Origin of the sequence: Roseibium sp. (assembly GCF_965276855.1) — a bacterium.
In the GTDB taxonomy this organism is placed as follows: Bacteria; Pseudomonadota; Alphaproteobacteria; order Rhizobiales; family Stappiaceae; genus Roseibium.
In genome coordinates this window covers 3,547,733-3,605,403 of record NZ_OZ255700.1, presented here as the reverse complement: position 1 = coordinate 3,605,403, position 57,671 = coordinate 3,547,733, and the positions used below count along the sequence as shown (strand labels likewise).

Here is a 57,671-nt window from a genome sequence, read left to right as displayed (position 1 = left end):
GTCACATCAAAGACCAGAATGCCGAGCTCTTCCTTCTCCGCACCTGTAAGCAGGACATTGCCATGCTCTTTCATGCGGCGAAGCGCACCGCCCCACCCACAGACCATGTCGAGGCTACCCTGGGCAAAAGCCGCAGCGCCATCAGGCGGTGCCATGTCGACAATATCCATTGTGCCGATATCGACGCCGAAATGCTCCATCTGCTTCAAGAAGCCATAGTGAGCTGCCGTACCGATCGGAACACCGACCTTTTTGCCCGCGAGCTCGCTGGCGCTGTCCTTATCGATTTCAAGCTTTTCAGCAACGACGCAGTTGTCGTTCTCTGAATAGCTCACAGCCACATCGACGATTTGCAGGTCCTGACCAGCGGACGTCGCGACGACGAAAGGCGGCACACCCTGGCTGACTGCGATCTGAACATCTCCGGAAGCCATCGCTGCCGACATCGCGGTGCCTGTGTCGAAGGAAACCCAGTTCACCTTCATGCCCAGCGCTTCGTCATAGAGCCCCTTTGCCTTGGCGTACTGGAATGGCATCGGCCATTCTAGAAAATATGCAACTGTCAGTTCCTCTGCTGCTGCAGGCTGGAACGCCCCCATCAGGGCCAGAAGCCCAACTGCACCACCAAGTTTCGATTTCAACGCCATGGTTCCACTCCGTTATGTTTGTGGGTCTGCCAAGCGCTAACAACAGGTATTGCTCACAAGCGCGCTGGCATTTGGTGACCGTCTCATTCCACTGGGTTTCAGACAGTTCTGCCGCTGCCTTTTGTTTCCGGAAAAAGCGTATGAGCTGCGATTTCAGCTGACAAGCAACGGAATCCGTCTGGACCTATAGCTGGCAAATCACTGGCCCTATTGCGTGATTGGTGGCTGTGCACAGTGGCGCATGATTGTGCATTGCGATGGGTTGCCCTCACTGTTTCGGCGGCGAACCACAAGCGCACGTTTTCAGCCGGATACCGGCAGGTTTTCCAATCAACTCTGGGGATGTGGCCATGGATGCTGTTCTTGCAAAAAACGACAATTCCGACGTCATTGCCGCCGACAAGGCGCATGTTTGGCATCATCTCATTCAGCACAAGACGTTCGAGACCGTAGACCCGCGCATCATCGTTGAAGGCAAGGGACTGCGCGTTTGGGATGCCGCTGGCAAAGAGCACCTAGACGGGGTCTCCGGCGGTGTCTGGACCGTAAACGTCGGTTACGGTCGGGAGACGATTGCTGACGCCGTCCGCGACCAGCTTGTGAAGATGAACTTCTTCGCAAATACGCTTGGATCTGTTCCAGGGGCCCTTTTTGCTGAAAGGCTAATCTCCAAGATGCCGGGCATGAGCCGAGTGTTTTATTCGAACTCGGGCTCGGAGGCGAACGAGAAAGTCTTCAAGATGGTCCGCCAGATTTCCAAGCAGCACCATGGCGGCAAAAAATCGAAAATCCTCTATCGTGACCGCGACTACCACGGCACCACAATTACGGCCCTGTCCGCTGGTGGTCAGGGCGAGCGTTCGGCTCACTACGGGCCGTTCACGCCTGGATTTGTCGCAGTTCCACACTGCCTAGAATACCGGAACCAATATGACAGCGCGGAAGCTTATGGTGAGCGCGCTGCTGACGCCATCGAAGAAGTCATCCTCCGCGAAGGACCGGACACGATCGGCGCGATCTGCCTTGAAACCATGACAGCGGGCGGCGGTGTCATCGTACCGCCGGAGGGTTATTGGGAGCGCGTTCAGGAGATCTGCAAGCGGCACCAAATCCTGATCCATCTCGATGAAGTCGTCTGCGGTGTCGGACGCCTTGGAACCTGGTTCGGATACCAACAGTTCGGCATCAAACCTGACTTCGTTACAATGGCAAAGGGCGTGGCCTCCGGATATGCCGCAATCTCCTGCACCGTGACCACAGAAGAAGTCTTTGACATGTTCAAGGATGCGTCCGGCGACCCTCTGAGTTATTTCCGGGACATATCCACTTACGCTGGCTGTGCCGCAGGTCCCGCTGCAGCGCTTGAAAACATGCGCATCATCGAAGACGAAGGCCTTCTGGAAAACACGCTGTCGATGGGCGCACGCCTGATGGAAAACCTGGAAGGCCTGAAGGAGAAACACGCCGTAGTTGGCGACGTGCGTGGCCGAGGATTGTTTGCAGGCGTCGAACTTGTGTCCGATCGTGAGACGAAGGAACCGGCCGATGAAGCTAAGGTTCAGGCGGTCGCAGGGCACTGTATGGCTCAGGGTGTTATCATCGGCATGACCAATCGGGCGCTTCCTGGCTTCAACAACACCTTGTGTCTCGCACCGGCATTAATCGCGACTGCCGATGACATCGACCACCTCACAAGCTCGATTGATGAGGCACTTACAGCGGTGTTCAGTTAAGGAACGGAACCCGGCCAATCCAGCGCGGGTTATCCCAGCTGGTTAAAGGGCAAAAACCCCGGCTTCTGTCCAGGGTTTTTCGTGGATGAATGGATCTTCATTTAGACCTTCATGCGGCTGCTGGTCGGGTCATAGAGCGGCTTGAGGCTCGCGGTTGCTGGCACGCGAGTGCCCGCAATCTCGATCTCATAGGCCGAGCCTAGAACATCGGCAGCGCTTTCCCCATCACATGGCACGTAACCAAGACCAATTGCGGCGCCGAGTGCGTGTCCATAAGCACCGGATGACAGGTACCCGCAGACCTCGCCTTCACGAAGGATCGGTTCGGCGTGGTAGAGCATCGGCTCCGGATCCTGTAGCTGGAACTGTACCAATCGGCTTTTTGGACCAGTTTCCTTGCGCTCTAAAACGGCCTCCCGTCCAATGAAACCAGGCTTGGAGGTTTTGGCAGCAAAGCCAAGACCGGCATCAATGACATGATCTTCGCAGGTGATGTCATGGCCAAAGTGCCGGAAGGCCTTCTCTATCCGGCAGCTGTCCATGGCATGAAGGCCGCACAGTTTCAGCCTCTCATCCCGGCCGGCCTCCCAAAGTGTTTCGAAGACATGCGCAGCAAATTCGGTGGGCACATAGATCTCCCAACCAAGTTCACCGACATAGCTCACCCGGTGGGCGCGGGCGAGTGCCATGCCGATTTCAATATCCTGGGCTGTCCCGAACGGATTGGTTTCGTTTGTAAAGTCGTTTGGAGAAATCCGGCCAAGCAGCTCCCGTGACTTCGGTCCCATCAAAGCCAAAACCGCTTCACCGGATGTCACATCGGTCAGCACCACCTGGTGATCCCCCATATGACGCCGGAGCCACGTCTGGTCCGCCAATCGGGTGGCAGCCGGCGTGACCATCAGATATGCGGTTTCGCTCAACCGCGTTACTGTGACATCGGCCTCGATACCGCCAGCGGCATTGAGCATCTGTGTGTACACGATTCGGCCAGCCGGTACGCTCATGTCGGCACCGCAAACGTGATTGAGGAAACGCTCGGCATCCGGACCTTCGATGCGGATCTTTCCGAAGGAACTCATGTCGTATAGTCCGGCGCTTTCCCGGATCGCCATGTGTTCGCGGGCGCTGTTCTCAAACCAGTTCTGGCGTTTCCAGGAATACTGATACGCGCGATCCTGTCCTTTGTCTGCAAACCAATTCGCACGTTCCCATCCGGCCAGTTCGCCCATCACCGCACCGTGCTCCAACAAATGCCCATGGAGCGGAGTGCGCCGGATCCCCCGCGCGGTCGCCTTTTGCCGGTAAGGGAAATGATCGGCGTACAATAGCCCAAGTGTTTCCTTCGATCGTTCATACAGATAGGTCCTGTTGCCCTGAAACGGTTGCATCCGGGAGATATCGACATCCCCGAGATCAAATGGTTTCTCGCCGCTTTCCATCCAGGCGGCCAACGCCATACCAGCGCCACCTGCGGACTGGATCCCGATGGAATTAAAGCCTGCCGCGACCCAGAAATTTTCCAGTTCCGGGGCAAGACCCAGATGGTAGGCATCGTCCGGCGTAAAACTCTCAGGCCCATTGAAGAAGGTATGGATCCCCGCCTCTGCCAGCATAGGCATGCGTTCGACCGCGGCTGCAAGGATCGGTTCGAAATGATCAAAGTCTTCCGGCAACTGATCGAATTCGAATTGATCCGGGATACCGGTCATACCCCAGGGCTTGGCATTCGGCTCAAATGCACCGAGCAGCATCTTGCCGGCGTCTTCCTTGTAGTAGGCACACTCGTCCGGAACCCGAAGGACCGGCAGTTGCCCAAGGCCGTCGATCTGCTCGGTCACGATGTAGAAGTGCTCACAAGCATGCAGCGGAACGTTGACCCCTGCCATCCGGCCAACCTCATGCCCCCACATGCCGCCGCAATTGACCACCATCTCGGCTTCGACAAATCCGGCTTCACCGTCTTGCTCCCAACTGACGCCGGTGGCTCTCCGGTCTTTGACCTCTATTCCGGTCACTTTGACCCGCTCCAGGATCCTTGCGCCTTTTTGGCGCGCGCCCTTCGCCAAGGCCAATGCGATGTTTGCCGGGTCGCCCTGACCATCGAGCGGCAGGTAAACTGCTGCGGTCGCGCCACTTGTGTTGACATGCGGATAGCGCTTCTGGACGTCGCCCAGTGAAATCTCTTCAACCTCTACCCCAAACGCCCGTGCCATGGAGGCCTGACGGAGGATTTCCTCCCGGCGTTCCGCGGTGAGCGCCATGGTAATCGATCCACACCTTTTGAAGCCGGTCGACAGCCCCGTCTCATCTTCGAGAGAGCCGTAGAGCTCCTGGCTGTATTTGGCGAGACGGGTCATATTCTGGGTTGCCCGAAGCTGCGCAATCAGGCCGGCTGCGTGCCAGGTCGTACCGCTGGTGAGCTGCTTGCGTTCCAGAAGCAGGATATCGCTCCAGCCTTGCTTGGCCAGGTGGTAGGCAACTGAACACCCGATGACCCCGCCACCAATAATGACAACGCGGGCTTTTGAAGGAATGGCCATGACTTATCGTCCAAATCTGGATTGAAAAAACTAACGCTTTGAAAGAGTGAAATTCACGCTTTTAGCCTGAGATTCTGCGGATCCCAGAGTGGGCCATCCGGCTGCACCGTGACGGGAAATCTTTGTCCATAGACTTCGACTTCAAGATCCGTGCCCGCTTGGGCCAGATCCGCCCGGACCATGCCCAATGCCACGCAGGCATCCACACGGAATCCGAAAGCCGAAGACGTGGTTTCGCCGACGATGCTGCCGTTCATCCAGATGTTCGACATGTAGGGCGGGTCGATTTCCTCGCTGTCGACAAGGATAGTGACAAAGCGCTGTTTTGGACCTTGCTGTTTTTCGTTCAAGAGCGCGACTTTGCCCGGAAAGTCTTCCGCCTTATCCAGCTTCACGAACCGATCGAGGCCGGATTCCAGCAGGGTATAATCCGTGCTCAAATCGCCTTTCCAGGCTCGGTAACCTTTTTCAATCCGCAAGCTGTTGAGGGCATACATCCCAAAGGGCTTTGCACCCGCGCTGACAACCGCATTGTAAAGCGTTGGGATACTGGCCATTGGTGCGTGAATTTCCCAGCCCAGCTCCCCGGCAAAACTCACCCGGTAAAGCTCGCAGTGTGTCCCTGCAACCTCAGTCGTTTGAACGCTGAGCCAAGGCAAGTCCAGGTCGGCTGTTGTTCCGATTTTCTCGAAAAGGTCCAGGGATTTCGGCCCGGTTACGATCAGGGTCGAAAGCTCCGAAGTGATGTCGGACAGCTCAAGACTGTCTGGCAAATGTGCAGCCAGAATTTCAAAATCGTGCCACTGAGCGGATGCTGCGGTGATCAGAACAAAGTCGTCCTCGCCCTTCCGGATGATCGACATCTCCGTGTGCACCCGGCCCTTGGACGTTGGAAAATAAGCAAGCGTCATCCTTCCAACTTTCGGCAGTCCGCCAGAGATACGGCCACGCAACCAATCGGCAGCACCCGCACCTGACAGTTTGAACCTCGAAAATCCCGGAAGATCCAAAACGCCAACACCATCGCGAACGGCCAATGCTTCTTCGCGCACACGCTCGAACCAAGGGCCTTTGCGCATCCAGCTTTCTGTCGCTTCAATCGATGTGTCGTCGCCGTCTTTTGCAAACCAGTTGGCACGTTCCCAACCGTTGTAAACGCCAAATTGGGCACCGGAAGCTTTTAGTTTTTCATGCACCGGGGACAGCTTCTTGTCTCGCCCTTCCGGCCACTCATAATGAGGGTAATGCATTGCGTATTCATGGCCGTAGACCTCCATGCCCTTGGCAACGCAATAATCGTGGTCGGTATAGTCGGTGAAACGGCGTGGATCGAGGCCCCAGCAATCCCATTCGGTTTCGCCTTCGGTGATCCACTCGGTCAGGATCTTGCCAGCGCCACCGGCCTGAGCAATTCCGAACGTGAAGACACAGGCTTCAAAGGCATTTTTCACACCCGGCATCGGGCCAATTAGCGGGATGCCATCCGGTGCATAGGGGATTGGGCCGTTGATGACCTTTGAGATTCCCGACATGCCGAGCAGCGGAACACGGGCCATGGCGTCTTCGATATACCACTCCAGCCGATCAAGATCGTCGGGATAAAGCTGGAAGCTGAAGTCATCCGGCATCGGATCATCCGGCGTAACCCAATGCGCCTTGCAGTTCCTTTCATAGGGCCCAAGGTTCAGTCCGGTATTTTCCTGACGCAGGTAGTAGGACGAATCCACATCCCGGAGCAGCGGCAGTTTCCTGCCGTGCTCCTTGCTCCAGGCTGCAAGCTCGTCCATCTGTTCGGTCAACAAATACTGGTGGCTCATCACCATCATCGGTACAGTACGCCCGCCATAGGGTTTGAACCACTCCCCGACACGCTGAGCGTAATACCCTGCTGCATTGACAACATATTCGCAGCGGATCTCCCCCTTTTCAGTTTCAACGATCCACTCACCGTTTTCGCGCCGGACACCTGTCGCAGGTGTAAACCGCACCACCTTCTGGCCCATGGAGCGCGCGCCCTTTGCGAACGCCTGTGTAAGCTGTGCAGGATCCATGTCGCCATCAGTCGGGTCCCAGAAGCCACCCTCAAGATCGTGCGTCTCCATGAAGGGATAGGCGTCCTTCAGATCCGCGACCGACATCATGTTAGTTTCGATGCCTTGCCGGCGGGCCATGGAGTTCGCCCGCTCAAACTCCATCATGCGGTTTTTTGAATGCGCCAGCCGGACAGATCCGGTCACGTGATAATTGATCGGATAGTCCACCTCATCACCCAAGCGCCGGTAAAGCTCGGTGGAATAGCGCTGCATGTTCATGACCGCCCAGGAGGACGAAAACGTCGGGATGTTCCCAGCAGCGTGCCATGTGCTGCCAGCGGTGAGCTCATTCTTCTCCAGAAGGACACAATCGGTCCAACCGGCTAGCCCGAGATGATAGAGAACCGAGGCGCCGACCGCGCCTCCACCGATGATCACGACACGAGCTGTAGTGGGAAGGTCCGACATTGTTGGCTCCGGTTTGATTAGGGGTAGAGGCTCGATTAGGGCCTGGCTTCAAAGGGTTAGATTCAAGGGTCAATAAACGGGCGGTGAGATGATCCAGACGGCGATCGCCGGTTCAGAATAAGGGTTTGCCCAGCGGTACTTGTTGCCGCGAATGCGGAAGGAATCGCCCTTTCGAATGAGAAATGGTTCGCCCTCGAGCCAGATTTTCAGCTTGCCAGACACCAGAAACGCGAGTTCCTGAGTTGGCCGCATGATTTCGTCGTTGCGTTCAGACCCTGGAAGAAATGTGGAATGGATAACTTCAAAACTGTCGGTCAGGTCCGGGGACAGCAATTGCTCAACAAGTCCGGGAACCCGCTCACCGATCATCCGGCGATCGGATGCGCGAACGATTTTGCCATCTTCCTTGGGGTTTGGTCCCTGTCTTGCGCCCAAAAGCGACGGCGGCACGTCAAACACGCCGGCCATGCGATCAATATCTTCGCTCGACAGTTTCGAAATGCCGCGTTCGATCTGACTGAGCCAGCCGACCGACTTACCGAGCCGTTCGGCAAGTTCTGCTAACGTCAACCCTTTTGTCTTGCGAAGTGCGCGTAAATCCGCACCCAAATTGGCCATGACCGCCTCGCCAGCGTGAAATAATTTCTGAAAATTTCACACAGAAAATGAAAAAAGGAAAGTTTTTTTCACGACATCTGTTGTCGAATTGCGACATGTCAATGAGTTTGAGAGAACAAACATTCGCTATGCGATGAGTTTTTGCGTCTCGGCTGCGATCGTTTTCTCTTCTTCGGCCTTTACGATCCAGATCGGAACGGCTGAGCCAGACACATCAATGCGGGACCTGTTGCTCTGATTGGACTGCGGATCGCAGGTCGCACCAAGAAATCCCAATCCAGAAATGATCTTCTGGCGCACAACAGCATCGTTTTCACCAATGCCACCGGTGAACGCAATTCCATCCAATCCGCCCATTGCCGCAATCATCGATCCGGCATGGCGAACAGCCCAATAGCAGAAATGCTCGACCGCAAAACGAGACGCGTCTGTCTCTGCCGCATGCAGGGCGCGCATGTCGGACGATCCCCCAAGACCTAAGAGACCGCTCTTTTTGTTCAAGAGCTCTTTAGTGTCTTCAATTCCGTTTTCTTCGGCCAACCGCAAGACCAGATTGCCATCAACACTCCCGGTCCGGGTGCCCATGGTGAGACCTTCCAGAGGCGAATACCCCATCGTCGTTGCCACGGATTGTCCGGACTTGATCGCACACAGGCTTGCACCGTTGCCAAGGTGAAAGGCCAGCAGTCGGTTCGGCGCATCGACATGCACGTCTTTAGCCAGTGTCCTGACAAGCCCCTGATAGGAAATGCCGTGAAAACCGTAACGCCTTAGTGTTTCCAGCTCCGGCCGATCGGGCAAGGCATATCGGCGGGCCACATCCGGGTTTGACGCATGAAATGCCGTATCGAAACAGGCTACTTGCACCAGGTCCGGCGCCAAATCTTTGAGGGCTAGGATGGCAGCCAGATTATGCGGATTGTGTAAGGGGGCCAGATCATTGCAACGCTCGATCTCGGCAATGACTTGCCCATCTACACGGATAGCCGATTGAAGCACCGGACCGCCATGGACAACGCGGTGACCAGCACCGGTGAGGTCCGCAATGTCAACTCCAGCGGACCGGATGACATCCAAGATCGCGCTGAGCGCAGCGTTATGATCCGGCAGGACTGCCGTTGTCTCTTCAGATTTCGATGTCTTGGATGAGACTTTCAAACGCGAAACGCCACCGATTTCAGTGGCGCTTCCCGAGAGCGTTTCATCCAGGCTTTCATCGAAGAGAGCGAACTTGATGGACGAGGATCCGGAGTTCAGAACAAGGATACCGCCCATCAATCAATTCCCTTCCAAGGACTTTACTGCGGCCGCATATCTGCCGGATCGATTCCGGCAACAACAACCGGTTTCTTCATGGCATCGCGCCGGAATGGCTCGCCAAGTTCCTGATTGATCAGAACTTCAACCAGCGTGGTCTTGCCGTTTTCCATCTGGTCTTTGACCGCCGCATCGAGCTTTTCGGTCAGCTCGTCCATGGTGCGGGCAACTTCACCTTGAAGGCCGCACGCCTTTGCAATGGCTGCATAGCTGACATTGTCGTCGAGTTCGGTGCCGACGAAATTGTCGTCATACCAAAGCGTGGAGTTCCGCTTCTCCGCCCCCCACTGGTAGTTGCGGAAGACAACCATGGTGATTGCCGGCCATTCGCTGCGGCCAATGGCGGTCAACTCTGTAACAGCAATGCCAAAGGCTCCGTCGCCCGCAAACCCAACCACCGGGGTATCCGGACAGCCAATTTTTGCACCAACGATCGCCGGAAGGCCGTAACCGCAGGGACCGAACAACCCGGGCGCAAGGTATTTCCGGCCCTCCTCAAAACTTGGGTACGCATTACCGATGGCGCAGTTATTGCCAATATCAGAGCTGATGATCGCTTGACGCGGCAAAGCGGACTGAATGGCCCGCCACGCCTTGCGCGGGCTGAGCCAATCCGGCTTTGCGGCACGAGCGCGCTCGTTCCAGCTCGTACCCGGATCGTCGTCCTCATGGTCCATGGACGACAGCTGCTGCGCCCAGCGGGATTTCGTCTGCGCAATCTCGTGCTTGCGCTCCTCCCGCCCGGCATCACCTGCGTTGGGAGCCAGCTTTGAAAGGAGGGACTGGGAGACTTTCTTTGCATCTCCGACAATACCAACGCTCACCGGCTTGGTCAGACCAATCCGATCGGGATTGATATCCACCTGAATGATCTTGGCATTTTTCGGCCAGTAGTCGATGCCATAACCCGGCAAGGTCGAGAACGGATTGAGGCGCGTACCAAGGGCTAGAACGACATCGGCCTTGGCGATCAGTTCCATGCCGGCCTTTGAACCGTTGTACCCGAGTGGTCCGGCAAACAGGCGGTGCGAGCCGGGGAACGCATCATTGTGCTGATAGCCGCAACACACAGGCGCATCCAGGCGTTCCGCAAGTGCGATCGTATCGTCGATTGCATCGGCCAGAACAACGCCGGCACCGTTGAGGATGACCGGATGCTTGGCGCTGCTGAGCAGGTCCGCGGCTTCCTGAATGGCTGTATCACCACCGGATGGGCGCTCAAAATCCACAATCGGCGGAAGGTCAATATCGATCACCTGCGTCCAGAAATCGCGCGGCATGTTGATCTGGGCCGGCGCGCTGGCACGTTTTGCCTGAAGGATGACACGGTTCAGAACTTCGGCAACGCGGGATGCGTCGCGGACCTCTTCTTGATAGGCGACCATGTCCTTGAACAGAGCCATCTGCTCAACTTCCTGAAAGCCGCCCTGCCCCAAAGTCTTATTGGCGGCCTGCGGCGTAACAAGAAGCAAGGGCGTGTGGTTCCAGTAGGCAGTTTTCACTGCCGTTACGAAGTTTGTGATACCCGGTCCGTTCTGGGCAATCATCATGCTGAGTTTGCCTGTCGCCCGGGTATAGCCATCGGCCATCATCCCGCCCGAGCCTTCGTGCGCGCAATCCCAGAACGTAATCCCCGCCTTTGGAAACAGGTCGGAGATTGGCATGAAAGCAGAGCCGATAATCCCGAAAGCATGCTCAATCCCATGCCGTTGCAGGACTTTTACGAAGGCTTCCTCTGTCGTCATTTTCATTTGAAACGCACTCCCTCACCCGCTCGCTATACAGGTACACGATTAACTGGAAATGATTTCATGCCGCGCTGCGATGAGAGGTCTTAGGGCCAGATTAATTCACTCGGTATATCCAGATACTAAGGCGATGACATCGCCCTACCGGATTACATCCGCGATCCGTTGAATCCCCTCCGGAATGCGCGCGGAGGGAATGGATGAATAAGCGAGACGATAAAACTGATGATTGTCGTCTTCGCGTCCGAAAAACGCTCTACCCTGATCGATCACGACCCCACTCTTGCGAAGTTTGAGTGCCAACTCGCTGGTGTTGACGCCCTCAGGCGCGCGCATCCAGAAGCTTGATCCACCATGACTGCCACCGCTGGCAATTTGCAGGCCGTGGTCCCGAATTGCTTTATCCATGACGGAGCGTCTGCGCCGGTAAGCCTGCCCCATCCGGTTCACCATGGCATCATGATATCCAAGAGACAGAAAGTAAGCCGTCGTCCTCTGAATGTGACCGGGTGGATGCCTGAGCACCAACGCCCGCAGCGACCGTGCTTCCTGGATCAAGGGTTTGGCGGCGACGATATACCCAAGGCGCAATCCCGGGAACAAAGACTTTGAAAACGAGCCCACGTAAATAACGCTCCCCGCCCGGTCGAGGGACTTGAGCGCAGGCGTCGGCGCTTTTTGGAATGCCATTTCGAATTCGTAGTCATCCTCTACGATCACAAACCCTTCTTCCACGGAGCGGTTCAGCAAGGCGCGGCGGCGGTCAATCGGCATGGTTGTATTAGTCGGGCATTGGTGGCTGGCCGTGGTGAAAACCACTTGGCAATTACCAGGAATGTCATCCGGAGGGAGACCATCGTCATCGACCCGCACCTCCGTAATCTGGCAACCTGTTTGATCGAGAATGTCGCGTAGTCCCGGATAACATGGGTTTTCGATGGCCGCGACGCGATCCTTGTTCAACAAGACCTGAGCACAAAGCCACAGCGCATTCTGCGCCCCCATCGTCACAAGGATTTCATCTTGCTGCGCGGAAATCCCGCGGCGCGGCAAAATGTTTCTCACGATGTATTCGATCAGTTTGGGGTCGTCCTGTTCATACGGATCGGCCGTCATGCTCTCAAAGTTCTTCCGGCCCAACGCCTCCAATGCACACCGGCGCCAGTTATCATGATCGAACAGGCGCGCATCCGGCTGGCCATAAATGAAGGGGTACGGGTAATCGCGCCAATCCGATGGACGCACCAGGCTGGAGCGGTAGGAATACCGGGAGCTGACCATTTCGTCCCAGGCCACCGCGTCCTGCCGATCTCCCTCCGACTGATTGAGCATCGGTGGTGGTGGCGCGCTCTCAGAAACGAAGTAACCCGATCGCCCCCTCGATGTCAGGTAGTCGTTGGCGACCAATTCAGCATAGGCCAGGGTGACCGTGATGCGGCTGACCCCGAGCCACTCAGCCAGCTTCCGGCTGGACGGCATACGTTCACCGGGAAGGAACCGGCCCGACAACACGCCTTGGCTGACCAGGTGCTGGATCTGTTGCTGGAGGGTGCCTTCAAACTTGGGGTCCAAATGAAACTGTTCGGATTTGATCGCCACGTCTGGATCCATTGTAGATATCAACTGGACCGACAGACTGTCATCAAAGCGGCAATTGTCCAACACCTTCTGAGCAAAAAAGCATCGAGCCCTGCTTCAGTGAGTGCGATCCATGCCGCACACCGAAACAGGGCCCGAAGTAAATCTTGGTTTTCTGACGGGTTAACCGCCGAAATCGTCCAACATGATGTCTTCGCGATCAACGCCAAGATCGAGCAGCATGTTGATGACAGACTGGTTCATGATGGGAGGACCACACATGTAGAACTCACAGTCCTCAGGCGCCGGGTGGTCTTTCAGGTACTCGTCGTAGAGCACATTGTGAATGAACCCGGTGTAGCCTTTCCAGTCGTCTTCCGGCAACGCGTCAGACAGTGCCACATGCCACTCAAAGTTCTCGTTCTCACGTTCCAACATGTCGAAGTCTTCGACATAAAACATTTCACGCTTGGAGCGCGCGCCGTACCAGAAAGTGACCTTTCGATTAGTTTTGATCCGGCGCAGTTGATCGAAAATATGCGAGCGCATCGGCGCCATGCCGGCACCACCGCCAACGAAAACCATTTCCTTCTTGGTGTCGCGCGCAAAGAACTCACCAAACGGGCCTGAGATCGTGACTTCGTCGCCCGGCTTCAAGTTGAAGATGTACGAAGACATCTTGCCGGCTGGAATTCCCTGGGACCCGGGAGGTGGCGACGCAATCCGGACGTTGAGCATCACGATGCCCTTTTCTTCCGGATAGTTGGCCATGGAGTAGGCCCGCTCAACCGGCTCGGCAACTTTCGAGCTTACGTCCCAAATTTTGAAGCGGTCCCAATCCTCATGGTACTCTTCGCCGACATCGAACTCCTTGTAGGAAAGCTCATAAGGCGGGCATTCTATTTGGATATAACCACCGGCGCGGAAGTTAACGTCCTCGCCTTCTGGCAGTTCCAGGACCAGTTCCTTGATAAAGGTCGCCACGTTGTCGTTCGAGCGCACCTTGCAGCGCCATTTTTTGACGCCGAAGACCTCTTCAGGAACCTCGATTTCCATGTCCTGCTTGACGGCAACCTGACAGGACAAGCGGTCACCGCAAGCCGCTTCCCGCTTGGTGATGTGGCCTTCTTCCGTTGGGAGGATTGAACCGCCGCCGGAAAAGATCTTCACCCGGCACTGGGCACAGGTACCACCGCCGCCGCACGCAGACGGAACAAAGAGTTTTTGTTCGGCAAGTGTCTGTAGCAACTTGCCACCCGCTGGCACCGAAATCGTCTTCTCGCCGTTGATGGAAATGTTGACATTGCCCATCGACACCAGCCTCGAGCGGGCGGCGAGAATGATCGTGACCAGCGCCAGAACGATCAGGGTAAAGAGAAGTATGCCTAGTCCAAATGTGGCCACAGGGCGCTCCCGTTACAGTTTGACGCCGCTGAAGGACATGAAAGCAAGCGCCATCAAGCCAGCGGTGATAAATGTGATGCCCAGGCCCTGCAGGCCGTCCGGGATATCGGAGTATTTCAGCTTCTCCCGCACACCAGCCATGGCCGTAATCGCCAAAGCCCAGCCAAAGCCGGAAGACAAACCGTAGGTCACGGATTCGCCGAAATTGTAGTCCCGCTCCACCATGAACAGGGATCCGCCTAGGATCGCACAGTTCACCGTGATCAACGGCAGGAAGACGCCAAGCGCGTTGTAGAGCGGCGGAAAGTACTTATCGAGCACCATCTCCAGGATCTGAACCAGAGCTGCAATCACGCCGATGTATGAAATGAGCCCAAGGAAGGTCAGATCTACATTGCTAAAACCGGCCCAAGCCAAGGCGCCGGGGGCCAGGAGATAGGTCAGGATCAGGTTGTTTGCCGGCACTGTGATCGCCTGAACGATCATGACCGAAATTCCAAGGCCAATCGCAGTTGAGATCTTCTTCGAAACAGCGATGAAGGTGCACATGCCCAGGAAGAAGGACAGCGCCAGGTTCTCAACAAAGATGGCCTTTACGGCGAGTGAAAGCATATGTTCCATCAGTGCGCATCCACCGTTTGGATCTTGTACTCGCGCTCTTCAACCTGCTCTGGCTTCCAGGACCGGAACGCCCAGATGATAAGGCCGATAATGAAGAAAGCGGATGGCGGCAGAAGCAGCATGCCGTTCGGGACATACCAACCACCGTTGTTGACGGTCTCGAAAATCGTGATCCCAAACAGGCTGCCGGCACCGAACAGCTCGCGAATAACACCAACCAGCATCAGGATAAGGCCATATCCGAGACCATTGCCTGCACCGTCAATGAAGGAGGCAATCGGCGGGTTCTTCATGGCAAACGCCTCTGCACGGCCCATCACAATACAGTTGGTGATGATCAGGCCCACGAAGACCGAGAGAGTTTTCGAAATCTCGTAGAGATACGCCTTCAGCACCTGATCAACGAGAATCACGAGAGATGCAATGATGACCATCTGCACAATGATCCGGATGGCTCCTGGAATGTGATTGCGCAGCATCGAGATGAACATTGAGGAGAATGCCGTAACGAATATCACCGCAAGTGACATGACAAACGCCACCTGCAACGAAGATGTCACAGCAAGGGCTGAGCAGATCCCGAGAACCTGAAGGGTAATCGGGTTGTTATCGACCAGCGGATCGATAAGCATGCTTCTCTTGGTTTGCGCCATCAGATCTCTCCTGCTTTCAGATTTTCCAGGAAGGGTGCAAATCCGGCCTCGCCCATCCAGAACCGTACCAGGTTGTCGACACCAACCGTCGTCAGAGTTGCGCCTGCCAGCGCATCGACATGATACTCTTCGCCTTGTGGCGGAACGGTCTTGGCGACAGTGATCAGCAGATCTCCACTGTCATCGGAAAGTTTCTTGCCGTTCCACTGCGATTTCCAGCGCGGGTTATCAACCTCGGCTCCGAGGCCCGGGGTCTCACCGTGGCTGTAGAACTGGAGACCAAAGATGTCATTGCCGTTTTCTTCCAGGGCAATGAACCCGTAGAGCGTAGACCAAAGTCCGTAGCCATGGATCGGCAGAATGACTTTGTCGAGACTGCCATCGTCATTCCGCAGCAGATAAACAGTGACGTATTTTGATTGCCGTCCAATGGAAGCCGGGTCGTCCGTCAAAGCAATCGAGGTTTCCGGATCATCTGCTGCAGCGCGATCATCGAAGGTTGCCGGATCAAACTTGTCGGTGAATTTTCCGGTCGCAATCTCAAGAACCTGCGGCTCAAACACCTCAAATGCCTCAGCGACATTCGACCCGGGTTCGTAAAGACCGGCAACCTGAAGGATATTGATCTGCTTATCCTTCAGTTTGTTGACTTCCTGCAGAGGGCGCAGAGAGACAGCCGCCGCAGACACCACCATGGACGCCACCAGACAGATCGACACGGCCACGAAGATGGTCTTCGGGACAGAATCCACCGGCAGATCAAGGAACCGGCGGATGAAGCCTTTGTTTTCTTTATCTTCAGGCATGTCGCTTCGCCCTGCGCTTGATGTTTGCCTGCACTACGAAATAATCGATCAGCGGTGCAAAAACGTTACCGAACAAAATCGCCAGCATCATTCCTTCCGGGAAGGCTGGATTGATAACGCGGATCATCACAACCATCACACCGATCAAGGCACCATAGATGTAGCGGCCAAGATTGGTGTGCGACGCTGAAACCGGCTCTGTGACCATGAAGGCCAAACCAAACGCGTAGCCGCCAATCACCAGATGCCAATACCAAGGCATTGCAAACATCGGGTTGGTGTCGGAGCCAATCAGATTGAGCAGCGTCGAGAATGCGATCATACCAACCAGGCAGCCGACCACCAACCGCCAGTTGGCGATCTTTGTGATCAAAAGGAAGCCAAGTCCGATGAAGCACGCCAATGCCGAGACCTCACCGATGCTGCCCTGTATCGTGCCGAGGAACGCATCCATCCAGCTCACCCCGTGAGCTGCCAACTGCTGGTAACCGTCCGATGCACCAACCGACAAAGCGGTCGCACCCGAGAACCCATCAACCGGTGTCCAGATGGTGTCGCCGGACATTTGCGCCGGGTACGCAAAGTACAGGAATGCGCGGCCTGTCAGCGCCGGGTTCAGAAAGTTCTTGCCTGTTCCACCGAAAACCTCTTTGCCGATCACAACACCAAAGGCGATGCCCAGTGCGACCTGCCACAGCGGTGCAGACGGCGGCAAGATCAGCGCATAAAGCATGGAAGTCACGAGGAATCCCTCGTTCACTTCGTGACCGCGCACCGTTGCAAAGATCACTTCGCAAATGCCGCCGACGACCAGCGTCGTAATGTAAATCGGGAGGAAATAGAGTGCCCCATGCAGGATATTGGCAAGCGGGTTGGCAGGGTTGAACCCGATCCCCAGCGCCTCAATGATCCATGCACGCCAGCCAGATGCCCCATATGTGGCAATTGCTGAATTGACCTGGAAGCCGACGTTGTAAAGACCCACCAGAATACAAGGGATCGTCGCGATGACCACGTAGGTCATGATCCGCTTCATATCGATGTAGGAGCGCGCGTGCGGCGCGGCTGTCGTTACGGTCTTTGGGGTATAGAGAAAGCTCTCTACCATTTCATAAATGGGGAAGAATTTCTCGTACTTGCCGCCCTTGACGAAATTTGGCTCGATGCGGTCGAAGAAGTTGCGCAGACCCAAGGCCTAGCCCTCCTTTTCGATTTTGGTGAGGCAATCGCGAAGCGCCATGCCATATTCATACTTGGCTGGACAAGCAAAGCCCACCAGACCCAAATCTTCTTCATCCAGTTCCAGCGCCCCAAGGGCCTGTGCCTGATCTGTATCCATAACCAGCAGGGAACGCAAAAGCTGGGTGGGTAGAAAATCCTGCGGCATCAATTCCTCAAAGGTGCCAATGGGCACCATAGCGCGCCGTCCACCGTTCAAATTGGACGTCAATGCGTAGAGTTTCTTTGAGAAAGCTGAGCCCAAGACAGGTTGGAGTGCAAACTTGGACGGCATTGGCCGGATCCAGCCCATCGGGATCTGTTTGTGATCTTCCTCAATCAGGGTCATCTGCCGTGTATAGCGTCCTAGATAGGCACTTACGCCCTCCCCCAGTCGGCCGCTCAGCACCGATCCGGAGATCATTCGAACCGGAACATCGCCTGAAATTTCACCGTTACTCAATTCGGTCATTGAAGCACCGGAGATAGTGCGGATCAAACGTGGCCTGGTGCACAGCGGTCCCGACAAGGCAATGATTCTGGAGGAGTCCAGCTTACCGGTTTCCAGAAGACGTCCGATCGCGATGACGTCCTGGTATCCAATGGTCCAGACCGTCTTTTCTGCGCTTGCCGTGTCCAAGAAGTGAATATGCGTTCCTGCAAGTCCGGCGGGATGCGGGCCGGAAAACCCGGCGACTTCGATGCCTGGCATCGTGAGGCCCGGAATGTTGGCTCCGGTTTCACAGCACAGATAGGTCTTGCCCGAACTTAACGTTGCAACCGCGGCAAGGCCTTTTTCAAACGCTTCAGCCTGGTCCGCGATCACGATCGTCGGATCGGCGGTCAATGGCTCCGTGTCCATGGCTGTCACGAAAATGGCAGCAGGACGCGATTCCGGGTCAGGAACTTTCGAATAGGGACGCGTGCGGAATGATGTCCAAAGCCCGGATGCACACAGACGTTCTGTCAGACCTTCCGGCGTTGCGGCATCACCAATGTCTGAGAAGTCAACCGGACCGGCAGCTGTCTCATCAACTTCGATTTCGACGCTGATGAGAATACGGCGTGCACCGCGGTTAACTGCCTTCACCCGGCCAGAAACCGGAGCCGTGACCATGACGTCAGGCGTGTCCTTGTGGAAGAAAACAGGCGCACCCGCCCCGACCGCGTCACCTTCTTGAACGAGCAGACGAGGCTTCAATCCGATATAGTCTGCCGCAATGACTGCAGCGTTCTGGATCTTGTCCTTTGCGTCAATTTCTTGAACCGGCGCTCCCGTGATGGGTAGATCAAGACCTTTTTTCAGCTTAAAACTTTGCACGCATCCGGCCTCCAGAATTCGTTAGGGCGCCATATGCTATGTTTTCACGAGTTGAAAAAGCATTTTTTTGCCCTAGTCGTCCATTTTTTTGTTGAATCGGTCCTGAAAACCAATGAAAAGCGCCGCAGAACGCGCGACACTTTTCGCACATGATCAATCGGAGATGCATACCGTGCCAAACAATATCGTATTTTCCCGGCGCAGCTTCATCCTGATGTCGCTGACCTTGGCGGCCTGTAAAGGTGGATCGGATGTCGTTGAGCTTTCCGGCTCCACGATGGGAACCAACTACACAGTTACCGGGGTTGATCATAATCGGAATGTTGACCCGGCAGCGCTTAAGAAAGCGTTGGAGGCAAGCTTGGCTCAGGTCAATGCCCAAATGTCCAACTGGGACGCATCCTCGGAAGTTTCACGCTTCAATGCGTTTCGCTCCACCGCGCCGGTCACAGTCTCCGAAGGATTTGCGGAAGTTGTCCGCGTTTCTCGTGAGATCAACGCTGCCAGTGCCGGCCAGTTCGACATCACACTTGGCCCAGTAATCGAAGCCTGGGGATTTGGTTCCAAAGGCGGAGGCCGCCCGGCAACAGCTGAAGCAAACGCTTTGGCAGCCGCGCGCAAAGTTTCCGGCCAAACAGATGGCCTCAAAGTTGACGGAACGCAAATCAGCAAGAGCCATCCGGAAGCCGAAATCTACCTGCCATCCATCGGCAAGGGGTTCGGCGTCGACCAGATGGCCAAGGTTGTTGCCTCCTTTGGCATCAGCGATTTCATGGTCGAAATCGGCGGCGACCTCTATGTTTCCGGGCGCAACGCTGACAGCATGGATTGGCAAATCGGAATCGAAACGCCGACCGCTTACACCCGTTCCGCATACCAGGTAGCCAGCGTCACCAACATGGGCATGGCGACATCCGGCGACTACAGAAACTATTTTGAACGCGACGGCGAGCGGTTCTCCCACATCATCGATGCGCACACCGGAGCACCGATCACCCACAAGACGGCATCCGCAACGGTACTTGCTGAAAACACAATGCTTGCGGACGCCTGGTCCACCGCCATGTTGGTGCTCGGAACCGAGCGTGGTTTGGAAATCGCGAATCAACGTGATATTGCTGTTCTGTTCATTGATCGCAGCACCGATGCGGAAAACGGCTTCGCCTCAGTCGCCAGCGACAAGTTCAAGCAACTTCAGGCCTGATAACCGAATCAAAGGGTGTCCATCGTGGAAACGTTTGTTCTGGCTTTCGCGCTGTTCTTGACCATCATCCTTGGTATGGCGATAGGCGTGATTTTTTCTGGCAGAACAATCAAGGGAAGCTGCGGTGGATTGAATGCAATTTCCGGCGCAGACCATTGCATGGTCTGCAAAAAGGAAATCGATCCGGATAGCCCGCTCCGCGACCGCCTGCAGTGCCCACGCGCGCGCAAGCAACTTGCTGAAATGGAAGGCTAACCGGCAGATTCCGCCGGTGCCCATGATCTACTGTACCGGAATAAAGGCGACCAACGCCAAACATCCACCGGCAGCAAGACCGTAGGCCCACAACTGCCAGCTCGGTCCTTCCTTCACCCAAACCCGCCGATATTGGTACCCGGAAAAGCACGCGATGACGAAGATGATCGTCGCGACCAGCGGCGTAAGCGTGAAGTCAGCCAATTTCTAGAGTTCCTTAAACCGCTGAGTTTCGGGTAAGCTGTTCGTCCATGTCATACTTGGACATAGCAACAGGGAGCGATATTCATGCCGAGCTCTTATCAGGCCCCGAGCCGAAAAGACAAGATTCAAGAAAAGACACACAGCCAGACCCCTGTAACCAATGCGTCGGCAGAAACCGCGACCGTCGGCAAGATTTTGGAGTCCAAAGGCAAGGACGTATTTTCCCTGAGGCCCCAAAACACACTTCATGAAGCTGTTGTACAGCTGAAAGAAAAGCGGATTGGCGCCTTGATCGTCAAAGATGCTGCCGGAAAGCTCCAAGGCATCTTGTCTGAACGGGACATCGTGCGGCGTCTTGCAGAGACACCCGGTCAAACACTTTCGCAGAAAGTCGAAGACATCATGACCCGGGACGTAAAAACCTGCTCCCCGGAAGACCGATTGATTTCAGTTCTTCAAACCATGACCAAAGGCAAATTCCGGCACATGCCGGTGGTCAACGGCGATATTGTCGTCGGGATCGTGACGATCGGCGATGTGGTCAATTACCGGCTGCAGGAACTTGAGTACGAATCACTTCAGCTCAAGCAGCTGATCGTCGGCTAACGCTCTTGAAAAAGGCCTCGCGGGGACGTCAAGTCCCGCGAGGCTGATCTGTCGAATGAACAAGCTCTCGATTCTGTCAGAGCTTTCGAACCGGCTTAGGCCGGCATTTTAATTTTACGCAGGTAAGGCAGAACCGCATCAAACGTACCGAACTTTGCCTTCGCGTCTTCATCGCTCACGCTCGGCGGAATGATTACATCCTGGCCAACTTCCCAATTCGCCGGCGTAGCAACACCTTTCGCAGACGTTTGTAGCGCGTCGAGCGCGCGCAGAACTTCGGCAAAGTTCCGGCCGACAGTCATCGGATAGGTCATGGACAGCTTCAACTGCTTGTCCGGACCGATAATGAAAACGGAGCGCACAGTTGCGCTGTCAGCCGGTGTCCGGCCATCCGGCAGGTAAGCTTCAGCCGGCAGCATATCGAACGCTTTCGAGACTGCCAGACCTTCATCGGCAATAATCGGGAAGCCGGCGGCCGCGCCGCCGACTTTCTCAATATCCGTCTTCCATTTCTTGTGATCTTCCGCACTGTCCACGGAAACACCGATGACCTTCGTGCCACGCTTTTCCCACTCAGCCGCCAGCTGCGCTACAGCACCAAATTCAGTGGTGCAAACCGGTGTAAAGTCTTTCGGGTGGCTGAAAAGGATAGCCCAGCTGTCGCCAATCCAGTCGTGAAATGTGATTTGCCCCTGATCCGTTTCAGCGGTGAAATTCGGAACAACATCATTGATACGAAGTGACATGACAAAGGTGTCCTTTCAGCAGAAAACTAAAACATAGCCATCAGCGAGACGGGGCTGAGGCCGCTCTGTGTTACGCCTATGTAAGCGGGAAGACAAACAGAACAATGAGATGGCTTCAAGCTTTCGGCAAAAACTGAAGCAGCGACTTTTTCGCACCCTCGATATGAGCCTTGGTCAACTCGGCCGCCGTGTCAGCCTCACCGCTCTCACAAGCATCAAGAATGGCGAAATGCTCCCGGCCGGCTCGCTCCATCCCATTGCTCATGACAAGTTGAGCCCGGATCTGCCGCTCAACCCGATCGATCGCATTTCCGGCAACTTCCAGGAAGTAACTGAGATTGCTCGCGCTATAGAGCGTCTCATGAAAATCTCTGTTCAGGTTGCCCCATTCCATCGGGTCTTTGGACTCTGAAAATGCGGAACACTTCGCGCGCGCTTGGTCCAGCACTTCTTTGGACATCCTCGGCACAGCGTTCTTGATGATCTCGGGTTCCACAAGTGCTCGAAGGTTGAAGATTTCTTCGACCTCCTCCGGCGACAAACCAGCCACCACCGCACCTTTGTAGCGCTGCGTTTTGACCAGGCCCTGTTCCTCAAGACGTGAGATCGCTTCGCGGACAGGGATCCGGCTCGTGTTGAAAAGGCGCGCGATTTCATCCTGGCGAAGGGGTTCACCCTCTTCGAGCTGCCCTTCGATAATGGCATTCCGCAAAGCATCAAAGACAATCGACGAGGCCGATGCTGTGGCGGAAATATCCATTGATTTCAGTTTCATACCAACGCCTCTCCATTCCCTGCCTTTTTTAATCGAACGCCCCGGCCCGGTACAGCAGGAACTTTTTTGAATATTTTATATTGAATATTGGATCCAATTTGGATTATCAATTTGGCGCTGACCAAAAATCTTCGAAAAGAAGAGGGGAAAATCATGTTCAGGAATTTCACGGCCGCCGCGCTGTTCTCACTCGCAGCCGCGCTTCCAACCCAGGCAGATACGCTCGATGATGTCGTCGATCGCGGGGAGCTGCGCTGCGGCGTTGTGCTCGACTTTCCGCCAATCGGGTATCGGGACGCAAACAACGAACCAGCTGGCTTTGACGTCGACTACTGCAAAGACCTCGCCGCCGCGCTAGAGGTCGAGGCAACCATTTATCCGGTCACCTGGGCCGAGCGCCTGCCAGTTATCGTGACGGGCCGGGCCGATGTTGTCTTTGGGGCAACATCCGACAGTTTGGCGCGCGCACGCACCGTTGGCTTCACAATTCCCTACGCGATCTACTACGCGCAAGGCGTCGTCAACACTGACAGCGGCATCGAATCCTTTGAAGATATCCGTGGCAAGCGTGTTGCGGGTGCCATCGGCACCGTCCCGGAACAAGAATGGCTGAAAATCGCAGAGGAATGGGGTGAAGAGCACCTCTACCAGGGCTATCAGTCCGAAAACGAAGTCTTCCTCGCCGTCGCACAGGGCAAGGCTGACATTGGCATCACGACAAATACGGCCGTAAAGCCAATCACCGAACAATATGACACCGTTCTTGCGGGGCCGCGCATGCCCTGGACCACAGACTACACATCGGTTGTCGGCAAGCGCGAAGACGTGACCTGGCTGAACTTCCTCAACCTCTTTGTCACGCACCAAGTCCGCTCCGGCCGTTATGAGGAGCTCTGGGGCAAATATGTCGGCGGTGAAGCGCCTGAACTGCGCATCCCGGGCGTCATGTACTGACGCCCTGTAGGGCATACCGCCTCTCCCACCGCGGCATGCCCTGCAACCTTGTTCCAGAAAGCACTCGCGGCCTTTGACCCGATCGCTTCGCAAAACCTCAATCCGCAGAACACCAGCCCACTTTGCGCTGGTTCTGCCGGAGCATCCTGAGAATGTTTGACTACAATTTCCATTGGCGGCCGGTGATGAAAAGCCTGCCCGATCTTCTGGAAGCGGGCCTGCTCACGCTGCAAGTCGCCACGCTTTCGATGATCATCGGCATCATCATCGGCCTTGCCTTGGCGCTCATTCGCCTGCACTTGCACGGACCGCTTCATTGGTTCGCATCGGCGTGGATCGAGTTGGCCCGCAACACCCCTGCCCTGTTCCAACTGTTCTTTTTCGGGTTCGGGCTTGGCGCGTTCGGTTTGCACCTGTCGCCGTTCACCATCGTTCTGGCCGGTCTCAGCTTCAATTGCGCCGGATACCTTGCTGAGAATTTTCGCGGCGGGTTTCAGTCGGTCCCCGACACGCAACTGCGCGCGGCGCGCAGTCTCGGCATGTCCGCTTGGCAGGCCTACACCCGGATCATCATCCCGCAAGTGTTCCGCATCGTGTACCACCCGCTCACCAACCAGCTGGTCTGGGCTGTGTTGATGTCTTCGCTCGGCATGCTTGTCGGTTTTCGTGAGCTAAGCGGCGAAACCCAATTCTTCGCCAGCCGGACCTTCCGCATCTTCGAATATTTCGCCGTGACCGCGATCATCTACTACTTGATCGTCAAGGTCATCCTCGGGGCATCCCGGCTCCTCGCCTGGCGTTTGTTCCGGTACTGAGGAGGCTGATATGCAACAATCCATAAGTTTCTTCAGTGGTTTTGGTATCAACGACCTGTGGTTCCTGGGCGAAGCAGCCCTCCGGACCCTCTGGATTTCCGCAGTCTCGATATCCGCCGGCACGGTTCTTGGAATTCTCTTCGGCTGGATCCTCTACGAGACGAAATTCCTCGGCGCTGTCACCCTCGCCCCGGTTCTTGATATCTTCCGCTCCATTCCACTGATCATCCAGCTGGTTCTCTTCTACAATTTCGCTCCGATCATCGGACTGGATTTTGGTCCGTTCGGTTCCGGCGTTGCCGTGTTGACGATCTACACGGCGTCGCTTGTTGCGAACGTTGCCCGCGGCGGCATCGAGGCCGTCGGAAAACCGATGCGCCGGGCGGCCCGTTCACTCGGCATGAGCTACTGGCAGGACATGCGCCATGTGGTTCTCCCGATCGGTGGCCGTGCCGTTTTCCCCTCGTGGGTAGGTGTTGCTCTCGGTGTGATGAAGGACAGCGCGTTGGTCTCTGTCCTTGGCTATGTCGAACTCCTGAAAGCCAGCCAGATCCTCATCACAAGGACACAGGAACCCTTCCTGATCCTCGCTATCGCTGGCGCGTTCTACTTCGCGCTGTCCTATCCGATCTCGCGCTATGCCGCACAACTGGAAAAAAGGTGGGCCCAATGATCGAGATTCGCGGTCTTGAGAAATACTTCGGCGCGCTTCAGGTCCTCAAAGGCATCGACATTGACGTTGCAAAGGGCGAAGTTTTGTCTGTCATTGGAGCATCAGGCTCCGGCAAATCGACGCTGCTCTATTGCATCAATGGCCTCGAACCAATCCAAAAAGGATCTGTTGTTGTCGACGGAACCGATGTCCATGACAAAGCGACCGACATCAACAAACTGCGCCAGAAACTCGGCATGGTGTTTCAGCAATGGAACAGCTTCCCGCATCTAACAGCGCTGGAAAATGTCGCTCTGTCGCCTCGGATTGTAAAAGGCAAGTCGCGGACGGATGCCCAAGGAATTGCCGAACAGCAGCTTAAACATGTTGGATTGGCAGACAAGCTCAATGTCTATCCGAATGCATTATCGGGCGGGCAGCAGCAGCGGCTCGCCATCGCACGCGCCCTTGCGATGGAACCAACCTACATGTTGTTCGATGAGGCTACATCGGCACTCGATCCGGAACTGGTTGGCGAAGTTCTCGATACCATGCGCCTGCTCGCCGAAGAAGGCATGACGATGATCTGCGTGACCCACGAAATGGGCTTCGCGCGTGATGTCTCCGATCGGGTCGCCTATTTTCATCACGGCGTCATGGAAGAGATTGGCCCTCCAGGTCAGGTCTTTGGTGATCCGCAGTCCGAGCACACGCGCAAGTTCCTGTCCAACGTCCGCTAAACAGCACTGTTTCAAAATTCGGCCCCAACGGTTTACGCTCAGAATTTCCGGCGGCCGTCCGGCTCGACTCCAAAGGAGAAGGCAATGTCCTCAAACATCTTTTCAGGCACCATTCCCGCACTGATGACCCCTTGCAACGCAGACCGGACACCGGACTTCGATGCCTTGGTCAAAAAGGGACAAGAACTAATTACAAAGGGCATGTCAGCAGTCGTTTACTGCGGCTCCATGGGCGATTGGCCGCTTTTGACTGATGTAGAACGGATGGAAGGCGTTGAGCGCCTCGTCAAGGCCGGCGTACCGACAATCGTCGGAACAGGTGCGGTCAACACCAAATCCGCAGTGGCCCATGCGGCCCACGCGGCAAAGGTCGGGGCCCATGGCTTGATGGTGATCCCACGGGTCCTGTCCCGCGGCATTTCTCCGATTGCCCAGCGCAACCATTTCAGCGCTATCTTGTCTGCTGCGCCAAACCTTCCGGCCGTCATCTACAACAGCCCCTATTATGGTTTTGCGACCCGCGCCGATCTGTTCTTTGAATTGCGCAAGGAGTTCCCGAGCCTGATCGGCTTCAAGGAATTCGGCGGTCACGATGACCTGCGCTATGCGGCGGAAAACATCACGTCCCAGGACGCTGATGTAACTTTGATGGTGGGGGTCGACACAGCTGTCTACCACGGCTTCGTCAATTGCGGTGCAACCGGAGCCATCACCGGCATTGGCAATGCCCTTCCGGATGCCGTTCTGCATCTTGTGGCTCTCTGCAAAAAAGCAGCGGAAGGAAACGCCGAAGCGCGGACCCGCGCGAAAGAACTGGAAGAAGCGCTTGGTGTCCTTTCCAGCTTCGATGAAGGGCCGGATCTTGTGCTCTACTACAAGCACCTGATGGTGCTGAACGGCGAAGACGAATACCGGCTGCATTTCAATGAAACCGACGCTCTGACGGATGCACAACGCGGTTACATCGAAGCACAATATCAGCTTTTCAAAGCCTGGTATGCCGACTGGTGTGGACAAGGCGGAGTGCTAGCGGAATGCGCGTAATCGACAGCCATACCGCAGGCGAACCAACCCGGCTGGTGGTGGATGGAGGTCCGGATCTTGGGTCCGGTTCCCTGACCGAAAAGGCTGCCCGGCTGGAAGCCGAGCATATGGATTTCTGCGCTTCCATCGTGCTCGAGCCGCGCGGCCATGATGCGATCATTGGCGCCTTGCTACTGCCGCCGAGCCAGCCGGATTGCACCGCGGCCGTGATCTATTTCAACAACCTGCAAAACCTTGGCATGTGCGGACACGCGACCATTGGCCTTGCGGCAACACTGGCGCACATGGGCCGGATTGCACCCGGCCGGCACAAGTTTGAGACACCGGTTGGCATCGTGGACGTGGATCTCCAGGACGCCAACACCGTGTCCGTGGTGAACGTTGAAAGCTATCGCCTTCACAAGGGCATTTCGGTTGACGTTCCGGGCCAGGGCAAAGTTACCGGAGATGTTGCCTGGGGCGGGAACTGGTTCTTTCTCGTCAAGGACAGCCCGATTGAGCTCACACTGGACAACGTTTCGGCCCTGACGGCCTACACAAAGAGCATCCGGCAAGCGCTCGAAAATGCGGGCGTAACAGGTACGGGTGGTGCCTGGATTGATCACATCGAACTCTTCGGACCACCGAAAGGTCCAACCGCACAGAGCAGAAATTTCGTGCTGTGCCCCGGCGGTGCTTATGACCGCTCCCCCTGCGGCACGGGATGTTCTGCCAAACTTGCCTGTCTTGCAGAAGACGGTGTGCTTGCACCTGGAGAAGACTGGATTCAGGAAAGTGTCATCGGCAGCACTTACCGGATCAGCTACCAACCGGGCACCAGCAAAGGCGTCATTCCAACGATCACCGGACAGGCCTTTGTCACCTCCGACGCGCACCTGATTTTCAATCCTGCCGATCCCTACCGCTTCGGGATCCGGCCCTAAAATTGGACAACCTCATGGATTATAATAACTTTATCGGTGGAGCATGGCTAGCGACAGCCGAGAGCACTCCCAACGTGAACCCGTCGGACACGACCGACATTCTTGGCCATGCAGCGAAGGGGACTGTGGCGGATCTCGACAAGGCCATCGGCGCAGCGCATGCAGCAGCTCCAGAGTGGGCTGCGTCCACGCCACAGCAACGTTTCGACGTGCTCGATTTCATCGGAACGGAAATTCTGGCGCGCAAGGAAGAGCTCGGCACGTTGCTTTCCAGGGAGGAAGGCAAGACACTGCCAGAGGGTATTGGTGAAGCCGCGCGTGCGGGCCAGATCTTCAAGTTCTTTGCCGGCGAAGCGCTTCGCCAAACGGGTGACCGGCTCGATTCTGTCCGGCCTGGCGTGGAGATCGATATCACCCGCGCACCGGTCGGCGTCATCGGATTGATCACACCATGGAATTTTCCGATCGCCATTCCAGCCTGGAAGCTCGCACCGGCGCTTTGCTACGGCAACACCGTCATCTTGAAACCGGCGGAACTGGTGCCTGGATGCGCCCATGCGCTGGTCGAGATCATTTCCCGATCCGGCTTGCCAGTTGGTGTCGTAAACTTGGTCATGGGCCGGGGCTCGGAACTCGGCCCGCGCATGATCGACAGCGACAAGGTCAACGCGATTTCCTTCACCGGCTCGGTGCCGACGGGCCGCGGGATCGCTGCGGCCTGCGGAGCAAACCTAAAAAAGGTTCAGCTGGAAATGGGTGGCAAGAACCCGATGGTGGTTCTAGACGACGCAGATTTGGAACTTGCCGTCGATGCCTGCTTGAATGGTGCTTTCTTCTCCACTGGTCAGCGCTGCACCGCTGGCTCCCGGTTGATCGTAACGGAGAAGATCCACGATCAGTTTGTGGCAACGCTCTACGATCGGATGATGGCGCTCAAGGTCGGTCATGCCTTAGAATCCGGCATACAGATGGGCCCCGTGGTCGATCAACGTCAGCTCGAGCAGAACCTTTCCTATGTCGACATCGCGGGCAACGAAGGTGGCAAGGTTCTGGGCGGCCAACAACTGAAGCTCGCCACAAGTGGTTTCTTTATGGCTCCGGCCTTGATCACGGAAACCACCAACGCCATGCGGATCAACCGTGAGGAAGTGTTTGGGCCGGTCGCGTCCGTCATCAGGGTCAAGGACTATGACGAAGCCCTTGCCACCGCCAATGATACGGAATTCGGTCTCAGCGCAGGCATCTGCACCACCTCGCTGAAACACGCGCAACATTTCAAAAGGAATGCCCAAGCCGGAATGGTGATGGTCAATCTTCCAACCGCTGGCGTCGACTACCACGTTCCGTTTGGCGGAACGAAAGGCTCCAGCTTTGGCTCCCGCGAGCAGGGACGCTACGCCGCGGAATTCTATACGACGGTTAAGACTGCGTACACCCTCCCATAAGCCTGTTCCTGTCCCGCCAATGACCGCCCGGCGGGACAGCCACTCAAGTTTCAAGTGGATCCCAACGTGCAAGACGTGATTGTCATCGGAGCCGGCGTTATCGGCATCTCCGCAGCCCTCGCCCTTCAGGCGGACGGCTGCAAGGTGACCGTCCTCGACCGGCAAGACAGCAGTCCAAGAGCCTCGGACATGAACGCCGGTGCTTTTGCCTTTGCGGACATCATGCCGCTTGCCGCGCCTGGCATCATGCGCAAGGCGCCCAAGTGGCTACTGGATCCCTTGGGACCTTTGTCCGTTCCCCCTGCTTATGCGTTCAATATCCTTCCCTGGCTGGTTCGCTTCTGGCGGGCCAGCATGCCCGACAGGTATAAGAAAAGCCTCGCGGCACAGGCCAGTTTGATGAAGCTGTCGCAGAGCGCGCTGGAAAGACTGATCAGCGACACTTCAGCTGACGAGCTGATCCGCAGAGACGGCCAGTTGCAGCTTTACGAGAGTGAACAGGAGTTTCAGGCTAGTTTGCCCGATTGGGAGTTGCGCCGGAAACATGGGGTCAATTTCACGCTTCTAAAGTCCGCGGAAGAGATCGCGGACATTCAGCCCGGCATCGATAGTCGCTTTTCTTTCGCCGGCTTCACGCCGGATTGGATCAACACCTGTGATCCAGCGGCCTGGCTTTCCCATTTGACGGCTGCCTTCCGCTCGCGCGGCGGAAACGTGATCGAAGCAAATGCAACGCAGCTCCGGTCAACGGGCAACGGGGTTGAGATCCAATCAGTAAATGGGACCCACTTCGCGTCGCAGGTGATTGTTGCTGCCGGTGCCTGGTCGCACCAATTGGCCAAGACGCTCGGCGACACAATCCCGCTGGAAACCGAGCGCGGTTACAACACAACACTTCCGGCAACTGACTTCGATCTGAAGACGCACCTCACCTTCCCGGGCCATGGCTTTGTCGTCACCCGCACTAACGACGGCATCCGGGTCGGCGGGGCAGTTGAATTGGGCGGCTTGAAGCTTCCCGCCAACTACAAGCGGGCCGAGATCCTTCTTAAGAAGGCAAGATCCTTTTTACCCGAGCTCGATAAGAAAACCGGACACCAATGGATGGGTTTTCGCCCTTCCTTACCGGACAGCCTTCCGGTGATCGGGCCCTCATCGAAAGACAAACGGATCATCTACGCCTTCGGGCACGGCCATCTCGGACTGACCCAATCAGCCGGCACCGCCGAACTGGTCCGTGCGCTTGCAAACAAAACACGACCACCAATCGATATTGCGGCGTATTCGCCAGACCGCTTTTGAACCCCTTCATCGGAGGAACACCATGAAAATTACCGCGATCAATGTCTACCAGGTGGATCTTCCCCTAAAGGAGGGCCGGTACAGCTGGTCGAACGGCAATTACATTGATGTCTTCGACAGCACGGTTGTTGAGCTTTTGACCGATGATGGCCTCAAAGGCTATGCGGAATGCTGTCCGCTCGGATCAGCCTATCTGCCAAGTTATGCCCTTGGCGTGCGCTCAGGTATCCAGGAGCTGGCACCGCATCTGATCGGCCTGGATCCACTCAATATCGGCGAAGTCAATCGCGTTATGGACGTAGCCTTGCGCGGTCATCCTTACGCAAAAGCGCCAATCGACATCGCCTGCTGGGATCTCCTGGGCAAGGCAACCGGCCAACCGGTCTATACGCTGCTGGGTGGCGCAGCGCAGGACGATGTTGTGCTCTACCGGGCGATCAGCCAGGAAGCACCCGAAACCATGGCCGCCAAGATCGAAGGCTATGCGGCAGAAGGCTACACCAAGTTCCAGCTGAAAGTCGGCGGCGACGCCAATGACGATATCGAGCGCATTCGAGCCACACGAGCGGTCTTGAAACCCTCCGACATTTTGGTCGCAGACGCAAACACAGGCTGGACCCGGCATGAGGCGGCACGTGTTGTTGGCGCGGTCTCTGCGCTGGATGTCTATATCGAGCAACCCTGCCTGACATACGAAGAGAGCGTGTCCATCAGGCGCCGCACGGCCCTGCCGTTCATTCTGGATGAAGTCATCGACGGGCCGAACATGCTGGTCCGCGGCCTCGCCGAAGATACCATGGATTGCATCAATTTGAAGATTTCGAAGGTCGGCGGCCTGACGAAGGCCAAGCTGATGCGGGATTTGTGTGTTGTGCACGGCATCCCGATGACCATCGAAGACACATGGGGCGGCGACATCACCACGGCGACGATCGCCCATCTGGCCCGGTCGACGCCAGTGGAGTTCTCGTTCTCCGCGACCGACTTCAACAGCTATGGCACAGTCGATATCGCTGAGGGGGCACCAAAACGCGAGAACGGCCGAATGACCGCTTCAAACCGGCCAGGCCTCGGCATCACACCGATCTTCGACGCGCTTGGCGATCCCGTCGCCTCCTATTCGTGAGGTATCCATATGCGCAGCTTGAAAACCGTGCACGTGATTTCCTGCCATGCCGAGGGTGAAGTCGGAGATGTGATTGTTGGCGGTGTCGCGCCGCCCCCTGGTGAAACTCTCTGGGATCAGCGCAGCTTCATCGCGCAGGATCAGACCCTTCGAAACTTCGTCTTGAACGAGCCGCGAGGCGGTGTCTTCCGGCATGTTAATCTTCTGGTGCCCCCGAAACATCCGGATGCCGATGCAGCTTTCATCATCATGGAGCCGGAAGATACGCCCCCCATGTCCGGCTCCAATTCGATCTGCGTCTCGACGGTCCTTTTGGACAGCGGCATCATCGAAATGAAAGAGCCGGTCACCGAGCTCACTCTGGAAGCACCGGGCGGGCTGGTGCGCGTGCGGGCCGACTGCCGAAATGGCAAGGCTGAGCGTATCCATGTCCGGAACGTTGCCAGCTTTGCCGACAAGCTGTCCGTCCCACTGGAAGTCGAGGGACTTGGCACGTTGACGGTCGATACGGCCTTTGGCGGCGACAGTTTCGTGGTTGTCGATGCAGCGTCACTCGGATTTGAAATTACAGAGAGCGAGGCGAAAGACATCGCCCATCTCGGCGTCCGCATCACCAATGCCGCCAATGAACAACTGGGGTTCAAGCATCCCAAGATGCCGGACTGGTCCCACATTTCCTTTTGCGCGTTTGCAGGAAGCCTGTCGGAAACCCCAACAGGCCTTGCGGCTCGGTCCGCTGTTGCCATTCAACCGGGCAAAGTCGACCGTTCACCCACCGGAACAGCCGTATCCGCGCGGATGGCTCTGCTCCATTCCCGCGGTCACATGAAAGCCGGGCAGACCTTTGAAGCGACATCCATCATCGGCTCGACATTCACGGGAAATATTTCCGAAGAAACATCGGTTGGCGGAAAGGCTGCCATTCTCCCCGAGATCAGCGGCCGCGGATGGATCACCGGGATCCACCAGCACATGCTGGATCCGGATGATCCCTGGCCCACCGGTTACCGCCTCAGCGACACCTGGGGGGCTTAAGCGCCAGAGAAATCATTCGCGGAGAGCGGTCATCGCCTTCCTTGGAGACCAAGGCAGCCCCGGCGAACACTAGTGAGTTCGCCGAAGCAGCTTTCCTCCTGAATGATCAGGCAAGCTCCAGAACACGTTCAAACTCAGGTATCGCCATTGCTCGGCGCCCGGATTTTTGAGGTTGCCCAGCAACATAGACCTCCTCAACGACGCGATCATCGCCAAGCATTTGCAGGATAAACAGCTCTTCAGAGAGGTTTGATGCACGTTCCATACGCAGAGCCATCGCATCTGTGGCTTTGGAATTCAGCACGACCACATCGGCTTCCGTACCCGCATCCAGGGTTCCGATCTTGTCTTCCATGCCAAGCGCCACAGCATTGCCACGGGTTATCCAATGGAAGGCACGAAGTGGATGAAGTTTCTGGTCTTGCAGCTGCAGGATCTTGTAGCCTTCATTCAGCGTCTGAAGCATGGAATAACTGGTTCCGGCGCCAATATCTGTTGCAATGGCACTGACGATCCCCTTCTGGCGCATCCGTTCTTCATCGAAGAGACCACTGCCAAGAAAGAGGTTTGAGGTCGGACAGAACACCGGGCGCGATCCGGTTTCAGCCATCACGGCAACCTCGCGCGGCTCCAGATGGATCGAGTGACCGAGCAACATCTTGTCGCTCAGCAGACCATATCTCTGATAGATATCGAGATAGTCCCGCGCCTCCGGATAAAGCTCCAGTGTGTAGGCAATCTCGTTTTTATTCTCAGACAGATGCGTCTGCACGAAACAATCCGGATGTTCATGCACCAAGGCCCGCGCCATGTCCATTTGCTCCGGCGTTGAGGTGATCGCAAACCGGGGCGTAATCGCATAGCTCGCCCGCCCCTTGCCGTGCCATTTGGCGATCAGATCCTTGGTGTCATCATAGCCGCTTTGCGGTGTGTCACGCAGCCCGTCAGGTGCGTTCCGGTCCATCAGCACCTTACCGCCAATAACACGCATGTTACGCTGTGCGGCCTCTTCGAAATAGGCTTCCGCAGAGCCCTTGTGAACGGAACAATAGGCAACGGCAGTGGTGGTTCCATGGTTCGTAAGCAGGTCGAAAAACCGGCAGGCCATGGCCGCCGCATGGTCATCATCGGAAAACCGCGTCTCTTCCGGGAAGGTGTATGTATTCAGCCAGTCGAGCAGCTGTGCGCCCCAGGATGCGATCACCTGAACCTGCGGAAAATGGATGTGGGTGTCGATAAACCCGGCCATCAGCAGATGCGGGCGATGGTCGACGATCTCCGCCCCACTGGCATCGCCGATCAGATCGCTGAACTCGCCTCTCGCCCGGATCATTCCGTTTTCCATCAGCAATGCACCGTCTTCGATGTAATCGTAGGCGGACGTGTCTTCGGCTCCGAAAGGCTCCGCATTAAACGTCAAAAGGCGTCCCCGGAGCATCAGGCGATCAGATTGCATGGTCACATCTTTCTGAAGGTTTGGATGTCGGGGCAGAGTGCCTGCCCCGGCGTTTTTTTCAGTTTGGATTACTCGCCCGGTGCGGCTTGCGGGCGGGGCAGTCCTTCTGCTTCCGGCACAATCGCTTCTTCCTTATGGAAGATCGGATAGATGACCAGGAAGGCTGCTGCGATCAGATAGCCGAGGCTGACGGCGCCAAACTCGGGCAGATGCAAGGTCGCCGAATGGATCACGCCGAGCGAGGCCATCGCGAAGGCTGCAAAGGCAAAACCAGCAGCAATGCGGAACTTGCCATCAATGACGCTTGCAACGATTGCGCCCCAGATTAGTCCAGTCAGGATCGCGCCCTGGCTCAGGGCCAAATGCCCAGCGTAATGCGCGCCTTGTTGCATCAGTGCAGCCGTCAGCTCCGGCGAGCCCAGCGGCAGAACATCCTGAGCTCCAGTTGCGTTCAGCGCGCCCATCAAGGAACCCCATTTCACCACCAGAAACGCGGAGACATGCGGCATCATCGCGATCGTGACGGCCGCCATATGCTCAACCTTGACGGCATGCGCGGTGTTGGTGATGAGGCTGAGGGCAACGAACACCAGAACCGGCGCAGCTGCGGCAACTGGGATCAGATTGCTCAAGAAGGCGAGGAACCCAAACATGGCCGCCAGCGGAATGACAATGCCGACACCGATGATGTAACCGGAATGAGCCCCCATCCGCTTGTAGGCCGGGTGTCCAATATAGGCGGTGGTCGGGAACGGCGAACCGAACAGCGCACCCACCATGGTGCCAGCGCCATCTGTGATCTGACAGGCTGCGACCGGATAGTGATCCCCGGCTGCTTCCGCGCTTTCCACGTTGTTCATCGTTTCGATGAAGTTGTAGATCTGCACCGGCACCAGAACCAGGAACAGTTCCGGGTTTGCGAAGAGATGCTGGATCCCAGCAATCAGGTCGCCAAAGTAAGGCAGCGGCGGATAGAATCCCACGCCTTCAAAGCTGATCGAGGATTGCCCGATCAAGAGAGCAACGACCGTTCCGATGATCAGAGCCAACAACCCTGCCGGAATATTGAATGGCAGGCGGAACCGGCCAACCAGGCCCCACAGGATGATAATCATCGACGCGAAGCCGATGAACGGGTTCTCAAAGATCGTCGCCAGCGGAACCGAACCGATGAACACCAGGGCAATGCCGCACAAGGTGCCGAGCATGCCTGCGCGCGGTGTCACCTTTTTGAGCCATGGACCGATGATGGCGCCCAGCGCAGCGACGATACCACCAAGGAAACCGGCGCCGATACCAACCTGCCAGGCGAGAACCGGGTCGTTGGTCGACCAGTAAATCGGACCAATCACGCCGAAGAGATAGACGAACATCACCGGTGTCGAGATACCGTAGGGCAGAGCCGTCACATCCCGTCCGTGTTCCGCAGCGGCTCGCCGGGCCAACAGGACATAGACCGCAACTCCGGCAAGAATCGCCACAGCTGCACCCGGAATGATCCGGCCATAAACGATCTCTGCCGGCATTTGAAAGACGAACTGACAGATGCCCGCAAGCACCATCAGATTGACAAGGTTGTCGGTGAACAGTGCCCAAAAGGCGCTGAAATCGCCTCTTGAAAACAGTTTGTAGTCGGAACTCCCAACCCGCATACCGGGTCTCCTTTCAGTCAAAAAGGCACACCTCGCCTCTCCTCAGGCGCGGCAAGCCCATTGGTTCACTGCGCGGCTTCGAGCAGCGCAGCCTCCTCCCCGCTATCCGAGAGGTGCTGAACCGTCGTCAGGACGGTCAGCACTTCGGCAGCCACAAATGCAGCGATAATTTCCGGCCGTTTGTCCCGACTGGCTGTTGCCCCAATCGGGCAGGTCAGCTGGTCGATCGTCAGGCCGTCGCAATGGGTCCGACACCAGGAGCGCAGTTTCGCGCGTTTGGTGGCCGATCCAATCATTCCAACGTATGCGGCGTGCCCCAATTCCAGAGCCGCAGATGTCAAAAGAAAGTCGAGGCCATGGTCGTGGGTGAGCACGATGAAGGCGCTTTTGGGCGGCGCGTTGAACACATCCACCTCAGGCAGTGCGCGCAACCGTTTGTCGACCGTGGCCTCACACTTCTGCAGCTCCTCCTGGCGCATGTCGACCAAAACACATGTCACCGGAGCATGCTGAAGAAGATCAGCGATCGCGCGTCCGACATGCCCCGCACCCATAATGTAAACGTGCGGCTGCCCGGTCTTCTCCTTTCGGATCCGGTAGAGCGCTTCCTTGCGATCCGCCCGGCTCATCCAGCTCAAACGAAGGCGAACATGCCCGCCGCAGCATTGGCCGATTTCCGGCCCAAGCGGCACTTCCAGCGTGTCGCAGAGCTGGCGGGTCTCCAACATCTCTCTGCCACGGTCGATCGCAATTTGCTCCAGCCGCCCGCCGCCAATGGTCCCCTGGAGCATCTTTGCCCCGACGAACATCTCCGTTCCTGCTTCCCGTGGAGAAGATCCACGGACTTCAGTCACCTCGACGCGAATGATCGCGCTTTCTGCATCAAAAAACGCGGCCGCATTGGCAGAAAGCGCGGTCATGACATCAACCCCCTGCTTTCAGCCGTTCGACGGCCAGCAAAACCCGTTCCGGGGTGGCGGGCGCATCGAGACGCGGGCATTCCCGGTAATCGGTAACGCTGGCGACCGCCATCGATAGAGCTTCAAACACGGACACGCCGAGCATGAACGGCGGCTCGCCAACAGCCTTGGACCGTTTGATGGTCAGTTCCCGGTTCTCGGACCAGTCGGCCAGATTGACGTTGAAAACACGCGGCCGGTCGGAAGCCAGTGGGATCTTGTAAGTGGACGGCGCATGGGTGCGCAGGCGCCCGACTTTGTCCCACCACAGCTCCTCGGTCGTGAGCCAGCCCATTCCCTGAATGAACGCACCTTCTACCTGCCCCTTGTCGAGGACAGGGTTCAGAGACCGGCCGACATCATGCAAGATGTCGGACCGCTCCACCCGGTATTCCCCGGTCAGCGTATCGATGGAGACTTCCGAGCAGGAGGCGCCATAGGCGTAGTAATAGAACGGACGTCCCTTGCCGGCCGCGCGGTCCCAATGGATCTTCGGTGTCTTGTAGAACCCGGCAGCCGACAAGTGCACGCGGGCCATATAGGCTTTGCGAACCAGGGCGCTGAAGGATACGACGTCTTGACCGACCTGCACCATGTTGTTGCGGAAGATGACCGCCTCTGGCTCGACGGACCAATGTTCAGCGGCAAAGTCGGTCAACCGCGCTTTGAGCTGCTCAGCCGCATCGAGGGCCGCCATTCCGTTGAGATCAGTCCCGGAGGACGCAGCCGTCGCAGAGGTATTGGGAACTTTTTCAGTGGTGGTCTTTGTGATCTTGATGCGCTCAAAATCGACTTGCAAGGCATCGGCCACCACCTGCGCGACCTTGGTATTGAGCCCCTGGCCCATTTCCGTTCCACCGTGGTTCAGGTGGATCGAGCCGTCATTGTAGATGTGGATCAGCGCGCCGGCCTGATTGTACCAGGTGGCAGTGAAGGAGATGCCGAACTTAACCGGCGTCAGGGCGATCCCCTTCTTGATAACTTTTGAGGTCTTGTTGAAGGCGAGGATTGCGTTCCGGCGCGCCTGATATTCAGCCGTTTCCTCAAGCTCGGAAATCAGCCGCGGCAGGATGTTGTCTTCGACCTCCTGATGATACGGCGTGAGTGTCCGCCCATCCCCAGCCGCTCCATAAAAATTCGCCTTGCGGACTTCCAGAGGATCCCTGCCAAGCGCGTAGGCGATTTCCTCAATCATCCGTTCTGCTGCGACAACGCCTTGTGGACCGCCAAAGCCGCGGAACGCCGTGTTCGAAACCGTATTGGTTTTCATCGGACGGCTGCGCAAGCGGACATGCGGAAAGAAATAGGCATTGTCGGCATGAAACAGCGCGCGGTCGGTGACCGGACCTGACAGGTCCGCCGAGTAGCCGCAGCGCGCGGCAAAAACACCGTCGACGGCCTGGATGCGGCCGCACTCATCGAACGCGACATCATAATCGACCACGAAGTCGTGGCGCTTGCCAGTCGCGGTCATATCCTGATCCCGGTCGGGCCGGATTTTGACCGGGCAATTCCATTTCTTGGCCGCGACCGCGGCAACAGCGGCAAAGAGGTTCATCTGGCTTTCCTTGCCACCGAACCCGCCGCCCATGCGCCGGACGTTCACTGTTACCGCATTGGAGGGCACGCCAAGAACATGCGCGACCATGTGCTGGGCCTCGCTCGGGTGCTGGGTCGAGCAATGCACGACAACATCGTCATCTTCTCCCGGAATGGCGAAGGCGATATGCCCCTCCAGATACATGTGATCCTGGCCGCCGATCTTGATCTGACCCTTGATCCGGTGGTCTGCGCCAGAAAAACCTTGTTCGATTTCACCGCGCTCCAATTTGAGCGGTGATGTTACAAACGGGTGGCCTGCTTCCTGCGCTTCCAACGGATCAAGCGCATGCGGCAAGATTTCGTATTCGATCTTGGCCAGCTCTGCTGCCCGGCGCGCTGCGTTCCGGCTTTCGGCAACGACTGCAAAGAGGGGCTGGCCGTGGAATTCGGTTTTTTCCGTCGGGAAAACCGGCTCGTCTTTTAGGCCCGTCGGGCTGATGTCGTTCACGCCCGGAATGTCGTCTGCCGTCAGGACCCCGACCACGCCGGGAGCCGCCAACACAGCCGAAAAGTCCATGGATTTGATCATGCCATGCGCAACCGAAGAGACGCCCAAATAGGCATGCAATGTCCCCTGCGGCTCGCCGATGTCATCACAGTATTCGGCGCGGCCCGTGACATGCTTTTCCGCGCTGTCATGGTGCCGGTTGGTGTGAACTGTGCCGCTGACGGTTTGGGTCGCTTTGGTGATTGTGTCGTGTTTCATGGAACTCTCGTCATCAAGCGGACAGAAGATCGGCCGCTTCGGCAGACTGATCGTCATGGGCAAGGAAGAAGCGCTGCAAGAGATTGCGAGCGACGGTGATCCGGTATTCGGCGGACGCCCGCCAATCGGACAGCGGCTGGAAATCGGCCTCAAGCGCCTTGCCTGCGGCTGTGAAAGCGGCTCGTCCCCATGGCTGACCGGTCAGCGCGGCTTCCGCCGCAGCTGCGCGTTTCGGAGTACCGGCCATGCCGCCAAACGCCAGCCGGCATTCGGTAATCACACCGCTTTCCACCGTCACACTGATCCCGGCCGCGACAGAAGAAATATCCTCGTCGCGTCGCTTGGAGATCTTGTAGGCGCCGTGACGCTGAAGTTCAGATGCACGCGGGATCGAGATGCTTTCGACAAACTCACCTGGTGCACGATCCTGCTTGCCGTATTCGATGAAGAAGTCTTCCAGCGGCAACCAGCGTGTAACGCTACCTTTGCGCAGCTTAACCTCAGCCCCAAGTGCAATCAGGACTGGCGGCATATCCCCGATCGGTGACCCATTGGCAATGTTGCCACCAATCGTTCCCATATTGCGGACTTGCTGACCGGCAATCCGGTCCCAGTAAGCTTCAAGATGCGGGAAATCCTTGCAGAAGCTCTCCTGCGCTTCGGTGTATGTCACACCTGCCCCGATCTGCAGAGCGTTCTCAGTCACCATGATGGACTTGAGCTCTTCAAGGTGTGCAATGAAGACAGCCGGGCCTATGGGGCGCATGAACTTGGTGACCCACAGCCCGACATCCGTTGAACCAGCTACAATCGTCGCCTGGGGAATTTCAGCAAGGACGTCAGCGAGATCGTCAACGCTAGAAGGAACAACGGCACGGTTATCTTCCGGCCCGCAAACCACCCTGCGGCCATCCCGCAAGGCTGTGAGCCGATCCGTAATTGCCTCGCGTTCTTTTGTCAGAAAATCATTCGCCGGTGTGCCATACCGATTGGCAGCCATGGCAGCGGCGATGATCGGCTGATAACCGGTACAGCGACAGAGGTTCCCCTGGATCGCGGTTTCAACCTCTGCTTCCGTGGGCTCCGGATTTCCCATCCACAGCGCATAAAGGGACATCACAAAGCCCGGTGTGCAGAAGCCGCACTGGCTGCCGTGATAGTCGACCATGGCCTGTTGGATTGGATGCAATTGGCCGTTTTCGCCGCGCAGATGCTCGATGGAAACCACGTGACAACCGTTAAGCGACGCCATGAAGCGGATGCAGGCATTGACGGTCTCGTAGATCAACTGCCCATCTTGCAGTCTGCCGACCAGAACCGTGCATGCGCCACAATCGCCTTCCGCGCAACCTTCCTTGGTTCCCGTCAGCCGGCGATTCAGACGCAGAAAATCGAGTAGGGTCGCGTCGGCTTCAACATCCTTGATGGCGACGTTACGGCCGTTCAGAAGAAACCGGATTTCATTGCGGTGGTTCATTGCGTCCTCGGCAAGCTCTCATCTCGCCATGGACCGTACGGCCGCGTTCGCCTCTAAAAAATCTGGCTAAACCGGAAATTCTTTCAACAATCCATTGAAAATGCCTGTGCGATAATCGGGCTAGAACCACGCCATTGGACCAATGGTGCGGTTCGGAAGAATGATCGCGACCGGACACAGCTGAACGAGGGAGGACTGCTGATGGCCTATCTGGAAAGCCTGCGGGTCTTCACGCGGGTGGTTGAGCTCGGCAGCATAACAGCGGGCGGCCGGGATTTGCGGATGACACCAGCTGTTGCCAGCAAGCGGATCAAGGAGTTGGAGAAGCATCTTGGTGCCCGGTTGTTCAACAGAACGACCCGGTCCCTGACGCCGACAGAAGTCGGCAAGGTTTTCTACGAACATGCTGTCAAAGCTCTGGAATCCATAAATGATGCAGAGGCGGCGGTTGCGAGTTTCTCCGATATGCCGCGGGGTGTTTTACGGGTCACAGCGCCGCTCGGTGCAGGACGCCGGATCATCTCGCCGCTTGTGCCCAAATTTGTTGAACAGTTTCCAGCAACAGAAGTTCACATGCGTTTATCCGACCGTAAAGTCGACATCATGTCGGACGGTTTGGACGTTGCTTTCTTTATTGGCACGCCTGAAGATTCCAACTTGAAACTGCGGAAGATCGCCGATTGTCCGCGCGTTCTATGCGCTGCTCCAGGATATCTCGAAAAGCACGGTACACCCCAATCACCGGATGATCTTTTGAACGGCGCACACAACTGCCTTTTGCTGCGCTATCCGCATTCCCCGGAATATTTTTGGGTTCTGGAGACCAAAGAAGGACCGCGAAAACTGCAAGTCTCCGGAAAGTTCGACGCCGATCACAGCGACGTCCTGACGGATTGGGCCCTCAGCGGATACGGCATCGTCAACAAACCCCGGTTCGATGTTGCCGAGCACTTGCGGAGGGGAGATCTCGTGGAGATCTTGTCCGACACGCCACCACCGCCGACAATTTTCGGCTGCCTTTATCCGCACCGCCGTTTGCAGGATCCCAAAATCCGGCACTTTGTCGACTTTGTTATCAAGCATGCCGATCTCAGCGATCGCGCCACAGCAGCAGAATAAAACCAGAGGCAGGTCCCCTGCCTCTGGCTTCCTCAAAGCTGAAAACAATATCCGGTCAATCAGCTCCCGCGGTAAGTCGAATAGCTAAATGGCGAGACGAGGAGCGGGACGTGATAATGCGCTTCCTCCGACATGCCGAAGCGCAACGGGACGACGTCCAAGAACTTTGGGTCCGGCAGGGATGTTCCAGCTTCATCGAAATATGCGCCCACATGAAACTCGAGTTCATAAGTGCCGGTTTCGAATTCATCGGCCGGAAGTATGTGGCTGTCTGTCCTGCCATCACTATTCGTCACGAGGCTACGAACGAAAATACGGCTGTCACCGGAGATCCGGTAAAGGTCGATCTTGATCCCCTTGCCGGGACAGCCTTGGGCGGTGTCGAGAACATGGGTGGTTAGATATCCGGCCATAAGGCTCTCCTGAATAATCATTGTTGCCGCCAATCATGCTGAGCACAGGCCTTGTTTTGCACCAGCCGATATCCAAAAGCACCTTCTGATTTTACAAGAAAGTCAGAAGATTATTTTGCTTTATAAGAAAAATAATAGCAATTGTTAGACGGGTCAGAGAACATGCCTGGATCCCCGGATCACTTTTCCGGACGGAAACTACAGGCTCCGGTCGCCGATAATCCGGCAACCGGCTCCGATCCTGCGGGTGCAAGTAGATCAACGCCTTGCAGCGTGCTGTCCCCATCGACCTTCACTGCAACGACCAGAAAAGACCTGCGCACGGTTCTCTCACGCTATGCGCGAAGCAGGCTGCTCACCTTTTCAAAACCTGCCGTGCCGAGAGGGCTGGCAGTCACATCCGTGGGGATAACACCAGAACTGGTTTGAGATTCACAAAAAGGATGATCCCGGTCCATCAAACGAGACAGGGACATCCAATCGACCTTCAGAGGAGAAACCATGAGTAACACATCGATCGGATCGCCGGAGCAATTGCGCGATCCCAACTATACTCCGCCTTTGGCAAAGGCAATTCCGCTCGGGATCCAACACGTCCTGGCCATGTTTGTTTCAAACGTCACCCCCGCGATCATCGTGGCGGGAGCCGCCGGGTTCGGTTTTGGGTCGAATTCACCTGATTTTCCCGAGCTTCTCTATCTGATCCAGATGTCGATGCTGTTTGCCGGCGTGGCGACACTGCTCCAGACCATTACCTTGGGTCCGGTCGGCGCAGGGCTGCCAATTGTACAAGGCACATCCTTTGCCTTCCTGCCGATCATGATCCCGCTTGTCGCCGGCAAAGGCGTTGACGGGCTCGCCGCCGTCTTTGGCGGGGTCATCATCGGCGGCATGTTCCATGCGGTACTGGGTATGTTTATCGGCAAAATCCGCTTTGCCCTGCCGCCGCTTGTCACAGGATTGGTCGTTACGATGATCGGTCTGTCGCTGGTAAAGGTCGGGATCCAATATGCCGCCGGCGGTGTACCGGCCATCGGCACTCCGGAATACGGGTCTTTGCTCAACTGGTCTGCGGCGCTGGTGGTCATCTTCGTCACCCTTGGGCTCAAGTTCTATGCCAGAGGTATGTTGTCGGTTTCTGCAGTGCTGCTGGGCCTGATTGCAGGTTACATTTATGCCCTGATGACCGGGATGCTGACTGTGGACACCATTGCGTCTTCCTGGTCAAATGCCAGCGCATTCGCCCTGCCGCAACCTTTCAAATACGGGTTTGAAATCTCTGCAGCTGCGGTCATCGGCTTCTGTCTCATGGGCTTTGTTTCGGCAATCGAAACCGTAGGCGACGTCACCGGGATTACAAAAGGCGGTGCAGGCCGCGACGCAACGGACAAGGAAATTTCCGGTGCGACCTACGCCGATGGTCTGGGCAGCACCGTCGCCGGCTTGTTCGGCGGGTTTCCGAACACATCCTTCAGCCAGAACGTCGGCCTGATCGCCATGACCGGTGTCATGAGCCGGCATGTCGTAACATGCGGCGCCATTTTCCTGATCATCTGCGGGCTGGTGCCGAAGGTCGGCGGTTTGATCCGCACAGTCCCGATTGAGGTTCTTGGCGGCGGCGTTATCGTCATGTTCGGAATGGTTGTCGCTGCGGGTGTCTCAATGCTCTCAGATGTAAACTGGAATCGCCGCAATATGGTAATCTTCGCGATTGCACTGACAATTGGACTGGGTCTTAAGCTGGAACCGGGCGCGCTGCAGCATATGCCGGATACAGCCCGGATCTTGCTGACAACGGGGCTTCTACCCGCAGCAGCGATCGCCATTGTCCTTAATCTGATCCTTCCAGATGAACTGTCCGAAGAAGCGACCGAAGAAGTTTCCGGCGGCATGGCCGGCCATGGCAAAGGTTCTCTGCCGGCGGAGTAATCCGAGTGCGTAAGAACCCACGAAATCGATTGGGCCGCTTCTGCGGCCCTTTTCTTTTTGGCACTCAGTATCTCAGTAAATTCGGCTGCCCTTGTGATCAGCCCTATTCTTCTTGATCATTCACTTTGGCCCGGGATCAAGTCCGGGGAGGCGCCAGACTGAAAGCATCACCAATGAAATCCGCACCAACAAAAAAGAGGGCCAGCGTTTCCGCTGGCCCCAGGCGAGGTTCTTGGAAAATTGATTTGGCCGACCCCTGTTAGAAATCAACGTTGATCGCGACACCCTTTTCGATCGCTAGGTCGACAACCGCTGAAGCAACAGCCAAGTCCTGCAAACCAACACCCGTACCGTCGAACAGGGTGATTTCATCCTCTGACGTCCGGCCTTTATGATTGCCATTGATGACAGCGCCAATCTCGTTGATGTCACTCTGCGATATCAACCCGCTTGCAACTGCATGCTGGCACTCGCCGATGGTCGAGGACTGGGCGACTTCATCCGTGAAAACGGTGGCCGTGGCCACCAGTTCAGCTTCGACTTCCTGTTTGCCTTTGGTGTCTGTCCCCATGCACGCAAGATGCGTTCCGGATGTGACCTGCGCTGCTTTAAGGATCGGGTCGAAGCTGGATGTGATGGAAATGACCACATCGGCTTCCGCCCCCAGACGATCAAGATCCACGGCCTCGAATGGCAAATCAAGTTCAGCCGCCGTCTCTTCCAACCGGGACAGCATTTCAGGATGCAGGTTCCAGCCGATCACCTTTTCAAATGTACGCTGTTCGGCAGCCGCCCGCATTTGAAACGCGGATTGGTGACCTGCGCCGATCATACCAAGAACCTTGGCCTCCTTGCGCGCCAAGTGCTTGATCGAGACGGCAGAAGCAGCCGCCGTGCGCAGTGCCGTCAACAGATTGCCGCCGACAACCGCTTTGGCCTTGCCGGTGTCCGCATCAAACAAAAACACCGTTGATTGGTGGTTGGTTAGGCCCTTGTCGGCATTGCCCGGCCAATACCCGCCGGATTTCAGGCCCAATGCCAGCGAGGACCGGTCAAAGCCGGATTTGAAACCATAAAGTGCATCCGCATGCCCGATGGCTTCGCGGATGACCGGAAAGTTATATGCAGCGCCGCTCGACATGGCAGCGAATACGCTTTCGACTGCCTCAAAAGCTTCGGCCCGCCCCAGAAGGGCTGGTATTTCCTTTTCAGGAACAATGATCATAGGTGTCTCCACAAATAAGCCGAGCCCGCTCGGGGCTCAGCCATATCGAACAACGTGATGGATCAGTAAGCCTTGCCGCGGGCGGAGACCGGCCAGACCGTCTCAACCTTGCCATTGCGGACCCCAACGTACCAATCATGGACATTGGCCGTCGGGTCGCAGTGGCCCGGGACAAGCTTCAGCTTCTCGCCAACCTTCAAGACACCATCTGGATCGGCAATCACCCCATGCTCGTCCGAGCATTTGACGTATTCAACATCAGATCTACCGAAAATGAAGGGCAGACCACTGTCGACCGACTGGGCTTTCAAACCGGCATCGCAGATCGCCTTGTCGGCCTTTGCGTGGCTCATCACCTGGGTGAGAATGAAGAACGCATTCTCCCACTCGCCCTGGTCAATGCGGTTGCCCTCCTTGTCCAGGATCCGGCCATAGTCCGCATCCATGAAAGCATACGACCCGCACTGCAGCTCGTTGTAGACACCTGAATTGGATTCAAAATAGTAGGACCCCGTGCCGCCACCGGAGACCAGTTCCGGCTCCAGACCGGCCGCTTTCAATCCTGCGACTGCATGCTTGACCATGGCAATGGCAACGTCGAGCTTCTCCTTGCGCGCCTCGTATGTATCGAGATGCTGCATGGCCCCCTGATAGGCCTGAATGCCGGTGAATTTCAGCCCTTGAGCTGCATCAACGGCCTTTGCGATTTCAACAACCGCCTCTGTCGTCGTCACACCGCAGCGGCCGGCACCGCAGTCGATTTCAATGAAGACTTCCAGCGTCGTCCCAGCCTCGACTGCTGCTGCCGAGAGTTCGGCAACGTTGTCGATATCATCGACACAAACCAAAGTGCGGGCACCGAGCTTCGGCAACTGCGCCAAGCGCTTAATCTTCGCCGGGTCGCGCACCTGGTTGGACACGAGAACATCCTTGATGCCGCCGCGTGCAAAAACCTCGGCTTCGCTCACCTTCTGGCAGCAAACGCCGACGGCTCCGCCCAGGCGTTCCTGCAATTTGGCGACATCGACGGACTTGTGCATCTTGCCGTGGACCCGGTGGCGCATACCATGCGCCTTGGCGTAGTCGCCCATCTTCTTGATGTTGCGCTCCAGTGCATCCAAATCGAGCACCAGGCATGGCGTTTGGATGTCCGCTTCGTCCATACCCGGGACAGCCGGAACGTCGTACCCAACCTCAAGTTTTTCAAATCCAGTAACAGCGTTCATTTTTTTCTCCGAGAAGGCTTTAGAGGGTCCAAGGGAGTTTGTTCAGGTCGACGTTGCCGCCGGTGATGATGACACCAACGCGCTTGCCCGCGAAGATGTGCCTATTCTTCAAGATTGTCGCGAGCGGCACCGCGGAGGACGGCTCCATGACAATTTTCATGCGCGCCCAGGTCAGCCGCATGGCCTCAACAATCTCCTGCTCCGACGCCGTCAAGACGTCCGAGACGTCGTTGGAGACAAAGTGCCAAGTCAGATCTTTCAGCGGTACTTTCAGGCCGTCTGCAACCGTGCTTGGAGCATCATCCGCGATGATGTGACCGGCGCGAAAGCTGCGCGCTGCATCGTCCGCCTGTTCCGGCTCAGCTGCGAAGATCTTTACCTCCGGCGCTAGGTTCGACAGGGTCAGGCATGTACCAGACACCATGCCACCGCCACCAATCGGCGCGATCACCATGTCGAGACCGTCAGTCTGTTCCATCAGTTCCTTGGAACAGGTTCCCTGCCCCGCGATCACACGGTGGTCATTGTAGGGATGCACGAATTCAGCGCCGGTCTTTTTCTCCACTTCGGCGAAAACGGCTTCCCGGCTGGAGGTCGACGGTTCGCATTCGGTGATGATGCCGCCATAGCCGCGAACGGCATCCTTCTTGGCCTGCGGCGCTGTGCGCGGCATGACCACATGGCACGGAATACCCCGGCGACCCGCCGCATAAGATAGGCTTAGCGCATGATTGCCAGAGCTATGTGTGGCAACACCCGCTTTCGCCGTCTCTTCATCGAGGCCGAAGACCGCGTTGGACGCGCCGCGAACCTTAAAGGCACCGGCTTTCTGAAAATTTTCACACTTGAAGAACAGCTCGGCGCCGGTCAGGTCGTTCAAAAACGACGACGTCAGAACCGGGGTGCAATGCACGTGCGGCTTGATCCGTTCATGTGCAACCAGCATGTCTTCCAGGGTTGGAATGCAGGAGTTCAGAGCGTCGGTTTTCATGCGGCCTCCTTTGAGGAAACGGCCTCCTCGGTGCGGTAATAGTCTTGAGCCGCGGCAACGCCTGAGCCCAGTTTGATGGAAAGACCCAGATCTGCCATGACCATTTCCGCTGTTGCCAAACCAGAGAGAGTCATGACGTCGGTTAGGCTGCCGAGGTGCCCGATCCGGAAGACCTTGCCGGCCACTTCCCCGAGGCCAACGCCAAACGCTACACCGTATTTCCCGGCTGCATGGGTGACGATGTCGGTGGCGTTGAAGCCCTCGGGGGTTCGAATGGCGCTGACCGTGTCGGAATAGACATCACGGGATCCCGCACAAAGCTGAAGCCCCCAGGCATGGACAGCCGCGCGCACGCCTTCTGCGATCCTATGGTGCCGGGCAAACACATTATCCAGTCCTTCGGATAACAGCATGCCACAGCTGGTTTTCAGGCCGTTGAGCAGTCCGACTGCTGGTGTATAGGGGTAGGCATCGACCGCATAAGACTTCCGCATGTCGCGAATATCGAAGAAAGTTCGCGGCAGCTTCGCCTTGTCGACAGCCGCCTGCGCCTTGGGTGACAATCCGACGATTGCCAGGCCTGCCGGCAGCATGAAACCCTTCTGCGATCCCGCGACAGCGGCATCGACGCCCCATTCATCCATGCGGAAGTCCATAGACGCGATGGAGCTGACGCCGTCGACATAAAGCAGCGCCGGATGCTTGGCATTATTGAGCGCCCGGCGGACAGCCGCAATGTCCGATTTAACGCCCGTTGCCGTCTCATTATGCGTCGCAAGCACTGCCTTGATTTCATGATGCGTGTCTGCAGCCAGGATTTCTTCATAGCGATCCGCTGGCAAACCGGTTCCCCACGGCGCATCAACAATCACAACATCCAGCCCGTGACGCTGACAAAGGTCGATCCAGCGGTGCGAAAACATGCCGTTGCGAGCAGCCAAGATCTTGTCACCCGGGCTCAGTGTGTTCGTGATCACCGTTTCCCATCCACCGGTACCGGTCGATGGAAAGATGAAAACCTCTGCAAGTTCGCTTTTGAGTATCTTTTTTACACCCGACAGTGCCGGCTGGAGTATTTCGCCAAACAGCGGTGATCGGTGATCCAGTGTCGGCATATCGCACGCCTTGCGAAGCGCTTCGGGCATATTCGTCGGACCTGGAATAAAAACAGGATTTTGAAAGCTCATGGCCGTTTCCTCTCACGGTTTCATAAAACGGTACCGGAGTGCAGCTAGAGCGTGCAATTTTTTTAAAAAACTTTTTTAAAAGTCAAATTCCAACGAAACATCAATATTGTCAGATAGATAAATTTTTCATATGATGAATTAGTTTTTCAATAATATGTTGAGACAGTCTCATGCTGGAACGCGAAAACGACTTGATCACCGGGAGAAAGGCACGGGGCCGGCCGCGCGCCTGGGACGACAAGAGCGGTCAGAACACCATCAAATCACTCGATCGGGCAATGGCGGTTTTCGAGCACTTAAGCACCCAGTCCGGTGTCTCCTTGTCGGCGCTCTCCGACCAGACCGGAGAATCTACTGCGACGCTCTACCGGATCCTGTTTACGCTTGAAACGCGTGGGTTGGTCGAGTTCGACCAGGCCCAGCAACTCTGGCACATCGGGCCCGCGGCCTTTATCGTGGGGGCCCGCTTCCTACGCCGCACCAGTCTTGTTGAGCGGGCGCGGCCAATCCTGCGGGAGCTCATGGAAGAGACAGGCGAAACCGCCAATCTCGGCATACAAAAAGGAGATCAGGTGCTGTTCGTTAGTCAGGTGGAAACGCATGCCAGCATCCGGGCCTTCTTTCCGCCGGGCTCCTTGTCTCCACTGCATGCGTCCGGGATTGGCAAGGCCCTTCTCGCCTTCATGCCTGGAACTCAGTGTGAGAAGATCCTGAAGAGCTCCAAGCGGGATAGGTTTACCAGGTACACATTATGCGACGCACCGCTCCTGAAAGCCGATCTGGCCCAAACGCAAACACGCGGCTATTCGATTGACGGGGAGGAGAAAAACCTCGGCATGCGCTGCATTGCAGCGCCGGTCTTCAACCACTATGGCGAGATCGCGGCCGGCTTGTCGATCTCGGGACCAACAAGCCGGGTAACAGAGGACAAAATCCAGAGCTTTGGCTCCGCTGTCATGAGTGCAGCAGGGCGGCTGACATCAGCACTCGGCGGAGAACCGCTCATTGAAACATCGGGTCGTTGAGCCCGATGTCTGCCGCAGAAGCGCCTCTGCCATACCCATTGTGGTAAGCGGTGAAGGGCACATCAAATTCCCGAACGGTGTAAAGCCCGATCTTGAAGTAATAGCCGTTGACCTCTTGGTCGGTATAGCCAGTCGGTCCGTTGTAGCGGATGAACTCTTCCCAGACGCCATTTGTGCAAGCCAAATCGATGGGTTGGCACTGACGCCGCCAACCGACAATTTCACCATCATCTTGAGGCGACCAGACGACTTTGTAAGCGTATTCGTGAAACACCTCGCGCTGCAATTCCGGCTGCGAATGAAGGATCTCACCGTCACCCTTCTTGGTTCCAAGTTTATTGATGCGCTCACCGTTCCATAAGGTGACAACAAACCGGCCATCCCAGAGGCGATGGGACAAGGGCGGCCGCAGGCTTTCCTGACCTTCATTCACCCGCTCGTGCCATTGCGCCATCACCAATCGGTGCTTTGCCTCCATTGGAAAATCACCGGGCAGCAGCGTTGAGAACCGGTACCAGGTTTCATCCCCGTTTTTGGCAACATGCATGTCGCGCAGTTCAGCTCGGGTACCGGATGAAATCTTTTTATCATCAGGAGATATCGTAAACTTGATGGCCGCGATGCTTTCTCCGGGCAGGTCAATTTCGACAAGTTCCGCAGAATTGCAGTCCACCAGCCGCTTGACGCTGATGTCCTTGGGAACGTCTGCGGGGTCAATATCGCATTTGATGGATTCCTCGGTGACCACGACCGGAACACCTTCGATCACCACCTCTTCTTGAGCCGCCAACACACCACCGGCTGCACAAAACAAAGAGACAAAAACACCGGCAAGCCGGGTCCAAATCAGCTGAAACCTCAGAAAAACTGTGTTTGGCATTCGCAATCCACCCATCAAATACACCTGCGACCCGGCGTCGCTTTCCGGCAAGGGTAAGAACATCCCTTTGATCACACAAGCTGCAACCATAACTTGGCGCTTATCCGGTTGGCAGTGACACACGAAACTGGGACTCAGTAAAATTTGCTTTCAGCATCGCGGGACACACGCGTACCAACAGCATCACTGGCAACCGCGTCGACAACTTCTATGCCCGTATCAACACCAATGACATGCACATGAACATTGTGCTGTTTGGCCAAGACTAAAGCCGAACGATCCATGAACCCCAAGGAGTTGGTGATCGCGGTTTCAATAGAGAGTGTCCGATATCGTTTTGCGTCCGGGTTAGTCTTCGGATCGCTGTCGTAGACCCCATCAATCCCATTTTTCAGACAGAGAACACTGGCACATTCCAGCTCCACTGCACGCTGGACTGACGGATAATCTGTGGTCACGAAAGGCTGTCCGATCCCACCACTCAGGATCACGAGCCGGCCTTTTTCCAGATGCCGCAGAGCCCGCCGGCGGATGTATTTCTCGCCAATTGCCGGTATATCGACGGCCGACATCAGCCGGACTTCGATGTCCGATGTTGCTTCCACCTTTGCCCGAAGAAGAATGCCATTCGCGATGGTCCCGAGCATGCCAACATTGTCCGCTTCGACATGCTCAATGTTCCAATCTGAGGAGCTGGTGCCCCGGAATATGTTTCCGCCACCGACAACAACCGCAACTTCGTGACCACTTTCAGCGAGCGCAACGAGGTGAGAACACACTCTGGTGATCGCAGCGTCCGAAAAGACACCTGCGGATCCTTCGGCCAGTGCTTCACCGCTTACTTTGACCAACAGTCTCATCGCGCCACCCCTGTCTTGGACCAATCAAAGCGACGGCATCGGAAGTGACGCCGTGTGTCAACCACAGCCGGAACATTTGGCAAGGCCTAGTGTTCTTTGGGAGCGTAGTCTGCCGGATCGACAAGCCTCGGCCGGCCATCAATCGCAAGACGTGTCTGACGGGGTTCGGATGTTGCGATCACCTTGCCGAATTTGACAACTGCCAACCGGGCGGCCTTGAGCCGGATCGCCTCAATTGTATCGCGCGCTTGCAGAAGCACAAAATCTGCCTTGCAGCCCTTCTCCAGACCGTACCCTTTTAGCCCCATCGCTTTTGCTGGATGGCTGGTCACACAGTCATAACAATAGCGGATCGCCTCACGGCTGGTCATCTGAGCCACGTGCAGGCCCATACTCGCGACTTCCAGCATGTCTCCAGAACCCATAGAGTACCAAGGGTCCATCACGCAGTCATGACCAAAGGCGACGTTGATGCCATAGGAGCGCATTTCCGGAACGCGCGTCTGGCCCCGCCGTTTCGGATAGGTGTCATGCCTTCCCTGAAGCGTGATGTTGATCAGCGGGTTCGCGATCGCATGCACCTCAGCCTCAGCGATCAACGGCAAAAGTTTTGAGACATAGTAATTGTCCATGGAATGCATCGAGGTCAGATGCGAGCCGGCCACCTTGCCCTTCAAACCCAGTCTCTGCGTTTCATAGGCGAGCGTCTCGATGTGCCGGGACATCGGGTCATCGGTCTCGTCGCAATGCATGTCGACCATCAAGCCCCGCTCGGCCGCAATTTCGCAAAGACGGCGCACCGACTTCGCTCCATCGTCCATAGTCCGCTCGAAATGCGGAATGCCACCAACGATATCAACGCCCATGTCGAGCGCTTTCAGAAGGTTTGTTTCAGCACTCGGTGAGCGGTAAAGGCCATCCTGCGGGAAGGCGACCAGCTGAAGATCGATGTAGTCCTTAACTTTTTCGCGCACTTCCAACAGGCCTTGAACGCCGGTGAGCTTGTCATCACACACATCGACATGGGTGCGGATGGCAAGCAGTCCCTGAGACACAGCGAGATCGCAGTATCTCAATGCCCGTTCGACCACGGCGTCGACGGTCAGGATTTCTTTCAGCTCGCCCCAGAGCGCAATGCCTTCCAAAAGTGTGCCGCTCTGGTTCATGCGCGGCAGACCAAGAGACAAGGTCGCATCCATGTGAAAATGACTGTCGACGAAGGGCGGAGACACCAGCTTACCAGTGGCATCGATCACCTTACCCGCGTACGCAGTAATTCCGGCCTCGACGGCCGCAATCCGACCGTCCTTACAGGCAATGTCCATTCCGGTCTGGCCATCCGGCAAGTTTGCGTTTTTAACGAGTAGATCGAAGGACATCGAAGAACACCTGTCAGCGTTGGCCGCGGAAATAAGGAACAAGCAGTGCGCGCGGATAATCAGCTTTCCTGGCCACCACGATTAACGCGATGATGGATAGGATATACGGCATCATCAGGAAGACCTGTCCAGGGATGAAACTGCCGACTTCTGTCTGAAGTCGAACCTGGAACGCGTCAAACGCGCCAAACAACAACGCGCCAATCAGCGCTTTTCCAGGCCGCCAGGACGCGAAGACGGTCAAGGCGATGCAGATCCAGCCGCGGCCATTGACCATGCCGAAGAAGAAAGCATCAAAGGCCGACATGGTCAAAAACGCCCCGCCCAGCGCCATGATCGACGAGCCGACAACGACTGCGCCCATGCGCAGTCCGTAGACCGAGAGCCCTTGCGATTCGACAGCCGACGGATTGTCGCCCACAGCCTGAATCGCAAGACCGAGCGGCGTGCGATAAAGCACATAGCCTGTCGCAAGCACCAGGATCAGTGCAAGAAACGTCAGCGAGGTTTGCTGGAACAATGCAGGACCAATAAACGGCAGATCGGACAGGATCGGGATATCCAGCGGCTGAAAAGCTTCAATCCGCGGCGGCGACGACACATCCGGCAGAGCGGTCCGATAAATAAAGTAACTGAGCGATGTCGCGAACAGAGTGACGCCGATCCCCGAGACATGCTGAGACAACCCGAGCGGCACCGTTAGAATGGCGTGAAGCAACCCGAACAGCCCACCGGCCAATGCGGCGACAAGCACTCCGCCCCAAAGCCCTGCTCCGAGCCAGACCGCCATCCAGCCAGCCATGGCACCCGCGGTAAAGATGCCTTCGATCCCAAGATTGAGCACCCCTGCCCGCTCGCAGATGAGCGCGCCGATGACACCGAAAATCAGCGGCGTGGCAATCCGTAGAGAGGCCGCCCAGAAGTTTTCGGAGACAAGAATATCGAGGATCTCGATCATTTCGTGGCCTCCTTGGCATGCGGCGCGCCGACAAAGCGGATCTTGAACCTCAAGAACAAGCCGGAAACGAGAACGCATAAAAGCGCCATCGCAACGATCAGATCAGCCAGATAATTGGACACACCGGTGGCGCGGGACATGGAATCTGCCCCGACAAAGATGCTTGCAATAAAGAGCGCGGCAAAGACAACGCCAATCGGCGACAGTCCCGCCAGCATGGCAACAACGATACCGGAGTATCCGAAACCCGGTGACAGGTCTGCTGTCAGATATCCCTTCAGTCCTGCGACTTCGCCAACACCGGCAAGGCCCGCCAGCGCACCGGAGAGCAATCCAACCCGAATGAAGGTTGCCGTGACCGGGATACCGGCATGACGGGCTGCGGACGCGTTCTCTCCGACTGCCCTGATTTCAAAACCCCAGACCGTGCGTTTCAAAAGAAAATAAACGCCAAGCGCGGAAATCAGCGCGATGATGAGACCCCAATGGATGCGCATCCGGTCCATCAGCTTGGGCAACGCGGCTTCATCCAGAATGGGTTCCGATTGCGGCCATCCCATCCCCATCGGGTCCTTCATGGGGCCTTCCAGCATCATCTGCACAAACAGCAGAATGACGAAATTCAGGAGAAGCGTCGTCACCACTTCATCCACGCCGAGTCGGGTTTTCAATAGGGTCGGTCCCAACATGACCAGCCCGCCCATCAGGGCCCCGGCGAGAACAACGGCCGGAATAAGCACGAAGGAAGGCCCGGAGATCAGCCCGGTACCGACCGCAACTGCGGCCAACGCTCCGGCATACAGCTGACCTTCGGCACCGATGTTCCAAAGCTTTGCCCGGAAAGCAACGGCGGCGGCAAGTCCCGTCAGGATCAATGGCGTTGCGCGGGTCAGCATTTCTGTAAAGGCAAAGGCTGACCCAAATGCGCCCTTGATCATAAGGCCATAGGCTTCAAAAACTGGCAGACCTGCGAACAGCATCGGGACAGCCGCCAGAACGAGGGCGGCAACAGCGGCTGCGACGGTCACGCTAATGACTTTGGAAACGGCAACCGGACCTCTGGGTTCAAAACGGATCATGCAGCTTCTTCCCCATCGTGCCCGGCCATGCGCAGACCGAGCTTGCCGCGGTCAAGGTCTTCCGTCGGTTCTGCTTGTGAGAGATGGCCGCGATGAATGACGGCGATGCGGTCGGAAAGACGCATGAGTTCATCCAGATCTTCAGAAATAAGAATGACGCCTGCCCCGCGAGCGCGTGCTGCAAGCAGACGTTTGTGAACGTCGGATGTGGCACCGACATCAAGCCCGCGCGAGGGCTGGGCGGCGAGCACGACCTTGGGCTCCGTTTCAAGCGTTCTGGCCAAAACGATTTTCTGGATATTACCGCCAGACAGCAACCTGGCCGGACTTGCCTCACTTTGGCAGCGAATATCATAGGCCTCGATAAGACCCTTCGCCCGGTCCCGCATCGCCGAAAACCGGAGCATCCCGAAGCGCTGGTTTTCTGGTTTGCGGATCGCTTCAATCGCCAAGTTCTCAGACACGGTCATCGCGCCCACAATGCCATCGTGATGACGATCTTCAGGTATGCGCGCCAGACCGATGTCAATCATTTGACGCGCAGAAACTTGCCCGAGCTCATCGCCTTCCAGCACCAATTTGCCAGCCGACACCGTCTCTAGACCGGAAATAACCCGTGCCAGCGTGGTTTGGCCATTGCCAGACACCCCGGCTATGCCAAGGATTTCACCGGCTCGTAAGTCCAGCGAAACATCGGAGATTGCGTCCCGACCATGTCCCGCCGCAACGTCGGTCAGGACAAAAAGCGGCGCACCCGGAGCACCGGGCTCACGTACGGTTTCGGAAATCTCGTGCCCGACCATCAGCTCGGCCAATTGGCGTTGCGAGCTGCCTTCAGTCGGCAGGTCCGCCACTTTCCGGCCTCCGCGCAAGACCGCAACGCGGTGGGAGGATGCCATCACTTCTGCCAGCTTGTGCGAAATGAAAATGATCCCGAGCCCATCGCCTGCAAGCTTCGTCAACGTGGCAAACAGGGTTTCGGATTCCTGCGGTGTCAAAACAGCCGTCGGTTCGTCAAGGACAAGAACCCTCGCATCCCGATAAAGCGCTTTCAGGATCTCAACGCGCTGTTTTTCCCCGACGGAGAGATTGGAAATGCGCGTGTCCAGATTGACCGCCAATCCGGATCTTTCCATCAGCTCGTCCAGTTTCTTGCGCGCCGGCAGTCGGGCGGACTTGATGGCGGACAGAGGTTCTGTGCCCAAAAGAATATTGTCGAAGGCGCTCAGGTTTTCTGCGAGCGTAAAGTGCTGATGCACCATCCCGATGCCAGCATCCAGTGCAGCATGGGGAGAGCCTGGCTCCAACTCTTCAAGGGCGCCATGCGACCCCAACACAAGCACCTGTCCTTCATCGGCCACATAGTGACCGAAAAGGATGTTCATCAGCGTGGTCTTGCCGGCGCCGTTTTCTCCGAGAAGTGCAAGAATTTCCCCTTGTCTCAGGTCCAGCGACACATCGCCATTGGCTGTCAACGCGCCAAAGCGCTTGGTGATGCCTTCAAGCCGCAACAGGACGGGGACATCAATTGCTGGCGGCGCCATGCCAACCTCCGGTGGTTTTTGAATTCTTGGCCGACAAGGGAGAACATCGGCAGGTCACTGGCGGTCACAGGTGTCGAACCCAATGACCGCCAGATAAAACAGCAGGCGCTGCTTACATCGTGGATTTCGGTTCGCTGTCGTTCACATTGACGCGGAACAGGCCATCGAGAATTTCCTTTTCTTTTTCTTTTGCGGCAGCAACGGCATCAGCCGGAGCAAGGCCTTCATCGACAATGAAGCTGCCACCGCCATAGCTCATGAAGCTATAACGGCCAAAATCGGCCGGTTCGAAAGTGCCTGACTTCACCTGCTCCAGTGCACGATCAATGGTCGGCTCCATATGCCAAAGTGCCGAGGAAAGGATCGTGCCCGGATAATCGGCTGATGTGTCGATGACGTTGCCGATGGCAAGAAGACCTTTCTCCTTGGCCGCATCCGAAACACCAAAGCGCTCTGCGTACATGATGTCAGCGCCCTTATCGATCATCGCAAATGCAGCTTCTTTGGCCTTGGGCGGATCGTACCAAGAGTTAATGAAGGTCACGAGGAACTTCACGTCCGGGTTAACGGATGTTGCCCCGTCCATGAACGCGTGCATCAGACGGTTCACTTCCGGAATGGCATACCCGCCGACCATGCCGATGATGTTGGATTCGGTGGTCGCGCCCGCGATCATGCCGGACAGATAGCTCGGCTCATGGATCCAGTTGTCGAAAACGGCAAAGTTTGGTTTTCCCGGGCCGAAAGAAGACCCCATAAGGAACGCTGTGTCCGGATACTCTGCGGCGACCTTGCGTGCGGCCCGCTCTACAGCGAATGCTTCCCCGACAACAAGATCCATGCCCTGCTCTGCGTACTCGCGCATCACCCGCTCGTAGTCGGTGTTCGCGACGTTTTCAGAGAAGGTATAAGTGATATCGCCACGCTCTTCGGCAGCTTTCAGCGCCTTATCAATACGGCTCACCCATTGCTGCTCGACCGGCACGGTATAGATCGCAGCAACTTTGATTGGATCCGCCGCTTGTGCAGCTGACATCGGCATGGCGGCAACGGCTGTGACAGTCATTGCAGCCGCCAAAAGGCCCCGGCGGACCTTTGAAAACGGTTTAACGGTGAACATCTGGAAACCCCTGGAGTGCTTTTTAACTCCAAAAGATGATCACAAATCCGGCGTGCCCACAAGTTAAGCAGAGCCAACAAGAGCAATTTTTTTGAACAAACGGCAAAAATCCGCGCTCGTTTTTTGTGCGGCTCTGTTGATCACTGAACTGCACAACAGGGAAAATCCCTAATTGTTTAGCCGTAAAACATTCTATTTTTCAAGGTTTCACAACCGACACCGAGCCAATTTGGGAAATCAATTTTCATTCGTTGTATCAAAGACTTATACACGATTGAGGAAAGCCTCAAAAATGAAAAATGGCGTCTTTTTTTGAATGCATTCAAAAAAATGAAACGTTTCATATTGAT

51 protein-coding genes (1 of these 51 cut by a window edge) are annotated in these 57,671 nt (G+C 56.5%); 17 read left to right on the top strand and 34 right to left on the bottom strand.

The window, feature by feature from the left end; genetic code table 11:
• Nucleotides 1-647 carry the 5' portion of an ABC transporter substrate-binding protein gene (locus ACQY4Z_RS16675; protein WP_209174582.1) on the bottom strand. 352 nt of this gene lie to the left of the window's left edge, so only the first 647 of its 999 coding nucleotides appear in the window; it begins with the start codon at nt 645-647; its stop codon lies off the left edge, out of view.
• A gap of 350 nt (nt 648-997) precedes the next feature.
• Here ACQY4Z_RS16675 and ACQY4Z_RS16670 point away from each other — a divergent pair, with 350 nt between their 5' ends.
• The gene (locus ACQY4Z_RS16670) at nt 998-2,380 is read left to right on the top strand and encodes an aspartate aminotransferase family protein (protein ID WP_428523080.1); all 1,383 of its coding nucleotides are present in this window, start codon (nt 998-1,000) and stop codon (nt 2,378-2,380) included.
• A 101-nt stretch (nt 2,381-2,481) separates the two neighbouring features.
• On the opposite strand, the gene ACQY4Z_RS16665 is transcribed toward ACQY4Z_RS16670, so the two are convergent.
• The 12 genes from ACQY4Z_RS16665 to ACQY4Z_RS16610 form a co-directional block, all read right to left on the bottom strand.
• Nucleotides 2,482-4,923, bottom strand: a complete 2,442-nt coding sequence (locus ACQY4Z_RS16665) for a GcvT family protein (protein WP_428523078.1) — start codon at nt 4,921-4,923, stop codon at nt 2,482-2,484.
• Nucleotides 4,924-4,976: 53 nt separating this feature from the next.
• On the bottom strand, nt 4,977-7,424 hold the full coding sequence (locus ACQY4Z_RS16660; RefSeq protein ID WP_428523076.1) for a GcvT family protein: 2,448 nt from the start codon (nt 7,422-7,424) through the stop codon (nt 4,977-4,979).
• Between the two features lie 69 nt (nt 7,425-7,493).
• Nucleotides 7,494-8,042, bottom strand: a complete 549-nt coding sequence (locus tag ACQY4Z_RS16655; RefSeq protein WP_133951896.1) for a helix-turn-helix domain-containing protein — start codon at nt 8,040-8,042, stop codon at nt 7,494-7,496.
• A gap of 126 nt (nt 8,043-8,168) precedes the next feature.
• Nucleotides 8,169-9,317 carry an acetate/propionate family kinase gene (locus ACQY4Z_RS16650; protein ID WP_428523074.1) on the bottom strand — a complete coding sequence of 383 codons (1,149 nt, stop codon included), beginning with the start codon at nt 9,315-9,317 and terminating at the stop codon, nt 8,169-8,171.
• 23 nt (nt 9,318-9,340) lie between these two features.
• Nucleotides 9,341-11,110 carry a sulfoacetaldehyde acetyltransferase gene (gene xsc, locus ACQY4Z_RS16645; RefSeq protein ID WP_428523072.1) on the bottom strand — a complete coding sequence of 590 codons (1,770 nt, stop codon included), beginning with the start codon at nt 11,108-11,110 and terminating at the stop codon, nt 9,341-9,343.
• Nucleotides 11,111-11,248: 138 nt separating this feature from the next.
• Nucleotides 11,249-12,718 carry a PLP-dependent aminotransferase family protein gene (locus ACQY4Z_RS16640; RefSeq protein WP_428523070.1) on the bottom strand — a complete coding sequence of 490 codons (1,470 nt, stop codon included), beginning with the start codon at nt 12,716-12,718 and terminating at the stop codon, nt 11,249-11,251.
• Between the two features lie 150 nt (nt 12,719-12,868).
• On the bottom strand, nt 12,869-14,089 hold the full coding sequence (gene nqrF, locus ACQY4Z_RS16635; protein WP_428523068.1) for an NADH:ubiquinone reductase (Na(+)-transporting) subunit F: 1,221 nt from the start codon (nt 14,087-14,089) through the stop codon (nt 12,869-12,871).
• Between the two features lie 12 nt (nt 14,090-14,101).
• The gene (gene nqrE, locus ACQY4Z_RS16630; protein WP_008195880.1) at nt 14,102-14,710 is read right to left on the bottom strand and encodes an NADH:ubiquinone reductase (Na(+)-transporting) subunit E; all 609 of its coding nucleotides are present in this window, start codon (nt 14,708-14,710) and stop codon (nt 14,102-14,104) included.
• Entirely contained in the window at nt 14,710-15,363 is a 654-nt protein-coding gene (locus tag ACQY4Z_RS16625; protein ID WP_055670668.1) for an NADH:ubiquinone reductase (Na(+)-transporting) subunit D, read from the bottom strand. The genes nqrE and ACQY4Z_RS16625 overlap by 1 nt, the downstream gene beginning before the upstream one ends.
• Nucleotides 15,363-16,169: a Na(+)-translocating NADH-quinone reductase subunit C gene (locus ACQY4Z_RS16620; RefSeq protein ID WP_428523065.1), complete on the bottom strand. Its 807-nt coding sequence runs from the start codon at nt 16,167-16,169 to the stop codon at nt 15,363-15,365. The genes ACQY4Z_RS16625 and ACQY4Z_RS16620 overlap by 1 nt, the downstream gene beginning before the upstream one ends.
• Nucleotides 16,162-17,361 (bottom strand): NADH:ubiquinone reductase (Na(+)-transporting) subunit B, encoded by a 1,200-nt coding sequence (locus ACQY4Z_RS16615; protein ID WP_428523063.1) that lies wholly within the window; start codon nt 17,359-17,361, stop codon nt 16,162-16,164. The genes ACQY4Z_RS16620 and ACQY4Z_RS16615 overlap by 8 nt, the downstream gene beginning before the upstream one ends.
• 3 nt (nt 17,362-17,364) lie before the next feature.
• Nucleotides 17,365-18,708 carry a Na(+)-translocating NADH-quinone reductase subunit A gene (locus ACQY4Z_RS16610; protein ID WP_428523061.1) on the bottom strand — a complete coding sequence of 448 codons (1,344 nt, stop codon included), beginning with the start codon at nt 18,706-18,708 and terminating at the stop codon, nt 17,365-17,367.
• A 163-nt stretch (nt 18,709-18,871) separates the two neighbouring features.
• On the opposite strand from ACQY4Z_RS16610, the gene ACQY4Z_RS16605 reads away from it, so the two are divergent.
• Both ACQY4Z_RS16605 and nqrM read left to right on the top strand, forming a co-directional pair.
• The gene (locus ACQY4Z_RS16605) at nt 18,872-19,912 is read left to right on the top strand and encodes an FAD:protein FMN transferase (RefSeq protein ID WP_428529588.1); all 1,041 of its coding nucleotides are present in this window, start codon (nt 18,872-18,874) and stop codon (nt 19,910-19,912) included.
• Nucleotides 19,913-19,936: 24 nt separating this feature from the next.
• Nucleotides 19,937-20,167, top strand: coding sequence for a (Na+)-NQR maturation NqrM (gene nqrM, locus ACQY4Z_RS16600; RefSeq protein ID WP_428523059.1), 231 nt, complete (start codon nt 19,937-19,939; stop codon nt 20,165-20,167).
• Nucleotides 20,168-20,194: 27 nt separating this feature from the next.
• On the opposite strand, the gene ACQY4Z_RS16595 is transcribed toward nqrM, so the two are convergent.
• Nucleotides 20,195-20,371: a hypothetical protein gene (locus tag ACQY4Z_RS16595; protein WP_209174591.1), complete on the bottom strand. Its 177-nt coding sequence runs from the start codon at nt 20,369-20,371 to the stop codon at nt 20,195-20,197.
• An 84-nt stretch (nt 20,372-20,455) separates the two neighbouring features.
• Here ACQY4Z_RS16595 and ACQY4Z_RS16590 point away from each other — a divergent pair, with 84 nt between their 5' ends.
• Nucleotides 20,456-20,977: a CBS domain-containing protein gene (locus ACQY4Z_RS16590; protein ID WP_133951880.1), complete on the top strand. Its 522-nt coding sequence runs from the start codon at nt 20,456-20,458 to the stop codon at nt 20,975-20,977.
• A 95-nt stretch (nt 20,978-21,072) separates the two neighbouring features.
• Here ACQY4Z_RS16590 and ACQY4Z_RS16585 read toward each other — a convergent pair whose 3' ends face one another.
• Nucleotides 21,073-21,723 (bottom strand): peroxiredoxin, encoded by a 651-nt coding sequence (locus ACQY4Z_RS16585; protein ID WP_428523056.1) that lies wholly within the window; start codon nt 21,721-21,723, stop codon nt 21,073-21,075.
• Between the two features lie 115 nt (nt 21,724-21,838).
• Complete coding sequence (locus tag ACQY4Z_RS16580) at nt 21,839-22,498, bottom strand: GntR family transcriptional regulator (RefSeq protein WP_428523054.1); 660 nt, start codon at nt 22,496-22,498, stop codon at nt 21,839-21,841.
• 153 nt (nt 22,499-22,651) lie between these two features.
• Here ACQY4Z_RS16580 and ACQY4Z_RS16575 point away from each other — a divergent pair, with 153 nt between their 5' ends.
• From ACQY4Z_RS16575 to ACQY4Z_RS16530, 10 genes are all read left to right on the top strand, one after another.
• The gene (locus ACQY4Z_RS16575; RefSeq protein ID WP_428523052.1) at nt 22,652-23,452 is read left to right on the top strand and encodes a transporter substrate-binding domain-containing protein; all 801 of its coding nucleotides are present in this window, start codon (nt 22,652-22,654) and stop codon (nt 23,450-23,452) included.
• A 152-nt stretch (nt 23,453-23,604) separates the two neighbouring features.
• Nucleotides 23,605-24,267 carry an amino acid ABC transporter permease gene (locus tag ACQY4Z_RS16570; protein ID WP_428523050.1) on the top strand — a complete coding sequence of 221 codons (663 nt, stop codon included), beginning with the start codon at nt 23,605-23,607 and terminating at the stop codon, nt 24,265-24,267.
• A 10-nt stretch (nt 24,268-24,277) separates the two neighbouring features.
• Nucleotides 24,278-24,940: an amino acid ABC transporter permease gene (locus tag ACQY4Z_RS16565; RefSeq protein WP_428523048.1), complete on the top strand. Its 663-nt coding sequence runs from the start codon at nt 24,278-24,280 to the stop codon at nt 24,938-24,940.
• Nucleotides 24,937-25,659 (top strand): amino acid ABC transporter ATP-binding protein, encoded by a 723-nt coding sequence (locus ACQY4Z_RS16560; protein WP_428523046.1) that lies wholly within the window; start codon nt 24,937-24,939, stop codon nt 25,657-25,659. Before ACQY4Z_RS16565 ends, ACQY4Z_RS16560 begins: the two co-directional genes overlap by 4 nt.
• A gap of 84 nt (nt 25,660-25,743) precedes the next feature.
• A complete protein-coding gene (locus tag ACQY4Z_RS16555) occupies nt 25,744-26,703 on the top strand; it encodes a dihydrodipicolinate synthase family protein (RefSeq protein WP_428523044.1) in 960 nt (319 codons plus the stop codon).
• Complete coding sequence (locus tag ACQY4Z_RS16550; RefSeq protein WP_428523042.1) at nt 26,694-27,626, top strand: proline racemase family protein; 933 nt, start codon at nt 26,694-26,696, stop codon at nt 27,624-27,626. The genes ACQY4Z_RS16555 and ACQY4Z_RS16550 overlap by 10 nt, the downstream gene beginning before the upstream one ends.
• Nucleotides 27,627-27,640: 14 nt before the next feature.
• Nucleotides 27,641-29,071: an aldehyde dehydrogenase family protein gene (locus ACQY4Z_RS16545; protein ID WP_306147576.1), complete on the top strand. Its 1,431-nt coding sequence runs from the start codon at nt 27,641-27,643 to the stop codon at nt 29,069-29,071.
• Nucleotides 29,072-29,137: 66 nt separating this feature from the next.
• Entirely contained in the window at nt 29,138-30,373 is a 1,236-nt protein-coding gene (locus ACQY4Z_RS16540) for an NAD(P)/FAD-dependent oxidoreductase (protein WP_428523040.1), read from the top strand.
• Nucleotides 30,374-30,395: 22 nt separating this feature from the next.
• Nucleotides 30,396-31,499, top strand: coding sequence for a cis-3-hydroxy-L-proline dehydratase (locus ACQY4Z_RS16535; protein ID WP_428523038.1), 1,104 nt, complete (start codon nt 30,396-30,398; stop codon nt 31,497-31,499).
• Nucleotides 31,500-31,508: 9 nt separating this feature from the next.
• Nucleotides 31,509-32,534, top strand: coding sequence for a trans-3-hydroxy-L-proline dehydratase (locus ACQY4Z_RS16530; protein WP_428523036.1), 1,026 nt, complete (start codon nt 31,509-31,511; stop codon nt 32,532-32,534).
• Nucleotides 32,535-32,640: 106 nt separating this feature from the next.
• Here ACQY4Z_RS16530 and guaD read toward each other — a convergent pair whose 3' ends face one another.
• The 5 genes from guaD to xdhA all read right to left on the bottom strand — a co-directional run bounded on the left by guaD (nt 32,641) and on the right by xdhA (nt 40,386).
• Complete coding sequence (guaD, locus tag ACQY4Z_RS16525) at nt 32,641-33,990, bottom strand: guanine deaminase (protein WP_428523034.1); 1,350 nt, start codon at nt 33,988-33,990, stop codon at nt 32,641-32,643.
• 68 nt (nt 33,991-34,058) lie between these two features.
• A complete protein-coding gene (locus tag ACQY4Z_RS16520) occupies nt 34,059-35,642 on the bottom strand; it encodes a xanthine/uracil/vitamin C permease (protein ID WP_428523032.1) in 1,584 nt (527 codons plus the stop codon).
• Between the two features lie 65 nt (nt 35,643-35,707).
• Nucleotides 35,708-36,562, bottom strand: a complete 855-nt coding sequence (xdhC, locus tag ACQY4Z_RS16515; protein ID WP_428523030.1) for a xanthine dehydrogenase accessory protein XdhC — start codon at nt 36,560-36,562, stop codon at nt 35,708-35,710.
• A 4-nt stretch (nt 36,563-36,566) separates the two neighbouring features.
• Nucleotides 36,567-38,909 carry a xanthine dehydrogenase molybdopterin binding subunit gene (gene xdhB / locus ACQY4Z_RS16510; RefSeq protein WP_428523028.1) on the bottom strand — a complete coding sequence of 781 codons (2,343 nt, stop codon included), beginning with the start codon at nt 38,907-38,909 and terminating at the stop codon, nt 36,567-36,569.
• A gap of 13 nt (nt 38,910-38,922) precedes the next feature.
• Nucleotides 38,923-40,386: a xanthine dehydrogenase small subunit gene (gene xdhA, locus ACQY4Z_RS16505; protein WP_428523026.1), complete on the bottom strand. Its 1,464-nt coding sequence runs from the start codon at nt 40,384-40,386 to the stop codon at nt 38,923-38,925.
• 201 nt (nt 40,387-40,587) lie between these two features.
• Here xdhA and ACQY4Z_RS16500 point away from each other — a divergent pair, with 201 nt between their 5' ends.
• On the top strand, nt 40,588-41,505 hold the full coding sequence (locus ACQY4Z_RS16500) for a LysR substrate-binding domain-containing protein (protein WP_428523024.1): 918 nt from the start codon (nt 40,588-40,590) through the stop codon (nt 41,503-41,505).
• Between the two features lie 59 nt (nt 41,506-41,564).
• On the opposite strand, the gene uraH is transcribed toward ACQY4Z_RS16500, so the two are convergent.
• Nucleotides 41,565-41,918 (bottom strand): hydroxyisourate hydrolase, encoded by a 354-nt coding sequence (gene uraH / locus ACQY4Z_RS16495; protein ID WP_428523022.1) that lies wholly within the window; start codon nt 41,916-41,918, stop codon nt 41,565-41,567.
• Between the two features lie 179 nt (nt 41,919-42,097).
• Nucleotides 42,098-42,241: a hypothetical protein gene (locus ACQY4Z_RS16490; RefSeq protein ID WP_428523020.1), complete on the bottom strand. Its 144-nt coding sequence runs from the start codon at nt 42,239-42,241 to the stop codon at nt 42,098-42,100.
• Between the two features lie 178 nt (nt 42,242-42,419).
• Here ACQY4Z_RS16490 and ACQY4Z_RS16485 point away from each other — a divergent pair, with 178 nt between their 5' ends.
• Entirely contained in the window at nt 42,420-43,847 is a 1,428-nt protein-coding gene (locus ACQY4Z_RS16485) for a uracil-xanthine permease family protein (protein WP_428523018.1), read from the top strand.
• A 259-nt stretch (nt 43,848-44,106) separates the two neighbouring features.
• Here the strand turns inward: ACQY4Z_RS16485 and bhcD are convergent, their stop codons facing one another.
• The 4 genes from bhcD to bhcA all read right to left on the bottom strand — a co-directional run bounded on the left by bhcD (nt 44,107) and on the right by bhcA (nt 48,476).
• On the bottom strand, nt 44,107-45,072 hold the full coding sequence (gene bhcD / locus ACQY4Z_RS16480) for an iminosuccinate reductase BhcD (protein ID WP_428523016.1): 966 nt from the start codon (nt 45,070-45,072) through the stop codon (nt 44,107-44,109).
• A gap of 62 nt (nt 45,073-45,134) precedes the next feature.
• Complete coding sequence (gene bhcC / locus ACQY4Z_RS16475) at nt 45,135-46,298, bottom strand: 3-hydroxy-D-aspartate aldolase BhcC (protein ID WP_428523014.1); 1,164 nt, start codon at nt 46,296-46,298, stop codon at nt 45,135-45,137.
• A 19-nt stretch (nt 46,299-46,317) separates the two neighbouring features.
• The gene (gene bhcB / locus ACQY4Z_RS16470; protein ID WP_428523012.1) at nt 46,318-47,289 is read right to left on the bottom strand and encodes a beta-hydroxyaspartate dehydratase BhcB; all 972 of its coding nucleotides are present in this window, start codon (nt 47,287-47,289) and stop codon (nt 46,318-46,320) included.
• Entirely contained in the window at nt 47,286-48,476 is a 1,191-nt protein-coding gene (gene bhcA, locus ACQY4Z_RS16465) for an L-aspartate--glyoxylate aminotransferase BhcA (RefSeq protein ID WP_428523010.1), read from the bottom strand. Before bhcA ends, bhcB begins: the two co-directional genes overlap by 4 nt.
• A gap of 170 nt (nt 48,477-48,646) precedes the next feature.
• Between bhcA and bhcR the strand changes: the two genes are divergently transcribed.
• Nucleotides 48,647-49,501, top strand: a complete 855-nt coding sequence (gene bhcR, locus ACQY4Z_RS16460; RefSeq protein ID WP_428523008.1) for an HTH-type transcriptional regulator BhcR — start codon at nt 48,647-48,649, stop codon at nt 49,499-49,501.
• On the opposite strand, the gene ACQY4Z_RS16455 is transcribed toward bhcR, so the two are convergent.
• From ACQY4Z_RS16455 to ACQY4Z_RS16425, 7 genes are all read right to left on the bottom strand, one after another.
• Entirely contained in the window at nt 49,479-50,381 is a 903-nt protein-coding gene (locus ACQY4Z_RS16455; protein ID WP_428523006.1) for a heparin lyase I family protein, read from the bottom strand. The two genes, bhcR and ACQY4Z_RS16455, sit on opposite strands and share 23 nt — an antisense overlap.
• 134 nt (nt 50,382-50,515) lie before the next feature.
• Nucleotides 50,516-51,241 carry a uridine monophosphate kinase gene (locus ACQY4Z_RS16450; RefSeq protein ID WP_428523004.1) on the bottom strand — a complete coding sequence of 242 codons (726 nt, stop codon included), beginning with the start codon at nt 51,239-51,241 and terminating at the stop codon, nt 50,516-50,518.
• 86 nt (nt 51,242-51,327) lie between these two features.
• A complete protein-coding gene (locus ACQY4Z_RS16445) occupies nt 51,328-52,620 on the bottom strand; it encodes an amidohydrolase family protein (RefSeq protein ID WP_428523002.1) in 1,293 nt (430 codons plus the stop codon).
• 13 nt (nt 52,621-52,633) lie between these two features.
• Complete coding sequence (locus ACQY4Z_RS16440) at nt 52,634-53,578, bottom strand: ABC transporter permease (protein ID WP_209002528.1); 945 nt, start codon at nt 53,576-53,578, stop codon at nt 52,634-52,636.
• On the bottom strand, nt 53,575-54,657 hold the full coding sequence (locus ACQY4Z_RS16435) for an ABC transporter permease (RefSeq protein ID WP_428523000.1): 1,083 nt from the start codon (nt 54,655-54,657) through the stop codon (nt 53,575-53,577). Before ACQY4Z_RS16435 ends, ACQY4Z_RS16440 begins: the two co-directional genes overlap by 4 nt.
• Entirely contained in the window at nt 54,654-56,201 is a 1,548-nt protein-coding gene (locus tag ACQY4Z_RS16430) for an ABC transporter ATP-binding protein (protein ID WP_428522998.1), read from the bottom strand. Before ACQY4Z_RS16430 ends, ACQY4Z_RS16435 begins: the two co-directional genes overlap by 4 nt.
• 112 nt (nt 56,202-56,313) lie before the next feature.
• Nucleotides 56,314-57,321 carry a BMP family protein gene (locus ACQY4Z_RS16425; protein WP_428522996.1) on the bottom strand — a complete coding sequence of 336 codons (1,008 nt, stop codon included), beginning with the start codon at nt 57,319-57,321 and terminating at the stop codon, nt 56,314-56,316.
• Nucleotides 57,322-57,671: the final 350 nt, after the last annotated feature.

Excerpts from the sequence above, each read along its gene's own strand:
- ACQY4Z_RS16670 (WP_428523080.1), top strand. The coding sequence starts at position 998 with ATGGATGCTGTTCTTGCAAAAAACGACAATTCCGACGTCATTGCCGCC.
- ACQY4Z_RS16665 (WP_428523078.1), bottom strand. The coding sequence starts at position 4,923 with ATGGCCATTCCTTCAAAAGCCCGCGTTGTCATTATTGGTGGCGGGGTC.
- ACQY4Z_RS16660 (WP_428523076.1), bottom strand. The coding sequence starts at position 7,424 with ATGTCGGACCTTCCCACTACAGCTCGTGTCGTGATCATCGGTGGAGGC.
- ACQY4Z_RS16655 (WP_133951896.1), bottom strand. The coding sequence starts at position 8,042 with ATGGCCAATTTGGGTGCGGATTTACGCGCACTTCGCAAGACAAAAGGG.
- ACQY4Z_RS16650 (WP_428523074.1), bottom strand. The coding sequence starts at position 9,317 with ATGGGCGGTATCCTTGTTCTGAACTCCGGATCCTCGTCCATCAAGTTC.
- xsc (WP_428523072.1), bottom strand. The coding sequence starts at position 11,110 with ATGAAAATGACGACAGAGGAAGCCTTCGTAAAAGTCCTGCAACGGCAT.
- ACQY4Z_RS16640 (WP_428523070.1), bottom strand. The coding sequence starts at position 12,718 with ATGGATCCAGACGTGGCGATCAAATCCGAACAGTTTCATTTGGACCCC.
- nqrE (WP_008195880.1), bottom strand. The coding sequence starts at position 14,710 with ATGGAACATATGCTTTCACTCGCCGTAAAGGCCATCTTTGTTGAGAAC.
- ACQY4Z_RS16625 (WP_055670668.1), bottom strand. The coding sequence starts at position 15,363 with ATGGCGCAAACCAAGAGAAGCATGCTTATCGATCCGCTGGTCGATAAC.
- ACQY4Z_RS16620 (WP_428523065.1), bottom strand. The coding sequence starts at position 16,169 with ATGCCTGAAGATAAAGAAAACAAAGGCTTCATCCGCCGGTTCCTTGAT.
- ACQY4Z_RS16605 (WP_428529588.1), top strand. The coding sequence starts at position 18,872 with ATGCATACCGTGCCAAACAATATCGTATTTTCCCGGCGCAGCTTCATC.
- ACQY4Z_RS16590 (WP_133951880.1), top strand. The coding sequence starts at position 20,456 with ATGCCGAGCTCTTATCAGGCCCCGAGCCGAAAAGACAAGATTCAAGAA.
- ACQY4Z_RS16585 (WP_428523056.1), bottom strand. The coding sequence starts at position 21,723 with ATGTCACTTCGTATCAATGATGTTGTTCCGAATTTCACCGCTGAAACG.
- ACQY4Z_RS16580 (WP_428523054.1), bottom strand. The coding sequence starts at position 22,498 with ATGAAACTGAAATCAATGGATATTTCCGCCACAGCATCGGCCTCGTCG.
- ACQY4Z_RS16575 (WP_428523052.1), top strand. The coding sequence starts at position 22,652 with ATGTTCAGGAATTTCACGGCCGCCGCGCTGTTCTCACTCGCAGCCGCG.
- ACQY4Z_RS16570 (WP_428523050.1), top strand. The coding sequence starts at position 23,605 with ATGTTTGACTACAATTTCCATTGGCGGCCGGTGATGAAAAGCCTGCCC.
- ACQY4Z_RS16565 (WP_428523048.1), top strand. The coding sequence starts at position 24,278 with ATGCAACAATCCATAAGTTTCTTCAGTGGTTTTGGTATCAACGACCTG.
- ACQY4Z_RS16560 (WP_428523046.1), top strand. The coding sequence starts at position 24,937 with ATGATCGAGATTCGCGGTCTTGAGAAATACTTCGGCGCGCTTCAGGTC.
- ACQY4Z_RS16555 (WP_428523044.1), top strand. The coding sequence starts at position 25,744 with ATGTCCTCAAACATCTTTTCAGGCACCATTCCCGCACTGATGACCCCT.
- ACQY4Z_RS16550 (WP_428523042.1), top strand. The coding sequence starts at position 26,694 with ATGCGCGTAATCGACAGCCATACCGCAGGCGAACCAACCCGGCTGGTG.
- ACQY4Z_RS16545 (WP_306147576.1), top strand. The coding sequence starts at position 27,641 with ATGGATTATAATAACTTTATCGGTGGAGCATGGCTAGCGACAGCCGAG.
- ACQY4Z_RS16535 (WP_428523038.1), top strand. The coding sequence starts at position 30,396 with ATGAAAATTACCGCGATCAATGTCTACCAGGTGGATCTTCCCCTAAAG.
- ACQY4Z_RS16530 (WP_428523036.1), top strand. The coding sequence starts at position 31,509 with ATGCGCAGCTTGAAAACCGTGCACGTGATTTCCTGCCATGCCGAGGGT.
- guaD (WP_428523034.1), bottom strand. The coding sequence starts at position 33,990 with ATGCAATCTGATCGCCTGATGCTCCGGGGACGCCTTTTGACGTTTAAT.
- ACQY4Z_RS16520 (WP_428523032.1), bottom strand. The coding sequence starts at position 35,642 with ATGCGGGTTGGGAGTTCCGACTACAAACTGTTTTCAAGAGGCGATTTC.
- xdhC (WP_428523030.1), bottom strand. The coding sequence starts at position 36,562 with ATGACCGCGCTTTCTGCCAATGCGGCCGCGTTTTTTGATGCAGAAAGC.
- xdhB (WP_428523028.1), bottom strand. The coding sequence starts at position 38,909 with ATGAAACACGACACAATCACCAAAGCGACCCAAACCGTCAGCGGCACA.
- xdhA (WP_428523026.1), bottom strand. The coding sequence starts at position 40,386 with ATGAACCACCGCAATGAAATCCGGTTTCTTCTGAACGGCCGTAACGTC.
- ACQY4Z_RS16500 (WP_428523024.1), top strand. The coding sequence starts at position 40,588 with ATGGCCTATCTGGAAAGCCTGCGGGTCTTCACGCGGGTGGTTGAGCTC.
- uraH (WP_428523022.1), bottom strand. The coding sequence starts at position 41,918 with ATGGCCGGATATCTAACCACCCATGTTCTCGACACCGCCCAAGGCTGT.
- ACQY4Z_RS16485 (WP_428523018.1), top strand. The coding sequence starts at position 42,420 with ATGAGTAACACATCGATCGGATCGCCGGAGCAATTGCGCGATCCCAAC.
- bhcD (WP_428523016.1), bottom strand. The coding sequence starts at position 45,072 with ATGATCATTGTTCCTGAAAAGGAAATACCAGCCCTTCTGGGGCGGGCC.
- bhcC (WP_428523014.1), bottom strand. The coding sequence starts at position 46,298 with ATGAACGCTGTTACTGGATTTGAAAAACTTGAGGTTGGGTACGACGTT.
- bhcB (WP_428523012.1), bottom strand. The coding sequence starts at position 47,289 with ATGAAAACCGACGCTCTGAACTCCTGCATTCCAACCCTGGAAGACATG.
- bhcA (WP_428523010.1), bottom strand. The coding sequence starts at position 48,476 with ATGAGCTTTCAAAATCCTGTTTTTATTCCAGGTCCGACGAATATGCCC.
- bhcR (WP_428523008.1), top strand. The coding sequence starts at position 48,647 with ATGCTGGAACGCGAAAACGACTTGATCACCGGGAGAAAGGCACGGGGC.
- ACQY4Z_RS16455 (WP_428523006.1), bottom strand. The coding sequence starts at position 50,381 with ATGCCAAACACAGTTTTTCTGAGGTTTCAGCTGATTTGGACCCGGCTT.
- ACQY4Z_RS16450 (WP_428523004.1), bottom strand. The coding sequence starts at position 51,241 with ATGAGACTGTTGGTCAAAGTAAGCGGTGAAGCACTGGCCGAAGGATCC.
- ACQY4Z_RS16445 (WP_428523002.1), bottom strand. The coding sequence starts at position 52,620 with ATGTCCTTCGATCTACTCGTTAAAAACGCAAACTTGCCGGATGGCCAG.
- ACQY4Z_RS16440 (WP_209002528.1), bottom strand. The coding sequence starts at position 53,578 with ATGATCGAGATCCTCGATATTCTTGTCTCCGAAAACTTCTGGGCGGCC.
- ACQY4Z_RS16435 (WP_428523000.1), bottom strand. The coding sequence starts at position 54,657 with ATGATCCGTTTTGAACCCAGAGGTCCGGTTGCCGTTTCCAAAGTCATT.
- ACQY4Z_RS16430 (WP_428522998.1), bottom strand. The coding sequence starts at position 56,201 with ATGGCGCCGCCAGCAATTGATGTCCCCGTCCTGTTGCGGCTTGAAGGC.
- ACQY4Z_RS16425 (WP_428522996.1), bottom strand. The coding sequence starts at position 57,321 with ATGTTCACCGTTAAACCGTTTTCAAAGGTCCGCCGGGGCCTTTTGGCG.